Source organism: Nonomuraea sp. bgisy101, from assembly GCF_057708945.1.
The window spans coordinates 280,702-334,747 of sequence record NZ_JBYITD010000010.1; the positions used below are offsets into that span (position 1 = coordinate 280,702).

A 54,046-nucleotide genomic window follows, 5' to 3' on the forward strand; every position below is an offset into this window, starting at 1 on the left:
CTCCTCGGGATGGAGCAGCACCTGCGTCATGACATGGCGCCGGAAGTGCTTGAACTCGAGGCGAGCCCGCCGCCCCTGCGCGCGCCAGAGGTTGCCGACGTGCTCGAACAGACCCTGGGGGTGGTACTCCAGGACGAGCAGCACCCGGGTGACGTCAGGGGTGAGCGCGTGGAAGGTCACGGCGCCGTTGACGTACCCCTTCTTCCCCTCAGAGCGCCAGATGATCCTCTTGTCCGGCACCTGCTCGAGGATCTTGGACTTCCAGTCACGATGTGACAGGAAGATCTGCGCCTTCCACGTGACCGTCTCCTCCGACTCCTGCTGGACGTTCTCGATCTTCTTCATGAAGCTCGGGAACTCCTCGAAGAGCGTCCACTGGTTGTAGACGACCTGGAGAGGAGCGCCGATGTCGAGCGCCTCGACGATGTTGGTCACCTTCAGCGTTCCGCTCGACTTGGACTTGCCGAGCGCGCCCTTGATCGCTCCTGTGATCGCCCCTTTCGCCATGGACAGCCCGAAGCCGGACTGGCCGTCGCCCGATCCCTTCGACCCGGTGATGGCGCCGAGCAGGCTGGTCCCGCCGCCTTCCGCGAAGTCGGTCAACCGGCCGGCCACCCCCTCGACCTTGCCGTTCAGCGACTGCAACGCCCGCTCGGCGAGCGCCGTCAGCACGTTCTGCAGCTCCTGGGCGAGCTTGTCGGTCGGCAGCGCCTGCACGACCTTCTCGGCGACCGTCCCTGCGGCCTTCTCAGTGACCTTTCCTGTGACCTTTCCCGCGGCCTTGGGTGCGGCCATCGTGCTCATCCCCTCGCCCTGGTGACCGAGCGCACGGGACGCTTGGCCCTCGGCTTCGCCGGTGGCTTCCTCGGTGGTGGCTTCTCTTCTTCTTCCTCCTCCTCGTAGGGCTCCTCCTCGTACTCGTCGCCCTCGTACTCCTCGACCTCGTCGGCCTCTGCCTCGTCCGCCTTCCTGGCGCCGCCCGGCTTGCGCAACGCCTCGGCGCGGTCGTGCAGCCGCGAGGTCAGCGTGTCGATCTGCTTGCTCGTCGCCGCCACGGCCGCGGCCTTTCCGACGTCCACGAGTTCGCCGCGCAGCCTGTTGGTCAGCTGCTGCAGTTCAGGGGACGAGCCGAGCAGCTTGGTGCCCTGCGCCAGGAGGCCGCCACCCTCTCCCCGCCTCATACGACTCGCCAGCCCTGCAGCGGCCACCGCGGCCGCCAGGCGCAACTTGTGCCGCCGTCCGAGGTAGTACCCGGCGGCGACGGCAAGCGCTATCCGCGTTCGGTCCTTCATGATGGGCACTCCTTGCCGTTCCTGTTTCGAGGGCGCCTGCCTTCGAATCGGTCCGACATCTCCCCCAGAAAACGGATAATCATCCTGAAAAGCGAAAAAGATGGACAAACTTGACGTTGGGGAGGTCGCTACGGGCACGGCTGTGACCCGGGCCGTCGCGGCGTGGTGCCCGGCCAGAGCGAGAGTGTTGACCGCGATGTGCGCGAACCGTGCCGCTCCCCCCCTCACCAGGGCGGCTTCACGCCCGGAGCCGGTCTCGGTGTGGGCCGGCCGCGCGGAGCGACTCCTCGGCGCGGTCGAGCAGCGCACGACGTTCGGGCTCGGAAGGAGCCACCTCGGCCGCCTGTCGGAACAGCGCGGCGGCCTGGTCGTGGTCGCCGCGGCGAGCGGTGAGGTCGGCTTCCACCGCTATGGCGAGCGGGTAGTCGTCCAGCGCGCCGCCGGCGCGGGCCTGGGAGAGCAGGGCCAGCCCGGCCGCCGGCCCGTACGCGTAGCCGTGCGCCACGGCACGGTTCAGCTCGATCACCGGTGAGGGCTGGACCTGGGCGAGCCGGTCGTACCACGTGGCGATCGCCGGCCAGTCGGTGGTGTCGGCGGAGTCCGCGGTGGCGTGGCAGGCGGCGATCCTGGCCTGCAGCGCGTAAGGCCCGTCCTCTGGCGTCCCGTCAAGGACGCGGAGTCCCTCGGCGATGGCGGCGTGGTCCCAGCGGCGCCGGTCCTGCCTGTCCAGGGTGAGCAGGTTGCCGCGCCGGTCGCGGCGGGCGTCGCGCCGGGAGTGCTGGAACAGGAACAGCGCCAGCAACGCGGACACCTCGCCCTGACCGGGCATGAGCTGCCGAAGGAGCCGGGCCAGGCGGATGGCCTCGTCGGCGAACGCCGGCCGGCCGTCGGCGTTGTAGCCGTGGGTGAACAGCAGGTACAGCACCGCCAGAACACCGGGGAGCCGCTCGGTGAGCGCCGCGCCTGTCGGCACCCTGTACGGGATGCCGGCATCCGCGATCTTCGTTTTCGCCCTGGTCAGGCGCCGGGTCATGGTCGACTCGCTGACCAGGAAGGCCCGGGCGATGTCGGCGGTCGGGACCCCGCCGATGGTTCGCAGCGTCAGCGCCACGCGCGCCTCCAGAGCGAGCGCGGGGTGGCAGCAGGTGAAGATGAGCCGCAGCCGGTCGTCCACGACGTCCCCCTCCGCCGGGGCGGGGTCCGGATCGGTGCTCGCGAGCACCGCCAGTTCGGCCAGCTTGCGGCGCTCGACCGACGCGCGGCGCAGCACGTCGATCGCCCGGTTGCGGGCCACCGTCGTCAGCCAGCCGCCGGGGTTGCCCGGCACGCCCTCGTGCGGCCACCGTTGCAGGGCGAGCGTCAGCGCCTCCTGGGCGCAGTCCTCGGCCAGCGTCCAGTCGCCGGTGACGCGGATGAGCGTGGCCACGATCCGCGGGTACGCATCCGCGCTCGCGGCCGCGACGGCGTCGGCCGTCGCGGCCGCAGGCGCATCGGTCATGCCGTCAGCCGTCCAGGTCGACCAGCGGGCGCAGCTCCAGCCGTCCCGCTCGGGCCATCGGGTGGGCGCGGGCGACCTCGATGGCCTCGTCCAGGTCGGCGCACTCCAGCAGGTCGTACCCCACGATCACTTCCTTGGTCTCGGTGAACGGGCCGTCGGAGACCAGCAGCTTGCCGTTGCGGACCCGGACCGTCGTGGCCGCGGACGTCGGCGCCAGCACGCTGCCCTCCAACCGGCGGCCGCGCGCGTCGTTCTCCGACACCCACACGTCGATGTCGGGCTCGTCCGACTTGTCGGTGTCGGGCGCGGTGTCCGTGCAGACGAACATCATGTACTTCATCTTGGCTCCTCGGTGTCGTGCACTCACCACGAAGACGAACGGGCGGTCCGCATCCGGACACCGGCTCCTCGAAATGTGCCGACGACTTCAAACGCGGGGAGCCGCCCGCCGCGAGGGGGCCGTGCCGCCACCAGCATGGCCGCCGCCTCTCACCTCAGCGGACCTGACCCCCTCGAACCGATGGACCTAGAGAGGGAGCCGGATGTCGAACCGGCAGCCGTCCCCTTCGTTGGCCACGGTGACGCGCCCGTCATGGGCGCTGACGAGCCCCTGGGTGATGGCCAGGCCGAGGCCCGCGCCGCCCTCCCTGGTCGGGGTGCGCGCCTTCTCCCCCATGAACGCCACCTCGAACACCCGTCCCAGGTCCTCCTCGGGGATCCCTCCGCAGGCGTCCGTGACGGAAAGCGAGGCCTCGCCGTCCTGTACGGCGGCGCGGATCACCACCTCGCCCCCGACAGGCGTGTGCCTGATCGCGTTCACCACCAGGTTGCTCAGCGCCCTCCCGAGCGCCCCAGGGTCGGCGGTCACCGGGACGATCTCGCAGGTGGCCCGCACCTTCACGCCTTTGGCGACCGCGAGTGCCTCGACCCCCGCCACGGTGTCGGCCACCAGGTCGCCGAGCCCGATCCTGGTGCGGGTCAGCCGGAGCGCCCCGGCGTGGATGCGTGACAGCTCGAACAGGTCGTCGACCATCGCGGACAGCCTCTCGACCTCCACCCTGATCTGGGTCGGGTACCGGCGCGGGTCGCCGACGCCGTCCTCGAGAGCCTCCGCCATGGCGCGCATGCCCGCCAGCGGTGTGCGGAGGTCGTGGCTGACCCACGCCACCAGTTCCCTGCGCGCACCCTCCAGCGCCCGCTCCCTGGCGTACGACTCCTCGAGTGCACGGGCGATGTCCCGCAGTTCGGCGGGCAGGCCGTGGGGCGTGACGAAGGACGGCTCCCGCACCGCCGCCGCCAGCCGCCGGCTGGCTCCGACCACCTGCCGCGCGAGCACGAACGCCACGCCGAGGCCGACCAGTCCGCCGACGGCCACCACGCTCAGCACGAGGTCCCTGGCGGGCACGTCGATGAGCATCTTGAGGGTGATCGCCGTGACGCCCGCGACGGTGGCCAGGACGGCGACCACCGCGACGACCGCCAGCATGACGCCGATGGAACGGGTACGCAGGCGCCACATCACCGCGAGACCGGCACCCGCCACGACCGTGCCGAGCCCGGCCGTGACTGCGACGATCTCCAGAAAATTCATGACATGGGCTCGTATCTGTAGCCGACGCCCCACACGGTGACGATCCTTCGCGGAGCGGTCGGATCGGGCTCGACCTTCTCCCGCAGCCTCCTCACGTGGACGGTCACCGTCGAGGAGTCGCCGAACGACCACCCCCACACCTGGTCGAGCAGCGCGGCCCTGCTGAAGGCCTGGCGGGGGTTGCGCATCAGGTACGTCAGCAGGTCGAACTCCCGAGCGGTCAGCATGACCTGCTCGCCGTCCCGCCGTACCTCGTGCGCCCCCACGTCCACGACCAGGTCGCCGTCGCGCAGCACGCCCGTGCCGCCGCTGACGGCGGCGGCGCCGCGAGCCCTGCGCAGCACCGACTGCACGCGCAGCGCCAGCTCACGCGGGCTGAAGGGCTTGGTCACGTAGTCGTCGGCGCCGGTCTCCAGACCGACCACGCGGTCGATCTCCTCGCCGAGCGCGGTCAGCATGATCACCGGGACCGGCCAGCGCTCCCTGAGCTTCCTGCACACGTGCAGGCCGTCGACCTTGGGCAGCATCAGGTCGAGCACCATCAGGTCGGGCGGGTCGGCGAGCGCGCGCCGCAGCGCCTCCGCGCCGTCGCCCACGCACTCGACGCGGTGGCCGTCCCGCTCGAGATAGCGCGCCACGACCTCGGCCACGGTCGGGTCGTCGTCGACCACGAGGATGCGAGTGCTCACACCGTCACGGTACGGCTAATTTCCTCGCGGACGCATGGTCCACGTCGTACGGTGGTCATATGGGTCGAATGGTCATGCTCGTTGCCGGTGTGCTGCTGGCGCTGTGGGTACTTTTTGCCTTCATCCTGCCCATGGTCATGGGCCTGCTGAAGCTCGCACTGATCATCGGTGTGATCGCCGTCGTCGTCTTCGTCGCCGTCGCCCTGGTGGGCAGGACGGCTCGATAGGTGTTCCATCTCGCGCTGGTGGATCCCGCCGGTCTCGTCCTGATCACCGGTCTGATCCTGCTCCTGCTGGCGGCCTGGGCCGGCGGCGTGTTCCTCGCCCAGCGGGGCGGCACGCCGAGTTTTCCCATGGCCTACGCCAGGAGGACGGCCTTCCTTCGCCAGCGCGACCCCGACGCGGCGGGCAGACCGCGGCCGAGAGCTCCGTCATCGCACTCCTCATAAGCGAAAGAGACCTTTCTATGAGGAGTTGTGATGATCGATTCTTTTGTCATGTTCATCACCGGGTTCGGCGGTAACACCGCGCTGGTGATCGTGCTGTTCACGCTGGCCGTACGGCTGCTGCTGCTTCCGCTCAGCATGCGCCAGGCCAAGGCCGCGAAGGTGCGGCAGAGGCTCGCCCCCCAGCTGAAGAAGCTGCAGGAACGGCATGCCCGTAACCCCGAGCGGCTGAGCAAGGAGGTCAACGCCCTCTACGCCAAGGAGGGCACGTCGGCGTTCGCGGGCATCGGGCCCGCCTTGGCGCAGACGCCCTTCCTGTGGCTGATGTACCAGGTGGCCACCCATCCGCTGATCGGCACCGACGTGCTCGGCCAGCACATCGCCGCGGTCATCGCCCAGTACGGGCTGATCAGCGCTCCCGCACTGGCCTTCGTGGGTGTCATCGTGGCGATCGCGCTGATCGCGTGGTACACCTCGCGCAGGATGGAGGCGGGGCAGTTCAGGATCCTGAAGCTGCTGCCGTTCGGCACGGTGGCCGCGGCGGCCTTCCTGCCGCTGGCCGCGGGCGTCTACCTGCTCGTCTCGACCGCCTGGACGGCGGTCGAGCGCCGTCTGCTCTATCCGGCCTCCTTGAACGCCGCCACCTGACCGTTGACCGTGTGCGGGGCGGGGAGCACGGCCCATACCGTGGTCGTCTCCCCGTCGTGCCGCACGCCCCAGCTCTCCGCGACGTACTCCACTATCCCGAGCCCCCGCCCGCCGAGTGATGACAGTGTCGGACGGCCCGCGCGCGGCTCTGTCGCAGCACCTCCGTCACTCACCGCCACCTCGACATGGTCGTCGCTCCACAGCCACGCCACCCTGACCATGCCCGAGGTCAGCGGACGCGCATGCCTGAGCGCGTTGCTCAGCAGCTCGCTCACCACCAGAACCGCGTCATCGATCGCGGTGGCGTAGACCCCCCACTCCTGCAGGTCAGTGCAGAGACGCTGGCGTGCGACGGCGACGCTGGACAGTGCGTACGGCAACATCACGACGCTCGACACACCCACCTCCCCGCTCCCAGATCCCCCCAGAGGAACGCCCCCGGTACGACCGAAATGCCCCGTTACCCGGTCCCAGAAACCGTGTCTCGATCACAGCTTGTACACATTGGACGATAGATCAGCTCATCCGTGACCGGCTCGTTACTGCCTCGGTGTGTCGGGCGAGATAGTAAGAACCAGCCGCATTCGGGTCCCTCCTGCGGGGCGCGGATGGGCCGTGACCTCGCCGCCTTGCGCCCTCGCGAGGCTCCGCACGATGTAGAGACCGAGCCCCACACCGCCGAATCTGCGGCGGTCGCCGCTCTCGGCCTGGACGAATCTCTCGAAGATCCGGTCGCGGTCGGCGGGGGCGATTCCGACGCCCTCGTCGTCGACGACCACGACCACGCGCTCGTCCTCGGCCCACGCCGCGACGCTGATCAGCCCCCCGTCCGGGGAGTACTTGAAGGCGTTCTCCAGGAGCTGGCCGAGCACGATGTCGGTCGCCAGCGCGTCGCCCCTGACGTCGGGCAGGTCCTCGGGGATGACCACCTCGACCCTGTGCGTGTCGGACAGCACCGGCAGGCCGAGCGTGGCGGCGTGGATGCGCTCGGCGAGGCTGAAGGTCTCGATGCGGACCTTGAGCTCCTCGGCTCCGGCACGGGCACCGAGCAGCAGGTGGTCCATGAGCTGGCCGAGCGATCTGGCCCGCTCGGCGATGGTGTGGACGGCGGAGCGCCGCTCGGGGTCGGTCAGCTTGTCCCACCGGGAGTCGAGCGTGCTGGCGAACCCCCGCACGATCGTGATCGGCGTGCGCAGTTCGTGGCTGGTCGTGGCCAGGAACAGGTCCTTGGCCTCCTCCAGCTCCTTGGCGGCGGTGATGTCGCGGAAGTCGATCACCATCTCGCCGGTCTCCTCGATCTTCGCGCTGACGACGTCGAGCCAGCGCCCGCTCTCGAGCTGGAAGGTGAGCTTCTCACCCGGCGCGGGCAGCGGGAACGGCGGCGGCCTGCCGATCATCTCGTCGGCGGCGACTCCGGTGAGCTCCCCAGCGGCGGGGTTCCACTGGATCACCCGCCCGTCCTCGTCCAGCACCGCGATGCCGTCGGCGCTGGCGTCGAAGACCGCCCGCTCGTGCGCCCGCTGGCGCAGCACCTCCTGGTAGGCCATGGCGTTGCCGACCGCGATGCCCGCGTGACCCGCCAGCAGCTCCAGCAGTTCCAGCTCGACGTGCCCCGGTTTTCGGTCGGCGAACAGGGCGTAGAGCGCTCCATAGGGGCGCCCGCCCACGGCGGCCAGGCCGAGCGCGATCGTGTGCAGTCCTGGTAATGCGGCCCATATGAGATCGTCGAGGCCCGTCGACTCCAGCATCACCGTCTTGCCCGTGCGCATCAGCTTGCCCACGAGGCTGCTGCGCAGGTCGGCGGTGGCGTCCCTGAGCGTCTCCGGCATCTGGTGGGCGCTGACCAGCCGCAGCCGCTCCTTCTCGATGAGCACGAAGCCGCCCGCGTCGGCTCCGGTCAGCTCGGTGAGGCTGGCGGCGATGCGATCGAGTACGGCGGGCAGCTCCAGCTCGGCGTTGATGTCACCGACCACGTCGGTGAGCCTGCGCACCAGCCTGGCCCTGCGCGCCACCCTGTCGCGCGCGGCGACGTCGTCCTCCGTCGGGTGGTGGACGTGCACGTAGCCGACGACGGCGTTGCCCTGGAGCAGGGCGCTGGTGTCGACCCGCACGTCGAGGAGCGTGCCGTCCCTGCGGAAGCGCTTGGTGCGCAGCGAGACCTGGCCGCCCGTGCGAACCCTCTCGAGCACCGCGTTGTGCTCGGCGGTCAGCTCAGCGGGGACGAGCGGCGCGCGCCGCCCGACCATCTCCTCATGGCTCCACCCGAACAACCGCTCCGCCGCAGGATTCCAGACCAGCACGGCCTGGTCCCTGTCGAGCACGACGACCGCGTTGGGGGCGCTGGAGAGTACGGCTGCGGTGATCTCCTCGTCACCCACCTTTCCATAGTGCCGGTGGCGCGGTCGCTCCGTGGCCTGATCCGTCCGATACGCTGCGGGTTATGTCGGCTGGCGAGCTCGATGCCCTGGTGAGGATCACCTCACCCACCTACCGCGCCGAGCGACCGCCGGATGTCGCCATCGGAACCTACGACGGCGCGGTGGGGACGCTCGTGCTCGCGGTGACGGGCAAGGGCGTCGTCGCCTGCAGCTTCGACGACGAGCACGCGGTCTTCGAGCGGGTCTCTCGGGCGGTCGGCGGCCTCGTGGGCCCCGACCCGCGCCGCCTCGACCCGGTGCGGCGCGAGCTCGACGCCTACTTCTCCAGGCGCCTGCGCGCCTTCACCGCCCCCGTCGACCTACAGCTGGCCACACCGTTCGCGCGTACCCTCCTGCAGATGACGATGGCCGTGCCGTACGGCACCGGCACCACCACGCGCGAGCTGGCGGCCCGCATCGGACGGCCGCAGGCGCTCCACGCGGTGGGCAGCGCGCTCAACGGCAACCCGGTGTGCGTGATCGTGCCCTGCCACCGGGTCGCCGATCGCGACGGCTACCCCGGAGGCGCCACCGCGCTCGAACGCCTGCTGCGCGTCGAGGGCTAGCGCCGCCGTACCCGGCCGATGGCCAGGGTGACCAGGCCCGCGACCAGGAAGGCTCCCACGGCCGCGCTCATCCACGGCTGGCGGGTGAAGCCGAGCGCCGCGCGGGCGCCGTCCCAGATCGCCGCCCACCACGGGATCGTGGACGGCGCTGCCAGCAGCCACCACGCGCAGAACCCGAGCGCCCACGGGATGATCATGAGCCAGCGGGAAGGGGCGTTCTCGCTGGTGTCCCAGGTCCTGGCGGTGCCGAGCACGAAGTAGTCGACCACGAGCACGCCGAGCATCGGCACGAACACGGCGCCGATGATGCTGAGGAAGGCGCTGTAGGAGTTGACGTCGACGAGGAGCGCCACGCCGATGGTCAGCACGCCGATCGCCACCGAGAACAGGCGCCGGTCGACGCGGGGCATGAGGTTCTGCAGCGACATGGCCACGGAGTAGACGTTCGCGAACGACTGGTCGGTCTCGCGCAGCACCAGGACGCCGAAGAACAGCGCGCCCAGGGGTGCGGCGACGAACGGGCCGAAGACCGCGGTCGGGTCGTTGAGCACGGCGTCGTGCCCGGCGATCGCGACCGCGTAGACGCCGATGGCCAGGCACGCGACCTGCGCGATCGTGTAGCCGCTCACCACACCGGTGAAGGCGGCCGAGCTGCTGCGCGAGTGCCTGGCGAAGTCGGCGGCCAGCGGCACCCAGGAGACCGACAGCGCGATGACGAAGTCGACGGCGGGAGCGAAGGCGTCCCAGCTGCCGCCGGTCTGCACGGGGGCGCTCTGCAGGAGCGTCACCGCGAACCAGACGGTCGAGATGATCACCCCGACCGTGACGACCCGCCTGATCAGCCTGATCGCGCCGAGCGGGTAGATCGTCAGTCCCGTGGTGATCGCACCCGCGACGACCACCCAGACCGCGTACGGCACGGCGTCACCGAAGATCGCCTGGGCGCCCATGGAGATGACCCACAGCTCGAACGCGCCCCATCCGAGCATCTGGATGATGTTGAGCACGGTCGGGACGTAGGACAGCCTGGCCCCGAACAGGCCTCTGAGCAGCACCATCGCCGGTTTCCCCGTCTGGACGCCGGGGATGGCGGCCAGACCGACCATGGCGGTTCCGACGAGGCTGCCGACGACGGTGGCGGTGACCGCGGCGGTCATGGTCAGCGGGTTGTCGTCGAGCAGCGGATTGATGAGGAAGAGGGCGAAGGAGAAGCCGAGGAGGCTGACCCCGAGGTTGGCCCAGAAGGCGCCCTGGTCGAGGACGCCCAGCGTTCTCGGCGGGGCCTCGTCGAGGGTCAGCGGTACTTCGGCATGCTTCGGATCGACGACGTGCGTCATCACACGCTCCCTACGCCGGCATTACCCGGACAGGTTCATGCGGTCGGCAACAGCGGTAGTTGCCCTCTCAGCCTGGTTGCCCCAAGCTCCCGCGTTCAGTTGATATTCAGAGCTGGGGATGCCCAGCTCGCGGCCCCCATGATGCCCCATAGGCGCGCGTTCGGCCACCCTGGGGTGCCTAGATCCACCTTGCTGGGATAGTCCGTCAACGTCCGCAGAAGTACAGCTACATCCGTGGCGGTAGCTGTACTTTCTGGCTGTACAACAGTGCACCTGAGCAGGTCTTTTGCAGTAAGGCCCGGCGGAGGATGTCGAGGCCATCAGGCCGGAAGAACGGCGCTTCGCTCGTCTCGCTAGCCGCGCTCCGCGCGGATCATGGGCTGAAACACTGGGGGCGTCTCGCCGTGCCCCCCCAGTGTTTCAGCCCATGCGCGAAGCGCTGTTCGACGCGCGAAGCGCCTCTCTCAGGTGTTCCGCCTGAAAGGGGACAGCGGGGACAGCACGTCCCGACAGTGTCCCCGCTCTTGTTCGTATGTTTTCCCTGGTCAACACCCGGTCGGGGACAGCGGGGACAGCGGGGACAGCTTCCTGCCTCGCGTCTCGCAAAGGCCCTGCCAGAACGCATGGCATGGGCGGGCGTGGTGCGAGAAGCTTGGGCACATGGCTGAGCTGACCATGACGGCCCAACGATGGGATGAACTCACCGCGCTCCTGGAGGACGAACAACGGCTCCGAACCGAATATCCCAAGGTGGCTGACTACCTGGATATGGCGGCCAGGCTGACTGGAACCGGCGACGCTCAAACCGACTCAGCCTTTGACCTGCGGTTCGTGCATTACATGACGGCGCCCGAACGCGTCCCAGATGCCCCCGTCCAATGCGATCAACTTTGTCGGTCCGACGATCTACAGTTGCCGTCATCCCCCGACTACAGGGAGTTCACGTGGTGGAACTGCGTTGGCTCATCGGTCGCATCGGCGAGACCTACGACCGCTCGCTCCGTATGACCGGAGAAGCACAACAACTCCTCAGGCAAGCCGGCAAGACAATCCTTCAGTGGGTGCCACCGGGCTACACCGCAGAGGGCAGCGGCGGCAAAGGGGCCGCTGCAAACGTCCCTTGGATCTCCGTCTTCGACCCCGACGAGACTGATACTGCCCGACACGGCATGTACGTGGTGTACCTGTTCGCCCAAGACATGCAGAGCGTCGCGCTCAGCCTGAATCAGGGCGTAACCGAGCTCATCGACCGCTACAGGACTAAAGAAGGGAGGCGACGTCTTAAGGAGCAAGCCGACGCGATCCGCGCGGCGTTGCCCACTGCTCTCACCACTGGCCTAGAGCCCGCGATCAACCTTCAGACGAAGGAGCCCCTCCCCCGGCACTACGAGTTCGGCAACATCGTGGCCAAGACCTACAAGCTCTCGGACTTGCCCGACGAAGCCACCATGGTTGACGACCTTGGTCACTTCATCCAGCTCTATCAGGAAGCGTTGGTCACACGAGAGGCCATCCGGCAGACCACGCCAGAAACGATCGTGACCACCGTTCGCCCGCCAGACGATCTACCGCCGGCCGAACCCGCGCTCTTCAAACCCAAGAGCTCCGCTGACTACGTCGCCACCATCACCGGTCGGACCATCGTCAAGAGTCGCACGCACGAGCGCATTCTGAAGGAGTACGGCAACCTCCTCCAAGCCCGAGGACTGTCACCCAACACTCGGGTCCACCCTCGGGACATGACTGTTATTCACAACGGCGAAGAATGGCTGATCGAAGTCAAGATGGTCCGCCGCGGCGATGCAGTCGGCGCCACCCGGGAAGCGATCGGTCAGCTCATGTCTTACCGGCACTTCCTCTACGAGGGCCGTCGGGATCAGGTGAAGGTGATGGCTGTTTTCAACGAGTCCATCGGCGAAGCCTGCGAAGACTTGCTCGAATCTCTCGGGATCGCCGCTGTGTGGCGCGAGGGGACTACGTGGAAAGGATCACCCTCGGCAAGGGCCGTAGGTCTGGGTTAGACGCCACGGTAAGCCTGCTCGGCGCCGGTCGGAGCGAGAGACGATCCGGCTGGCCAAGCGGTTTCACAGGGCCTCAATGGTTACTGTTCTGGTTACACCGACATGAAGAACGCCCTCCGGATCACCGACCCGGAGGGCGTTCTTCCTGGTAGCGGGGGCTACACGCAGCCCGTGTGTCCCAGCGCGCACGGGTGGGCAGGCAGGATGTTTGCAGCCGCGTGCTCGCGCAGGTTCTGGAGGCGCGCATCGTTGACAGAGTTATCCGAACCATTGGAATTCTCTTTTGAAGCGTGTAGCCGCAATTCCCCATCATTCAAGGATCCTGTGATCCGTATGATTGCTTCGAGAATGCGCATCTTCGATGCTTCGGGTTCCGCATTCCATATCTCGCCATAGGTTGTCGGACACTCCGGACAAACATCGATAGTGTGAAGGATACGGATCGCTTTGCGGAAGGATTGAAACTCCTGAAGATCGCGAAGCTCTTGCTCGCTGATGACGTAAGTCGACTCCTCTGGAGGATCTGCCACCTTCGATGATGATGGAGGCTGGGTCTTCTTTTCGGCTGCGCTCGTTGCCATGCCAAGACTTTAGAGCTCCCGGAACCCTAGCACTCTCGTTTCCAAGCCGCCCGACCTTATTCGCAACCAATGTCGCATAGGGTCTCCTTGACCACCTTTCGCACGGTTCGGCGACTTCCGACGCCGATACTGCCGCGTGCTCCTTGACGGTCGCCCCCCCAATGTTGCAGCTCAATCGTGCGAAGCACGTAGAAGACGCGCGAAGCGCCTTTCACGCTGCCACTCCGACGGTCCGGGGATAGCGGGGACAACGTGTCCCCGGCACTGTCCCGGGTGATTCAGGGACACCGGGACACGAGGGACACTCTCGCGCGCTCCTTGAGGGTCAGTAGCCCCGCCGGGGACAGCGGGGACAGCACGTCCCCGACAGTGTCCCCGCTCGTGTTCGCATGTTTCCCCTGGTCAAACCTCATTCGGGGACAGCGGGGACAGCGGGGACACATTGCCCCCGCACGGCGCTATGACTTTGGACCGTCGGCGGCGCGAAGAATCCTCAGGATCTCGGCCAGCTTCGCCCCGTGGTCACGTTCAATCTCGGCGACCCGCGCCTGTATGTTAGCGATCTCCAGAGCAACGGCACCGAGTGCTGTATCTGGCTCCTTCGCTAATGCATGCGCAGGTGGTTCCGTCCGACGCTCGGGTCCCTCGGAAACAAAGACTCCGCGTCGCCGAACAGATTGGACAAGCCCTTGACTCTTGAGTAGATCGAGGGCTCTGCGCACTACGATCTCCGAGACACCGTTCTCTTCAGCGATCTCTTTGTAGCTCGGCAGCTGTACACCAGGTGACAGTTTCCCGCTGCGAATACGGTGCGCATAGTCGTCTGCGATGCGGACAAAAGCCGGTTCCGACATTCGATGATCAGCCCCCCTGATGAAGCCCGTAGCCCGAAGCTACGTAGATACCGGCCATCCCGAAAGAGGTCCCATGGCTTGCCAGGGACAGCGAGGACAGCCTGTCCACCATCGCTCCTCACGTTTCCCTTGGTCAACACCCGGCCGGGGACAGCGGGGGCAAGAAAGCCCTGGAAAGCGCGTCCGGCTCTCCAGGGCTCCAAGCTCAGGGTCGGGCTCGGCCGACGTAGTGGAAGGTCGGCTTCGGATGCATCAGGAAGTCGTGATGCGAAATATTCCATGCGTAGGCACCAGCCATGAGGAACTCGACTACATCGCCCGTCGCCAGGCTCACGGGCACATGCTTCGCCATGGTGTCCTTCGGCGTGCAGAGCTGGCCAACAATCGTGGTCGGCTCCCCTGGCCGGTCAATAACCATGGGCTGGCTGTGCCCCTTGGTCGCCGGAGTCCGAATGTGGTGTGTCCCGCCCGCCACCACGGCGAACAGGTCACCATGGACGCGCTTCACGTCCATGACCCGAGTGACGTACCGCCCGCAGTAGACCGAGATGGACCGGCCCGGCTCGATGCGTAGCGTCTCGCCAGGGCGTCGGAGAGCGGCCAGGCCCGCGCCGTAGGTCTCCCAGTCAAACCGGGATTCCGGGTCGGCGTAGGAGACGGCCATGCCACCACCGATATTGATCTCCGTGACGCCAAGGCCACGGGCGTAGTCGAGAATGGCGCTGGCCAGCTCCAGCATGGTACGAGCGTCCAAGCCGCTGGCCAGGTGAGCGTGGATGCCGCGAAGGCGTACGGCGTCCTGACCGGCCAGCATTTCCATGCACTCGGCAACGCCGTCGGGGTCCATCCCGAAGGGCGTCGCGCCACCCCCCATTGCCAGCGACGCGCCCTTGATGGGGATGTCGAGATTGACGCGAAGCAGCACGTCAGCAGACCGGCCCGCCGCGAACAGCCGCCGGATTTCGCTGGGACTCTCGATGTGGAGCCGGTAGACGTCCGCGAACAGTTCGGCATCGGTCTTGCCGGGGCCGCCGAGTGCGATGCGCGTGTCGGGGAAGTGCTCGCGCACGTGCGCCAACTCTCCCCCGGACGCGATCTCGAAGCCGTCTACATAAGGCGCGATGACCCGCATGAGGTTGGGGTCGGGGTTGGCCTTGACGGCGTAATACACCTCGATGTCGCCCATGGCGGCTCGGACGGCTGCCATGTGGGCGTCAAGGTCGGCAAGGTCGTACACGTACGCGGGCAGTTGGCCGGCGTCGGCAAGCTCCACCGCCTTGGCACGGATCGGCAGGGTTGTAGCTGTCATCGCGTCGTCCCCCTTCAGGTGATAGCTGGCTGACCGGGCATCAGGTGAGCGGGAAGGTGTGCTCAATCACGAGGTAGTGCGCGGGCGTGACCGTGGTGGTCACCTCGACAGCCTGCCCGCTCTCGGTCCTGCCGACGTGGAAGATGTCGAGGACCGTGCGCTCGGGGCTGATCTCCAGGGCGTCGGCTTCTTCATCCGTGGGCGGGCGCACGACGATGCGCTCGCTCGCTTCGGTCTGGGCGTAGCCGAGTTCGGCCAGGGCCGACTTGACGCCGCCCTGGATGTTCGGCCCATCGGCTTCAAGGTCGGTGCCGTCCGCGATCGAGAGCGGGAACCATGAGGCGTTGAGCCGTACCGCGATGCCGGACGCCAAGAGTCGGCGACGCCGTACGAGGGCGTTCTCCTCTCCGCGCGGCAGTCCAAGGGCATCAGCCACGTCGTCCGGGGGTGTGGCGCGCTCCACGGTGATCTCATGCTGTGGTTCGAGGCCGAGTTCGCGCACCTCCGCGTCGAACGCGCCGCGCGCCTGGCCGCTCTCGCGCGCCGCGCGCGAGTAACGGGCTGCGGAGTGGAGCATCGGCGGGATGTAGGTCACGATCGTTCCTCTCCCTTGCTTGGGGCGAATCATGCCCTCTGCTGCGAGTACCTGCATGGCTCGGTTGACGAGGCTTCGAGACGCGCCGTACTTCTCCGCAAGGACCGGCTCAGGTGGGAGCACCGAAGCCGTCGGGTAGACGCCTTCGACGATCTCCTGCCGGATCTGCACGGCGATCTGTCGGAAGCCCAGCTTGTTTGGGGTGCCCATTTCTCCCTCTTTTGTCACTCGACCGAAACGCCAAACGTTTGATGTTTGTTGACAGCGGCCCCTGGCGGGCTCATTATCAAATCAGTCGACAAACGTTTGACGTTTCGCAGGCAGCATACCTGCACCGTCAGACCAAGTCGAGCAACCGAGGTGAGGCATGCCTCACCTCACTGCAACAACCGAAGGCACTCGGAAGGCGGTCCGACGGGACCGCGCGCCGACGCTGACGGACCGCTCTGGCTGACGGGCCAGACGCACCCGCCGCTCAGACAACTAAATGGCCACCGCCTCCCGACCGAGAAAAAGGCGGCCCGACCAGGCACATACGCCCTGGCCATCACCCGTTCCCATCACCCGTCAAGGGAGAGCTTCACCATGAGCACCGCCATCACCAACACCCAGCAGGACAGCACCGACACGAGCATGGCCCGCTACATGTGGGTGATCACCGTGCAGTGGCCCACGGGCGGCGGCTTCGGCAACGCCACCTTCTCCAGCACGGTGGACGTCCCGCCCGGCGCGTCCCGCATGGACGTCTACATGCAGATCTTCGAGCTGGCCAAGCGCGAGACCCGCGTGGACAAGCTCATGGTCCTGTTCTTCGCGCTGGAGCCCGACCGGCTGGCCGCATAGCCAACCAACCGCCCCGATGGTCGCCGGCGGGGTTCGACTCCCCGCCGGGGCACGCCCCGACCCCACACCGAACTGAAGGAACCCACCATGACCATGCACGTGACGTTCACGCACCCCGACGTGTTCAACAAGGGCGTCCAGGAGGGCTGGGCCGACCCGCGCACCGACCCGACGCAGATCGACTGGGCAAGCCGCCTGGCCACCGCCGCGATCCCGTTCCCGGTGATCGACGGCCGCCCGGTCAACCCGTGCGAGTCCACCGGCATCCGCTACGGACGCAACGAGCTGGGCCACTGGGGCGAACAGCTCGCTGCCGACGCCATCGTCACCGCAAACACGACCTCCGGCCGCTGGCTGTTGCTTGTGGAGCGCTCGGACGGGCACGGCTGGGCAGTGCCGGGCGGCTACGTGGAGCCCGGTGAGGGTCCGGAGGCCGCCGGTGTCCGCGAGCTGGCCGAAGAGACTGGACTGGTGCTGGACGGGGTGGCCCGCCAGGTGCTCCCGGCCCGGTACGTGCCCGACCCGCGCGCCAGTGACGAAGCGTGGATGGTCACCGTCCCCGTCACCTTCAAGTTGAGCGCCCTGTTCGCCGTCGACCTGCCCGCCGTGGTCGGTGCTGATGACGCCAAGCGCGCCCGTTGGGTGCGCGCCAACAGCTATGCCGACCTGGTCAACCAGCTCAAGACCTCCTACGACGGTCAGGTGTTCCGCGCCCACCGGCTCATGCTGAGCGACCTGCTCGGCTGAGGTTCTATCGCCTCGATGGTCGCAGGCAGGGTTCGACTCCCTGCCGGGGCACTGCCACCAGCGCCATACCCGAAGGGATCGGATCATGAAAAGGCGTAAGGCCATCGAGTTCTACAGCCCGGACGGCAGCGAGAGGCACGTGGGCGATTGCCCGAACTGGATCGCGGCCACGCGGCGACTGCGCCGTGACTTGCGTGAGCGCACGGTCATCGTCTACGGCCCCGGCCCGTGGCGCTGCTGGGACTGCTAAGTCCCCGCGCCCGACTGGCCCCGCGTTCGCTACCGCCTCGATGGTCGCAGGCAGGGTTCGACTCCCCGCCGGGGCACTCCGGCTGCTCTGCCGGGTTCATCAAGCCAAGGGAGCTTCCCATGCAGCCCGCCAAGAGCGTCGGCCGGTTCCTGCCGACGCTGTTCCTGATCGGCTTTGTCATCTACCTCTTCACTGACCCGCAGAGCGCTGCCGTGGCGGTCAAGTGGGCCTTTGAAGCGACAGTGACCGGCGCTCAGCAGTTCGCCGAGTTCATCAAGGCCATCAGCAAGTGACCTTGCCCAGCCGGGGGCGGCCCTGCCCGCCAAGACACGAGCCGCCCCCGGCCCTCCCCTCTCAGAGAGGTGTTCTCATCATGTCCTCCGGGTCCCTGACCTCCCCCATCGCCGTCCTGATCGGCGGCAAGGAAAGGGCCACTCTGCTGGCCACTCTCCTGGCTGCCGAACCCGCCTGCCAGCTGGCAGACACCGACCTGTTCACCGGCCCCGACATCGACGACGAGCCCGCGACCGTACGGCAGGTGCGCGAGATGGCCGCCAAGGCCATCTGCCGGAGCTGCCCCGCCCGGTGGCCGTGCCTGGCCTACGCGCTGGCCACCCGCCCGAGCGATGGCATCTGGGCAGGGCTGACCGCCGACGAAATCCGCACCCTCGACCTGCGCGACGTGCTGGCGGAGGTGGCCTGATGACCCGCTTCCGCTGCTTCGACTGCGGTCAGCGCTCCGCGAACGTCATCGGCTGCCGCCGCTGCGGCAGCACCAAGGGCCGCCGTACCGAGCTGTGCCCGAGGCACGGCGCACCCTGCCGCCCCGGCTGCCGCGCCTGCCGCATCCGCTTCCGCGCCCAGTCCCACGCCTGAAAGGAGGGGTTCTCGTGATCTCCGTACTCGGCTACCTGCTGGTGTTCATCGCCGGGCTCATCACCTGCGACCTGATCCGCATCGCTCAGGAGCGCCGCGCCATCCGGCACATCACCCGCGTCATCGTTGGTCAGGCCGGACCTGCCGAAGCCGCCCTCAGCGAATGGTCCGCCGACCCGCACAACATGTGCGACCGGCCCGGCTGCCCGCGCTGCTGGGGAGGGTGGGGCCGCTCATGACCGCCATCACCGCGACCGACCCGGCCACGGCCTACCCGCTGCTGACCACGATCGCCCACGGCAGAGCGCTCCATGAGATCTCCCTGGACGTCACGCTGGCCACGCCCACCTACCACGGCCAGACCACGCTAACCATTCACCCCGGCGTGATCGACGCCGAGGCGATCGAACTGTACGGGCACTCTCAGTGCGCCGTGCTGGCCGGAGCCATCGCCGAGCGTACGGGCTGGCCGCTGCTGCTCATCGAGCGCTACCACGACTCGGACGGATGGCAGCCGACGCACGCCGCCGCGCTCACCGACGACGGGCTGGCCCTGGACATCTACGGCCCACGCGCCATCGCCGACGTGCTGCTCCACATAAGCGGCTACGGTTCCTGGCCGCTGCGCCACCGCTTCCTCAACACCTGGCAAGAGCTGAGCGGCGGCTACACGGCAGCGTGGACCGAGGCGACCGACGCGCTCGGGATCGAGATCGGCCGCGTGTTCGCGAGCGTGCTTGTGGAGGCCGTCTCATGAGTCGCATCCGCGCCCGCTTCTGGGACCCCACCGGCGCCCGCTACGGCATCCCCACCTACCCGTGGCAGATGGCCCCGCCGCATCTGCTCACCGTGCGCCAGCTCGCCGCCCGCGGGCTTCGCCCCGCCGGGCAGGGCGTCCAAGCACAGATCCTCTGGGCATCCACCCGTCACGGCGCACCGGGCGTGCGGGCCGCCTACCTCTACGACGTGCGGGTCGCCCTGCCCAAGCGCACCCCGACCCCTGCTCAGCTCGCCGCGCTGGCCAAGGCCACCGCCGCCCGCCGCACCTGCCCCGACTGCCGTACCGATGTCGGCTACGTCCTGCCCCGCCATCTCGGAACCTGCCTCGACTGCGCCCCAGGGGTGGCCGCATGAGCCGCCACAAGCTCGACACCAGCGGGCGCCCCGGCGTCACCGTGCACGGCGAGAAGCTGCCGACCTTCTACCAGCCCGAAGCCGGACGCGACGGCTTCATCGAGACCGACCGCAAGCACGGCATGAACCGCAACCAGCGCACCGACCGCGACCGCCGCCCCAAAGGAGGCAAGCCGTGAGCGCCATCAACCCTGACCCGATCCCCGAACCGACCCCCGAAGAGGTAGCCCGCGGGCTGGCCGAACTGGAGCGGCACATAGCCAGCCAGGCGCCCGCCGCTCCTACGCCGGCCGAATCACCCGGTGCGACCCGGCGCGTGCTGCGGTTGCGCGCCGAGGTGGCCGAAGCGCACCAGTTGGCCGACCTCCAGGCCGACGACACCCCGCTCATGCTCGACACCCCCAAGGTGCGCAAGCGCCGCAAGCAGGCGCAGGAGGCCGCCCGGCTGCACGCGCTGGCTCAAGACCCGGAGATGCGCGCCTGGCAGGCCGCCCGTATGCGGCGCCTGCTGGTCACCGCGGCTCTGGTGTCGCTGACGCTCGCGCTGGCCTGGTCCACCGCCGGTGTGCAGGCGTTCGCGGCCGATGGCGCCGACCTGTGGTCGCCTGGTTGGGTTTTCGCCTGGTTGGTCGAGCCGTTCATGTCCCTGGCCCTGCTGGTCGTGGTCGGCGCCCGCGCCTACATGGGCACCCGCGGCCAGCCGCTCAACAACCCGATCCTGACCAAAATCGAGTGGCTGTTCCTGGGGCTGACGCTCGGCATGAACGCCTGGCCGTACCTGCCCTGGGGGCTGCCGGACGGGACCGACTTCACCGTCTCACGGCTGGTGCTGCACGTCTTGGGGCCGGTCGTGGCGGTAGCCATCGTCACCGCCCTGCCCATCATCCTGGAGTCGTTCGCCCGCCTCGATCACGGCGCCGACGGTACCCCTACCGGCCCTACGTACAGGGCGAACGCCCCCGCCCCCGACGCGCTGATTGCCCGCGCCCGGCACCTGATGGCCACCGGCCAGCTTCCCGCCGCCGCAGGCGCGGACAAGATCCGGCGCGCGCTCGGCTGCGGCATGGACACCGCCCGCGCCGTCCGTGACGCCCTCCGCTACGACCCCACCACCGGAAAGGACTGACCCGCCATGCTCACCGTGCTCGCCCCCGTGATCGTGATCTCCCTGGCCTGCCTGGCCGTCCCGGTCTCCATCTGGGTCCGGATGCTCATCACCCGCCGCCGGACCGTGGCCGAGATCCGCTCCACCATGTCGGCCCACCGCCGCACCTGCTGCGCCCACCCCACCACCGACACCCACCGCGAGGTGACCTCATGACCGAACCGCGCACCCTCATACGGCACTTCACATCCGCTGTGCTGACCGCCCTGATCGGGCTGACCCCCATGGCCTGCCATGTGGCCGACAAGGGCACGGGCAACGACTCGACGCCGCCCCCCGTCCTCTGCCAGGACGACCGCTGCCGCTGGGCCGACACCGACCCGACCCCGCCCGCTGAGGAACCCCCGCCGGTCGAGTGCACGGGCAACGGACCGGACGCTCGCTGCCGGTGGTCCACCACCGACCGCGAGGGGACCTCATGACCGACCTTCAGAGCGTTCCCGACCTGCTGGTGGAAAGCGACGACTTCGACGCCGCCAACCCCGCCGACCTGGCCGCGCTCGCCAAGCTGACCGGCCAGCAGACCGGCACCGGCGACGGCACCCCCGCCGACCTGCTGGTGACCCTGCGCGCCGTCTACGCCGAGATCCTGCGCCGCAAGAACAGCCATCGCCCGCTGTGGGTCGAACTCACCGACCTCGACCAGGTCGAGGCCCTGGGCTGCGACCCCGGCCCGGCAGGGCAGGAAGCCCGCAGCCTGGCCCGCTGGATCTACCTGGAGGGCCACATGGTCGGCGTCGGTCTGGTCGCCGACTACGGCCCCAACGAACTGCCCGACGACGACACCGACAACACGCAGGGCGCGACCACTCCCGCCAAGAAGCCGGTCGCGCCCTGCTGCCCCGCCCCCTCCAGCGGAAACGAGGTGACCTCATCATGACCGACCTGCCGCACGAGCCCAACACCAACCCCAACCCGGACCGCCCCGGCGACCTGTCCGACTTCGAGTGGTCCGGCCGCCCCACCGGCGCCGAGCACGCCGAGGGCGGGCAGGTCGTTCCGCTCGACTCCCGCCGCCGTCCCCGCCCGCTGGACGCCCCCGACCAGGGGGACGGCCCGGCGACCGACCCGGCCGGTGAGCCGGACAACCGACCTGGCAAGCGGACCGCCTATGACACCTCGTATGAGGTCGAGCTGGACGCACCGCCCGCCAACGAACCGCCCACGCTGGTGGACCTGCCCGGCAGCATGGTTCCGGAGCTGGTCAGCGAGTCACGTCGCCCGATCATCCCGCCTCAGTTCCACGGGGCGAACCTGCCCACCACCGTCAAGGCCGCGCTCGGCAGGTGGGCGCACGTGGCCGCCTTCCACACGGTGCGCGCCCCCTGGTACGCGCTCCAGGTCGTCTGGTTCGCCATCGTGGGCGTCTTCGCCCTGGTCAACCGGCAGTTGCGCTGGTGGTGGGTCAACGAACAGTACGCTCTCCTCCAGACCGCCGCGAGCGACAACGACCCGGAGATGTGGCTCAAGCTGCACAAGGAGGGCAAGGCCACCCGCCGCTGGCGTGGCGTCGTCCTGTTCTTCCAGCTCATCGCGGCCATCGTGGCCGCCATCGCGGTGGCCAACCTGCAACCGCCCTACCAGGCCGCCGTCGCTCTCGCGCTGGTGCCGGTGCTGGCCCGGTGCGGCAAGCCTAAGGGCCGCCCGATCATCCCCACCGCCGCCGTCTCTCGCCGCTACCGGCTGCTGAATGCCGACGTGGTGCTGCGCGCCTACTACGCCGCCGGACTCGGCCACCCCGACAAGCCCCACCAGCAGATCCAGTTCGGCTCCCGCATGGCGCGTGATGCCGCCGGAACCGGCTCCGAGGTCGTGGTGGACCTGCCGTACGGCAAGACGTTCGACCACGCGATCAAGGCACGCCCCGAGATCGCCTCCGGCCTGGACGTCACCGAACAGCAGGTCTACATCACCCGCGACCCGTCCTCCACCCGGCGGCACAAGCTGTTCGTGGCCGACCGCGACCCGCTGGCCATCCCCGCCGGGCGCACGCCGCTGCTGGACGGCAAGCCGCGCAACATCTGGAAGCCCGCCCCGTTCGGGCTGGACGAACGCGGACGTCAGGTCACCCTGTTGCTGCTGTGGATCTCAGTCCTGGTCGGGGCTCAGCCGCGCAAGGGCAAGACGTTCGCCGCCCGGCTGTTGGCCCTGTACGCGGCCATGGACCCGTACGTGAAGCTGACCGTGGTGGACGGCAAGAACAGCCCGGACTGGCGCAAGTTCAAGCTGATAGCCCACCGCATCATCTTCGGCACCGTCATCAACCGCGACGGCGACCCGGTAGAGGAGCTGCTGGACGCGCTGCGCGAGATCAAGACGCACATCATGCAAGTGAATGAGTTCCTGTCCACCCTGCCCGTCTCGGAGTGCCCCGACGGCAAGCTGACCGAGGAACTGTCGCGCAAGTACCCCAACCTGCGGGTGTGGCTGCTGGTCATGGAGGAGTTCCAGGTCTACTACGAGCTGGACGACCAGGACATCAACAAGGAGATCGCCTCCCTGCTGTCGTTCATCATGGCCGTCGGCCCCTCCGCCGGGGTCATCATCCTGTCCAGCTCGCAGAAGCCGTCCGGGGTCGGCGCCGGTGACGTGCAGCGGCTGTTCGGCCGCTACCGCGACAACCACGCCGTGCGCTTCGCCCTCAAGTGCGGCAACCGCAACGTCTCCGAAGCCATCTTGGGCGGCGACGCCTACAGCGAGGGGTTCGACGCCTCCTCCCTGCCCAACGGCAAGGAGTACCGGGGCGTCGGCTACCTGTACGGGGCGTCCGATGACACCCCGACGGTGCGCACCTACCTGGCCGATGCCGCCGACGCCGAGAAGATCCTGACCACCGCCCGCGCCCTGCGTGAGCGTGCCGGGACCTTGACCGGCTATGCCGCCGGGGAGGAGATCAAGCGCGAGGTGCGCGACGTGCTGGCCGACGCCCTGTCGGTCTTCCACCCCGGCGAGTCCGGCCTGTCCTGGGCCGAGATCGCCGCCCGGCTCTCCGAGCGCATCCCGGAGCACTACGCCGACCTGTCCGCCGACGCGGTGTCGGCTCAGCTTCGGGACCTGGCCGTGCCAAGCGTGAACATCAAGCGCGACGGCAAGGTGCTCAAGGGCGCGAAGCAGGCCGACATCGCCCAGGCGATCCGCCGCCGCGACGGCGCGGCGTGAGCCGTACGGCAGGGCCGCCGGACCCCGGTTCGACGGCCCTGCCGTACCCGCCCGCACCCCGCCGCAAGAGCCTCGCCGGGCCGTGAAAGGTAGCGGCTGGCTCGCTACCGGGTAGCGGCTGCGCTACCGCCGCCGCTACCCCTCACACCCCTTCTGATCAGCCTGAATACCCGCAGGTAGCGGGTAGCGGGCCGCCCTCATCGTGCTCGAAATCCCGTATCGGAGCCCTGCCGTGACCTTCCACGCCGCTACCGCTACCCCACCCCCCGCTACCGGTCTGGGTGATCTTCTGCCCTCGCTCGCGACCCTGCTGGCCGCCGCCGTCGGCGTGCTGCTGCTGTGGGCGCTCGGCTACGCCGCCGCCTGTGCCGCCTCCCCGTTCGCCCGCTGCCGCCGCTGTGAGGGCGTCGGCAAGACCATCAAGCCGAACGGCCGCGTCAAGCGCTGGTGCCGCCACTGCAAGGGCACCGGCCTACGGCTGCGCACAGGCCGCCGCGCCTACAACTACCTGCGCCGTCTACGCCGCCAGGGCACCCGCCCCACCCGCGTCCGCACCACCCCGCCCCGCCCGTTCGGCAAGTGACTCGACCTCTGGAGAGGACACTGATCATGTCCAGCACCACCCGCAACCGGCTCGTTCCCCTCACCGTCGTCCACCTGTCCCGTCGTGTCACCCGCGAGGAACTGCGGCGGATGAACCAGGCCGACGCCATCCGCTCAGCCCTGACCGCGACCGGCGGCAATGACGCCCGCGCCCTTCAGTGGCTGCGCAGGAGGGGCGTCACCGTGGCCCACTTCAACCACGCCAAGAAGGTCCAGCCGCGCACGAACATCGGCCTGCTGGCCGAAGACGGCGTGGTCGATCTGATGGCCGTCGATCTGGTGGTCACCGGCCAGCGCCAGGTCCAGCTCACCCCGACCGAACGTCTCCTGGCCGCCACCCGCATCCTCGCCGCCGGTGGGGGCGTCGGCGATGTCGCCCGACGCATGGGCGTGGAACACACCGTCGCCCGCCGCCTGGTCAACCGCATCACCACCGAACTCCCGGCCCCGCTCAAGGAGGAAGCCGCGTGACCATCCCGCCCGCCAGCGTCCCCACGCGAAGGAACCAGCCGTGAGTGTCACCATCCGAACCTGCCTGATCATCACCTGCACCCGCTGCGGTCAGGTCAACGACGACTTCGACTCCATCCACGCCGACACCATCAACGAAGCACGCGCCTGGTTCACCGACTGGCAGTGGAGCGACCCCAACACCCCCGACCTGTGCCCCGGCTGCGTCGCCGACCTCGACTGCGAGCGCGACGGCCACCAGTGGACGCCCTGGCGCCCCGCCGTCCCGCCCGGCCGCGAGCACGTCCGCTTCCGCCACTGCGAGCACTGCCTTGAAGGAGCTGTCGAGCGCGACCCCGCCCGCCGCCCGGCTCTGCCCATCACCTGCCACGAACCGCCGGAAGGACTCGCGTCATGACCACGCCCACCTTCACTCAACACGCCGCCGCCCTGCTGGCCTGGCTCGACACCGCCAACCCGCGCACCGAGCACGAGATCTCCATGCGGATCATGAAAATTGGGGAGGAGTTCGGCGAGGCCGTCGCTGCCTACATCGGCATGACCGGCCAAAACCCGCGCAAGGGCGTCACGCACACCTTGGACGACCTGACCGCCGAGCTGTGCGACGTCATCGTCACCGCCATGGTCGCCCTGGCCAGCGTCACCGGAGACGCCGAACAAGCCGGGCAACACATCGACCGACACCTGACCAAGCGCTACACCCGGCTACTGGAGCGCATCCGCTCTACCGGCCGCTGCCTCCTCTGTCTGGGAGCCAAGGAAATCGTCACCCGACGCCACCACCCCGGCGGCGGCTGGCACGACATCATCCAGCCCTGCCCCGTCTGCCAACCGGCCGCCGTCAACGCCGCCGTAGCGGAGGAGGTGCCCTGGTGACCGGCCAGACGTCGCGTTCCACCGTGGTGACACACGACGGCTCGACAGACCACCACCTGTCAAGAGACGCCTGATGTCTGAGCGCACCCCCATACGACCTGTCCGAAGGGATCGCATCATGACCAGCTCGCCCCTGCGCTACGCCCTGGCCGCCGCCGCCCGCGGCTGGCATGTCTTCCCGCTCGTCCCCGGCGACAAGGTGCCGCTCAAGGACTGGGCGTGGAAAGAGCGCAACACCACCGACCCCGACGCCATCCGCGACGTGTGGGCGCGTCAGCCATACAACGTCGGCATCGCCACCGGCCCCTCCCGCTTGGTGGTGATCGACCTAGACACCCCGAAGGAGGGCAAGACCCACCCGGCGGAGTGGGACCTGCCCGGCATCAACGACGGCGCCGACGTGTTCGCCACCCTCTGCGAGCGCGCCGGACAACCGCTACCGCTGGAGACCTTCACCGTCCGCACCCGGCGCGGCGGCACCCACCTGTACTACACCGCGCCGGACGGGATCACGCTCGGCAACACCCAGGGCGCCCGCGGCGGGCTCGGCTGGCTGATCGACACCCGCGCGACGGGCGGGTACGTCGTCGGCCCCGGCAGCTTCGTCGACCTCGACGACGGCACCGGCACCTACGAGGTGATGCACGCCGCACCGGCCGCCCCGCTGCCCGGCTGGCTGGCCGACCTCCTACGGCCCGCCCCGCTCCCACCACAGAAACCGGTCACCATCACGATGACCGCCGACCGGCGCGGCAACTACCTGCGCACCGCCGTCGAACGCGAGGTGGAACGGGTGACCGGCTCCCCGCCGAACGGCCACAACAACGCCCTGTACTGCGCATCCGTGGCGCTCGGGCAGCTCGTGGCCGGCGGCGAACTGCCCGAGACCGACGTGACCGGATGGCTGACCGACGCCGCCGCGAGCGTCGGCCAGCCCTACGGCGAAGCACAACGCACCATCGCGTCAGGACTGAGGGCGGGTGCCCGGAGACCGCGAAGCGTCGCCGCATGAGTAGCCCAACCCTCATCCGGCCGCCCGCGCCCACAGAGGACGGGCTCGGCCAGGTGCGTCACGTGGTCATGATGAGCGGCGGCATCGGCTCGTGGGCCACCGCCCGCCGCGTCATCGCCCAGCACGGCACAGCATCCACAGTGCTGTTGTTCGCCGACACCAAGGTAGAAGACCCCGATCTGTACCGCTTCCTCGACGAGGCCGCCGCCCAGCTCGGCGCACAGTTGGTGCGAGTGGCCGATGGCCGCACACCGTGGGAGGTCTTCCGGGACAAGCGGATGATCGGAAACTCCCGTATCGCCCCATGCAGCAAGTACCTCAAGCAGGTCCCATGTCGCCAATGGCTGGAGACCCACACCGACCCGGGCACGGCCACGGTGTATGTCGGCATCGACTGGACCGAAACCCATCGCCTACCAGCGATAGAAGCCGCATATCTGCCATGGACTGCCCGCGCCCCTCTGTGCGAGCCGCCGTATGCGAGCAAGGACGAGCTGATCGCCGAAGCTAACGCCGTCGGGCTGGCCACCCCACGCCTGTATGAGCTGGGCTTCCCGCACAACAACTGCGGGGGCGCATGCGTACGCGGGGGCCAGGCGCAATGGACGCGCCTGCATCAGGTTGATCCTGAACGCTTCGCCACCGAAGCCGCCCAAGAACAACAGCTACGCGCCCAACTCGGCAAAGACGTGGCGATCCTGCGCGACCGCACCGGCGGCATCACCAAGCCGCTACCGCTGATCGAACTTCGCCAGCGCATCGCCCGCGGCCAGGTCGATACCGACGACTGGGGCGGCTGCGGCTGCTTCACCGAGATCGAGAAGGAGGTCCCTGTGGAGAAACCCGACCGCGGCCAACTCGCCAGCGTCCATCCCCTGCAGCCACCTACTTCCTTCGCAACCCCGGCAACACCTACAACTGCCGCTCTACGCACGTCATGGACCGCAGACGAACTCATGGCCATGACCTTCCCCGAGACCAAGTGGGCCGTTCCCGGCGTCATCGCCGAGGGGCTCAACCTGCTGGCCGGACCGCCCAAGGTCGGCAAGAGCTGGCTGTCGCTCGGTACGGCCATCGCCGTCGCCGGTGGAGGCAAGGCGCTGGAGGCGATCGAGGTGGAGCCGGGACCCGTGCTCTACCTCGCGCTGGAAGACACGCCGCGCCGTCTCCAGAACCGCATGGGCAAGATCCTGCAAGGCAAGCCCGCCCCGAAGGACCTCACCCTGGCCACCTCGTGCCCGACCCTGCCGCAGGGCGGGGAACAGGCCATCGCCCGCTGGCTGGAACGCAACGTCGGCGCGCGCATGGTCGTGATCGACGTGTTCGCCAAGGTACGCGGCACCACCCCGCCCGGCCTGTCAGCCTATGACGCCGACTACGCCGCCATGGGCCACGCCAAGCGCCTGGCCGACACCTTCGGCGTCGCGGTCGTGCTGGTCCACCACGTCCGCAAGATGGGCTCAGACGACTTCCTCGAACAGGTCTCCGGCACCAACGGCCTGGCCGGTGCCGCCGACGCCACGCTGGTGCTCAAGCGGGCGCGTGGCACCGCTGACGGCGTGCTCCACGTCACCGGACGCGACGTGGAAGAAGACGAGTACGCCATGGCCTTCCAGCCCGCCGCCGGACTCTGGCGCCTGATGGACGGCCCACCCGAGGATCACCAGCTCGGGGAGACCCGCGCGGCCATCGCCCGCTACTTGCGCACCAACCCGAACAGCCCGCCCAAAGAGATCGCCGAAGCCATCGGCAGGACCCGTGACACGGTCAAGCGAACATGCGCCCGCATGGCCCAAGACAGCCAGCTCTGCGTGGACGCCGCCGGACGCTACCGCCTGCCGGGGACAGAGTCCCCCGGAGCTGTCCCCGCTGTCCCCGCTGTCCCCGAACCACCCTCCACCAGCGACAACGCCACGATTCTCCGGGGACAGTCCGCCCTGCTGGGTGTCCCCGCTGTCCCCGACAAGGAGCGCCCGCAGCCATGAGCACGCCCCTCGATGACACCCAGCTCTACGACATCACCGCCGCCATGAAGCAGCTCAAGCTCAGCCGAAGCGTGATCTATGAACTGATCCGCACGGGCCGCCTGCCTTCCGTCAAGGAAGGCCGCGCCCGGCGATTCACCGCCAACGGACTCAGAGAGTACATCGCCCTGTTGGAGAAGGAAGCGCAGGAGGTCGCTTAATGACCAACGGTGACAAGCCCAAACGGAACAAGAGAACTCGCGCCAACGGGGAAGGATCGATCTTCCCCTACCGCAAGGGATGGGCCGCGTACGTCTGGGTGACCACGCCAGGCGGTGAGCCGAAGAAGAAATGGGCGTACGGCTCGTCTCGTGAAGAGGTCCACGAGAAGTACATCCGCCTCCAGAGCGAGGCACGCAAGGGGCCTGTGGCCACCAAGGTCCCGACGCTCGCGGTACGGGCCGCCTACTGGCTCCGGGAGGTGGTCATAGAGCCGAACTACGCCCCGTTGGCCGTGGTGACCTACGAGACCCACCTGAGGCTCTACATCCTCCCCTACCTGGGGGCGAAGCGCCTCGACAAGCTCACGGTCCGCGACGTCCGCGAGTGGGTGAACAAGCTGCGTAAGGCGTGCCAGTGCTGCGCTCAGGGCAAGGACACGCGGCGCCCGGTCGAGCACTGGAATGAGAAGCGCCGGCGGCACTGCTGCGCGGTCGGGCAGTGCTGCCACCAGACCTTGGAAGAGAGCACCGTCCAGAAGGCCGTGAAGATTCTCCGAAGCCTGTTCTCCGACGCCATCTCAGAGGACCTGGTGGGCAAGAACCCGGCAGCCGCTGTCCGTCTGCCCACCCTTCGCAAGCGCCGCACCAAGGCATGGTCCGTGGACGAAGCCCGCCGCTTTCTGGAGAACGCGCGGGATGAGGCCGACCCGCTCTATGCGGTCTACGTCCTGATCCTCGTGCTCGGACTGCGCAAGGGTGAGGTGCTCGGGCTGGACTGGAAGTATGTGGATCTGGACGCCGGTGAGCTGTACGTAGGTGAGCAGCTCCAGCGCATCCGCGATCAGCTACGCCGACGCCCAGTCAAGACTGAGGACTCGGAAGCCCCGCTTCCCCTCCCCGGCATCTGCCTGGCAGCGCTCTGGCTGCGCAAGCGCCAGCAGGAACGCGACAGGCAGGAAGCCGGGGACGCCTGGCAAGGCACCGGCCTGGTCTTCACCTCGCCCGTCGGCAAGCCCTTGGACCCGACGAAGTTCAACGGCCGGTTCGATGCCCGCATCGTGCGGGCGGGGGTGCGTCGCATCACCGTTCACGGCACCCGAGGTACGTGCGCGACCCTGCTGGCAGCCCTGGATGTTCACCCGCGCGTGGCCATGCGGGTGCTTCGCCACAGCAACATCAAGATGACGATGGAGGTCTACACCGACGCCACTGACGAGGCCACCGGAGCGGCTCTGCGGAAGCTCGGGAGCGCCTTGGACGGCTGATTCAGGCGGCTACTGCTGTACTTCGTAGCTGTACGGGGAGCGCCGGGGCCATTCACACCACCGTGAGTGGCCCTTGACCTGCACAGGAGCAACCAACCGCCGGAGAGTGGCACCATCCGGACAGGTTCATGCGGTCGGCAACGGCAGTTGCCCTCTCAGCCCGGTTGCCCCGAGCTCCCGCGGTTTGGACTTGTGAGTGCGGCCGGGGTCTGCCCAGCTCGCGCCCCAATGATGCACCATTTGTCCGCGTTCAACCACCCCTGCGTCTCGACGCGCCCTGTCTTGGACCGGCATCCGTGGACGTCCATCAAAGAACAGCCATGCACGGCTGTGGCTGTACTTTCCAACCGTACGAATGCCCCACTGAACAGGAGGGGGATACCTCTCCTGCCGCGTCATCAAGAGCTGCGCACGCAACGCATGCATGTGCCTCTAAGCAGCGATCGTTGGGCGCACTGTAGGACGCCTGAAGACTTGGCCGTGAAGCGGCGACCGATCAAGAAGCCGAGGCTGCGCAGCAAGGTCGACGCCTCACATCGCGGAACCTGGAACCCCGGACAACTCGCTGGTGGTGATCGAACGAAGCGTCGGCACCAGGGAGACCAATGCGGCCTCGCCGGCACTGTCGCTGACGAGCCGCACCAACGCGATTCCGCGCCTGGTCACGACGATCGCACGTGCGCCGTCAGTGCGGGCCCACACGTCCCGGGAGACACGACGGCACGCGCCCGGGCGCCCGTCCGACTCCGGATCGGGTTGGGCGCAAGCTGCCTTGGGCGTCGCCGCCTTCGCCTTCCTGACGAATACCTCGACGTTTGAGCCATCTCCCTCGTGCTGATAGGTGAGCCTCAGCGTTGAGGGGAGTCCCCATTCGTCGACCCAGGCCGGCCGGTAGCCGTCGACCGCAACCAGCGGCAGACTAGAGCGATCGATCCTGACGGCTCTGGCCGCCTCGTCGACTGCCTTGGAGGACGGCCACCGCGCAGTACAGGACGAGCACGGCGCCGGTCGTGGAGAGGCTAAGCACCTTCCTCCCCGGCATGACCAGCGCGGTCGCCGCGACATAGCCGCTAGCCCCGATGCCCATGAAGATCAGCGTTCCCTGGACGATACCGAAGTCCATGATCTCAGGCATGGTCAGCCGCTCAAGGCAGGCGCCGAAGAGCAGCATGATGATGAACGGTGCCACGCCCGCGACCACGCCCCAAAGCGGCAAGACGGCCAGCCTGCACAGCAGCAATCCCAAGGGGAAGGGCACGAAGAGCATCAACATGGCGCCGGTGCCGTCGTCTTCCGGCCCGTGGGACCACAAGATGCTCTCCAGCAGCCCGATCACGGCCCCCGCGAGCGCGGCCCGGAGTAATGCGTTCATCCCCAGATCTTGCACCGGTTTGAGGCTGACCGCCCCGATCATGGGTGATTCCCTTCACACTGCTCCCGGGGTCCGCCTGAGAACCAACGCTCAGGACACGTAAGAGAGCCCCCCACCGGGAAAGGCCAACGCGGACGACCCGGATTCGCATGTGGCCGCCCTTCCGGGAGTCTCGTCCTCCACGGGAGGTCGTGGTGCGGCGGGTCCGCGAGAATGGAGGTATGACCGTTCCCGAGATCAACGTGACCGACATGCCCGCCGGTGCCTTCCTGCTCGACGTCCGCGAGAACGACGAGTGGGCGGCGGGCCACGCCCCGGACGCCACCCACATCCCGCTCGGCGAGCTCCAGGCCCGCGTCGACGAGCTGCCCTCCGGCCCCGTCTACGTCGTGTGCAGGGTCGGCGGCCGTTCCGCGCACGCCGCCGCGTGGCTCAACCACATCGGCCGCGAGGCGGTCAACATCGGCGGCGGCATGCAGTCGTGGGAGATGGCGGGCAGGCCCCTGGTGAGCGAGACCGGCCGGCCCCCGTTCGTCGCCTGACGGGCGCCTACTTGAGCAGCTTCGACATGCGCCGGTCCGCGAGGATCTTGCCCTCGGTCTGACACGTCGGGCAGTACTGCAGGGACGAGTCCGCGAAGGACACCTCGCGGATCGTGTCGCCGCACACGTCGCACGCCTGCCCCGCCCTGTTGTGGACGCGCAGCCCCGACTTCTTCTCCGCCTTGAGGTCCTTGGCGGCCAGCCCGTGGGCCCGCTCCATCGCGTCTCTCAACGTGGTGACGATCGCCTCGTGCAGGTCGGCGATCTGCGCGTCCGTCAGCGTCGCGGCGATCTTGAAGGGTGACATCCGCGCCGCGTGCAGCACCTCGTCGGAGTAGGCGTTGCCGATGCCCGCGATGATCTTCTGGTCTCTCAGCAGGCCCTTGATCTGGGTACGGTTACCGCCCACGATCCGCTTCAACGCCTGCACGGTGAACTCGGGCACGAGCGGGTCGGGCCCCAGCGAGGCGATGCCGGGCACCTCCATCGGGTCCTTGACCACGTAGACGGCCAGGCGTTTCTGCGTGCCGGCCTCGGTCAGCTCGAAGCCTGGCGCCGCGCCGTCGTCGCCGGGCGCCAGCCGTACCCGGGCGGCGAGCGGACCCTTGCCAGGACGGACGGGCTTGGCGCCCGACAGATCCTCGCGCCAGCGTAGCCAGCCGGCCCTGGACAGGTGCGTGACCAGGTGGAGACCGTCACAGTCGAGGTCGAGGAACTTGCCGTGCCTCGCCACGCCGGTCACCGTCAGCCCGCCGAGCGCGGTGACGGGCGGATCGAAGGTCTTGAGCGCCTGGAAGGCGACCACGTCGACGGCCAGGACCGTGCGGCCGACCGCCCGCTCGCGCAGGAACTCGGCGAGCGACTCCACTTCGGGAAGTTCCGGCATGCGTCCAGATTAAGGCGCGCCCTCCCCTGGCGGGCAACCAAACGGTTGATCAACGAAGGGCGGCGCTCAGGGGACGTCCCAGAAGGCCAGTTCGTGGCGCATGCCCTCGGCGAACAGGGCCGTCGCCCTGGAGAGGTCCGGGGCCGCCTCGTCGATCATCTCGGCGATCCGCCCGGTCAGGGCCGCGAAACCGGGGTCGGCGTAGGTGTCGACCCAGGCACGGTAGCGGGGCTCCTCCGGCTTGTTCTCCGCGAGGATCCGGCCGAGCGTGGAATACCCCCACATGCACGGGTAGAGCGCGGCGAGACCCGCGGCGTAGTCGGCGGCCGACTCCAGCAGGAACGCCGTGTACGCGGCGCAGGCCGGCCCCTTCACCGCGCCGTCCAGGTCGGCGCCGAACCCGGCCGACAGCGACCTGTGCAGCGAAAGCTCGTCGTGGAAGGTCGTGTGGGCCAGGTCCACCAGGTCTCCGAGGTGCGCGGCGGGCGCCTGCCAGGCCAGCCTGGCGAACACGCGCACGTAGTCGTGCAGGAACAGCCAGTCCTGTTCGAGCCATGACCTGAAGACCTTCTCCTCGAGGTCTCCCCTGCCGATGCCCACGACGGTGGGATGCGCGAGCTGCGCCTCGAGCAGGGGCCGGCCAATGGCGTGCAGTTCCGCAGAAATCGACATATGGCGCAAGCTACCGGTTTTCCACGGTGAGAGCGGCGGCGCCGAACGACACGCTGAACCGCTTGCACCAGATCGACACGCTGGTGAGCCTGTCCAGGTCGGCGCCGGCGGGGATCGCGTAGTTGGCGTTGCCCTTGTTGCCCTTGAGATGGCCGAGCTCCAGGTACCGGCCGTCGTCGAAGTTGCGCCACGAGTCGGTGACGGGCTGGTCGCTCAGCCACACGCGCAGGTCGGGGCCGTCGGAGGCGGCCAGGCGCTCGATGCGCAGCACCCGCCTCCCGTCGGGGAGCCTGAGCACCTTGGCGACACCCGAGGTCCTGTGCTCATGGGTGACGAAGGCTCCGGACCGGAGCACGGTCGCCTCGGGAGCCGCGCCGGCCTGGCCGGGGCTCAGGCTCGCCTGCCCCTCTGGCCGCGGTCCCTGGGACGGTCGCGCTCCCTGGGACGGCCGGCTCGACGCCGCCGGTGGCGAGCCCGCCGACGGTACGGCGCCCCCGACGGGGAAGGGCTCGTTCACCTCGACGGTGGTGAAGAGCCGCCACGGCTGGAACAGATACATCGCGACCCCGAAGACCACCGCCACGGCGGTCCAGGTCAGCGGATGGCGCAGGAGTTTCATGTGTCCACATGACCACGCGACGGCGCTCGCAACGCTTACGGACCCCTTACGACGTAGGGTCGAGCCATGACCGTCACCATCGCCGAAGAGATCCTTCTGCTCGCCTACCGCGAGGAAGACGGCAGGCAACTGATCGGCTCCACCGAGCTGGGGGCCGCGCTGGGCGGTGCCGTACTGGCCGAACTGGCCGTCGAGGGCAGGATCGAGCTGTCGCAGAAGAGGGTCGTCGTGAAGGAGGCCGCCGGAGGCGGCGACACCGATCTCGACGCCGCGCTGGCCCGCATCGCGGAGGACGGCAAGGAGCGCAAGCCCGCCTGGTGGGTCGCCAAGATCGGCACCAGCAAGCTGAAGAACCGCCTGCTGACCAAGCTGGCCGACACCGGCGTCCTGACGCAGGAGCGCGGCAAGGTGCTCGGCGTCTTCCCCACGACGCGCTGGCCCGAGGCCGACGGCAGCGTGGAGGCCGAGGTCCGCGGGCGGGTGGCGAGCGCGCTGGCCGGCGCCGACCCCGACGCGCGTACGGCGGTGCTGATCGCGGTCATGCACGCCTGCAAGCTGGACCGCAAGGCCTTCCCGGGGGCGAGCAAGGAACGGATCAAGGAGATCACCGAGGGCGAGTGGGCCGGCGAGGCGGTCGCCAAGACCATCGCCGACATCAACGCGGTCATCATGATCGCCGCGACCACAGCCGCCATCAGCGCCGCCTCGGGCTGACCCCGATGGCGCACCCGCCCCGCGAGGTCGCCGGGGCGGGCTCGCTCAGCCCTTGTCGAGGGCGTCCTTCGGGACCGGCTTGTCCTCCTTCAGGGCGTCGAACAGCTGGGTGGCCCGTGCGCTGTCCCACTTGACCGCCTGCCCGCCCGCGACGCTCTCGTTGCCGCCGAACGGCACCACGGTCGTCACAGGGTCGCCCCCCATCGCCAGCCCGAGCGACAGCAGGTCGAACGCGCCGGTCGACCCGTCGACCTGCACCGCGTCCGTGGCGCCGATCGCCAGCGGGATCGAGGTGAACGGGTTGATCAGCACGCCGGGGCTGGCCGCCTTCTTCACGACCGCACTGAGGAACTGCCGCTGCCGCTTGGTCCGCTCGAAGTCGGGCAGCGCTCCGCCCTTCCTGGTGCGGACGTAGCCGAGCGCCGTGCCGCCGTCCATCTCCTGGCAGCCCTTCTTCAGCTTGAGTCCCGCCTTGGGGTCGTTGATCGCGTTCTTGACGCAGATCTCCACGCCGCCCACCGCGTCGACGATGCCGACGAACCCGGCGAAGCCGACCTCCATGTAGTTGTCGATCCTGATGCCGGTGACGTTCTCGACCGTGCGGGTCAGCAGTTGCGGCCCGCCGATGGCGAAGGCCGCGTTGAGCTTGTTGCGCCCCTGGCCCGGGATGCTGACCGCGGAGTCGCGGGGCAGGCTGACCAGGGTGGGCCGGTCGCCGCCGTCGGGGATGTGCAGCAGCATCATCGAGTCGGTGCGCCGGCCGACGGCTCGACCGGTGGCGAGCTTCCTGCGGTCGGCCGCCGACAGGCCCTCGCGGCTGTCGGAGCCGACGAGCAGCCAGTTGGTGCCCGGAGTGTCGGCGGGGCGGCCCGTGTAATCGTCGAGCACGCGTTCGACGGTCTTGATCCGCCCGTTGATCCAGAAGAACCCGACCACGGCCAGCACGAGCAGGACGGCGACCAGGGCAGCGATGATCTTCAGGATCGTCGCGCCCCTGATCCTGCCGCGCAGCCGGGGTCCTCGTGGCTCACGCGGCTCACGGGGCTCCTTCGGCGGCTTGCCGAGGGGCCGGACAGGGCCGCCGCCCGAGCGGGGCTTGCCGTACACGCGGGAGGAGGAGGGGCGCGGCTGCTCGGGCGTGGGCGGCTGCTCGTTGACCCTGGTGGGCTCCGAGCCGGGCATCTGGTGTGCGGGAGCGCCGCCCGAGCGCAGCGGGCCGTCCTGCCGTCTGGGAAGCGGGCGGGCATCACCTGGCGAGCGCATGGCCCTGGTGCGATCGTCCTCGGTCACGTCGTTTTCTCCCCCTCGCTATGGATTCGACGGTACTTCGTAGCTCTCACCAGTGCAGACTGCTCACCAAGGTTTTCCCATGGAAAAGTACGCAGACAAGAGCCTGAGTCCCTCCGGAAACATCTGACGCCACCTCGGTCGTTACGGTTTCATGGACGACCTCGACCGAAAGGATGATCGTGTCCGCTCCGGACCCGTGGAGTACTAGCCCGTGCATCCGCACGGGACCCTCTGAGAGCTCGAAATGAGCGCTTATCTCGGCCTTCTTGCCCTGTTTCTCCTCACCGCCGCGACCGGTTACTTCGTCGCCCAGGAATTCGCCTTCGTCGCCGCCGACAGGGCGCAGCTGCGCGAGCAGGCCAACGCCGGTGACGCGGCCGCCGAACGGGCGCTGCGGGTCACCTCACGTCTGTCGTTCATGCTCTCCGGCGCGCAGCTCGGCATCACCGTCACGGCCCTGCTCGTCGGTTTCCTCGCCGAACCCGCGATCGCGACCCTCGTCCGGCCGCTGCTCGGCGACCTGCCCGTGGCCGTCTCCGTGGCCATCGGCGTCTTCGTTGCGACCGTCGTCCAGATGGTGCTGGGCGAGCTCACCCCGAAGAACCTGGGCATCGCCAGGCCCGAACCCGTGGCCAAGTTCCTCAGCCGTTCGACGTTGATCTACCTGACGATCGCGGGCCCGGTCATCAAGCTGTTCGACTCCGCCGCCACCGGCCTGTTGCGCCGCGTCGGTGTCGAGCCGGTGGAAGAGGTGGAGCACGGCGCGACCCCCGAGGAGCTGTCCAGGATCATCGCCGAGTCGACCCAGGCGGGCGAGCTGCCGCCGCGGCTGTCCGACCTGCTGGAGCGGGCGCTGGAGTTCGGCGACCGCATCGCGGAGGAGGCGATGGTCCCCAGGCCCCGCGTGATCGTGCTGCGCGACGACCACACGATCGCCGACCTCATCCGGACGATGAGGGCGTACGGCCACTCGCGCTACCCGGTGCTCGGCCCCGAAGGCGACGTGGTGGGTGTGACGGGCGTGCGCGAGCTGCTGGCCTCCGGCCTGGAGGACGGCCTCATCAGCGCCATCACCCGGCCCGCGCTGCTCGTCCCCGACTCGCTGCCCCTGCCGCTCGTGCTGGAGCAGATGCGCGCCGCCAAGGACGACCTCGTCTGCGTCATCGACGAGTACGGCGGGCTCGCCGGTGTCATGACCATCGAGGACCTAGCCGAGGAGCTGGTCGGCGAACTCGTCGACGAGAACGACCCCGAGCCCGTCGGCGCGATCGAGCGCCCCGGCGGCGTCTGGGACGTGCCCGGCACGCTCAGACTGGACGAGGTCGAGCGGGCCACGGGCATCGCCCTTCCCGAGAGCGACGACTACGACACCGTCGCGGGCCTCGTGCTCGCGCGGCTGGGCAGAATGGCCGAGCCCGGCGACAGGGTGACCGTGGAGCTGGTCAACGACCCCGACCCGTTCGAGGACGACACGCCCGAGTCGAAGGCCGTCCTCACCGTGCTGTCCCTGCAGCGCCGCGTTCCCGAGTGGGTACGGCTCGCCCCTGCCCCGCACCCGGCGGAGGTGGGCAAGTGAACCCGCTCACCATGATCGTCGTCAGCGTCGCGCTGCTGGTCTTCAACGCGCTGTTCGTGGCCGCCGAGTTCGCCTTCGTGTCGCTGCGCCGGCACCGCCTGGAGGAGATCGCCTCCGGCAGCGGCAGGCTGACCAGGTTCGTCGCCAAGTCGGCGGTCGCCGGCGCCAAGCAGCTGTCGCTCATGCTGGCGGGCGCGCAGCTCGGCATCACGCTCTGCACGCTCGGCCTCGGCATGGTGACCGAGCCGGCGATCGAGCACTACCTGGAGCCGGTCTTCGGCTGGATGGGCATGCCCGCGGGCCTGCGGGTGCCGATCTCGCTGACCATCGCGCTGGCCCTGATCACGTTCCTGCACATGGTCGTCGGCGAGATGGCGCCCAAGTCGTGGGCGCTGACCCACCCCGAGGCGGCCGCGATGCTGCTGGCAGCGCCCTTCCGCGCCTTCACGTGGCTGATGCGCCCGCTGCTGTGGGCGCTGAACGGGCTCACCAACGTGATCCTGCGCCTGTTCGGGGTGCACGCCCGCGACGAGCTGGCCACCACCAGGACGCCCCGCCAGCTGGCCCTGCTGGTCGGCGAGTCGGGCCGGATGGGCCTGCTCGACCGTGACGAGCACGACCTGCTGACCAGGGCGCTGCGGCTGGAGGCCGAGGGCATCGAGCGGCTCATGGTGCCGATCGACAGGGTCGTCATGGTGCCGGCCGGCGCGCGTTCCGACCAGATCAAGCGGGTCGCGGGCCAGAGCGGGCACCTGCGGCTGCCGGTCGGCACGCCGTCCGACGTCAAGGGCGCGCTGCACGCGCGCGACGCCGTGCTCCGTTCCGACGCGACGGCCGGGGAGCTGGCCAGGCCGCTGCCGCGCCTGCCGTGCGTCACGCAGGTGCCGGAGGCCGTGGCCGCCCTTCAGGACGCCAGGGCGCACCTGGGACTGGTCACCGCCGCCGACGGGTCGGTCATCGGCATGGTGAGCCTCAGCGACCTGCTCGGCGAGCTGCTGGACACCAGAGCGGCATGACGTGAGCCCTCCGGCCTCCCGAAGCGGGAGGCCGGAGGGTGTCCGTTGCCCGCACCTCTGGATGGCTACACACTGACATGACCGATCAGCGAAGAGTGTCGGATACATGGCACATGCGAGAGAAGTGAGGCTTGCCACCCTCGCGACGCGCGGATCACACCAATCGCTCAGCTCTCAGCGAAACAGCGAAAACCGCGAAATGGTCTTGTAAGCGACATGAAAGCGGGCTGCAAGGGGCGTCAGGTACTGTTTCCCACGCAGGCGCAGGCCGCGACCAAAAAAGAAGCCCCGGCTCTTGCGAACCGGGGCTCTGCTTCGTCAATGTGGGTCCACCGAATTACCTCGGTGACCGGAGTGGGCGAGGAGGGATTTGAACCCTCACGTCCTTTCGGACACACGGACCTGAACCGTGCGCGTCTGCCGTTCCGCCACCCGCCCTTGTGGGTGCGGAGAAACAGTAGCACGGATCAGACGCTGGTACCGAACCCGGATACGATCGCATCAAGACGCGGAAAGAAGAGCTGGGTGCAAGAGAGCGACTCAGGAGCCACCGGCACCCCAGCGACCGCGACGATATGCACGGAGGAAGGGAGGTACCCGGTGGGAGTCCTTCAGCGCTTCGAGCGAAGGCTCGAAGGCTTGGTTGAGGGGGCCTTTGCGCGGGCGTTCAAATCTGACCTTCAGCCGGTCGAGGTCGCCAGCGCCGTACAGCGGGAGATGGACGAGCGGGCCGCCATCGTGGCTCAGGGCCGGACGCTCGTGCCCAACGACTTCGTGGTGGAGCTGTCGACGACCGACGCCGAGAGGCTCGAGGTCTACGCCGACAGCATCAGCCACGAGCTGGCCAACCTCGCCAGGGAGTACGCCAAGGAACAGGGCTACTCCTTCGTGGGACCGGTCCGGGTTCGTTTCGAAACGGCCAACGACCTCGCGGTCGGGCTGTTCCGCATCCGCTCGGGGGTCATCAGGGGGGCGACGGTCGAGCAGGACGAGATCCGCCAGCCCAAGAGCGACCTGCCGGCCTCGAGGCCGGGGGCGTTCGGGGGCAGGCCGAGACTGCTCGTCTCGACGCAGGACGACCCGCAGGGCGACCGCTCCTACGAGCTGACCACTCCGGTGACCTTGCTAGGAAGGGGCACCGACTGCGATCTTCGTCTTGTCGATCCAGGCGTCTCCAGGCACCACGCGGAGCTGCGCGTCGAGGGTCCGCAGGTCGTTCTCGTCGACCTCGGGTCCACGAACGGCACTTTCGTCAACGGCCAGCCGGTACGCAGGATCGAGCTCCAGAACGGCACTCGTGTCACCCTGGGGCGCACGACTCTGGTGTTCCGGCGCGATTAGGGGTAGACAAACGGTCCATGTCCGAGCTCACGCTGCTGCTGATCCGGCTCGCCTTCCTGGCGGTGCTGTGGTTCTTTGTCATTGCCGCAGTAGGGGTGATCCGGACAGACCTGTTCGGTTCACGCACCGCTCCCGCGGCTCCACGGGCCAAGGCGGCGAGTCCCAAACCGGTCGCCAAACCCAAGAGCAAGAAGGGGGAGCCGCGCCAGCTGGTCGTCACGGGCGGCCCCCTGCAGGGCACCACCATCAATCTCTCGGAGACGCCCATCACCATCGGCAGGGCCAACGACGCCACGCTGGTCGTGACCGACGACTACGCTTCCAGCCGGCATGCCCGACTCTTCCCTCAGGACGGTCAGTGGATCGTGGAAGATCTTGGCTCAACCAACGGCACGTATCTCGACCGCTCGAAAGTCACCCGCCCGACTCCGGTACCGCTCGGTGTTCCGATCCGTGTCGGCAAGACAGTCATTGAATTGCGCAAATGACCATCGCACTCCGCTACGCCGCCCGCTCGGACGTCGGCCTCCTTCGCGAAGGGAACGAGGACTCGGCGTACGCTAGCGGCCGCCTGCTCGCCGTCGCCGACGGCATGGGCGGGCACGCACACGGCGAGGTGGCGAGCTCCGTCGCCATCGCCGCAATGGCCTCTCTGGAAGAGAGCCAACAGGGGGGTGACCTGCTCAACGCCATCGAGGCAGCGGTGCGCGAAGCCAACCGCAAGCTCCACGAGATGGTCGGGCGGGATCCCAGCCTCAAGGGCATGGGCACCACTCTCACCGCGATGCTCTGGAACGGCACCCAGGTCGCGCTGGTGCACGTCGGCGACTCGCGCGCCTACCTGCTCAGACGCGGGGAGCTCTACCAGATCACCCACGACCACACGCTCGTCCAGCAGCTGGTGGACGACGGGCGGATCACCCCTGAGGAAGCGGCGACGCATCCGCAGCGGTCCATCCTCCTGCGAGCGCTCGACGGGAGCGGTGAGGTCGATCCCGACCTCACGCTGCGCGAGGCCCAGCTCGGCGACCGATATCTGCTCTGCTCCGACGGGCTGTCGGGGGTGGTGAGCGCCGAGACGTTGCACGCGACGCTCACCAACATCGACGACCCTGAAGAGGTCGTTCGCCAGCTCATCGACCTGGCGAACAGGGGCGGTGGCCCCGACAACATCACGTGCGTCCTCGCGGACGTGGTCGATCTCGCCGAGAGCCCTCAGGTGCCCACCGAGGCGGCGGTGGTCGGCGCGGCGGGCATGAGCCGCCGATCGAGCTCCCCAGGAGAACCGGCGGGGCGAGTGAGCGCGGTGACCGCACCCCAGCCGGTGATCACCGACGACGATGACGACTACCCGGGCGCCGAGGCGTCAGGGCGTCGCGTCAAACGTCGTCGCGTGTGGCCCGTGCTGGTCTCCGTGCTTGGTGTGGCCGCTGTTGCCGCCGGTGCCGGCGGCTACTTCGGCTGGCAGTGGGTTCAGGACCAGTACTTCGTCGGAGCCAGGGGCGACGAGGTGGTCGTTTTTCGCGGAGTGCAGCAGGAGGTGGGCCCGATCCAGTTCTTCGAGGTGATCAAGCCCACCGGCCGCAAGCTCTCCGAGCTGTCCTCCACCGAGCAGGCGCTGGTGAAGGACGGCATCAAGGTCGCCAGCGAGCTCGAAGGCGTCACCAAGATCAACAGCTTGAAGTTCAACGCCACCGAGCAGCAGAAGGCCAGCGAGCCCAAAGCCTCGGCCACCCCGTCCTCCTCCCCGACCAAGACGAGGTCCCAGTAGGTGAGCGAAGTGGTCGCGACCCCCGTCCCCATGCCCGCCAAACGGCGCGCGGCACAGCTGTTCATGCTGGCCGGCGCCGTGGCGATCGTCATGGGGGCCTACGCCAACGTCGGCCTGGCCGTCGACGGCGCCATCCCCGCAGGCATGCTGACGTACGGACTGAGCCTCGGCGGCATCATGCTGGCCGCCTACCTCGTCCTGGCCAAGTTCGCCCCATGGGCGGACCCGCTGATCCTCCCGCTCGTCACGCTGGTCAACGGCCTCGGCCTGGTGATGATCTACCGGCTGGAAGCCGCGGGACAGGACGGCGCCTCGGCCACCAACCAGATCGTCATGACCGGCGTCGGTGTCGTGCTCTTCACCGTGACGCTGATCGTGCTGCGCGACCATCGAGCGCTGCAGCGCCTCACCTACACCGCGGGCTTCGTCGGCCTGGTCCTGCTGATCTCGCCGCTCACTCCCGGCCTCGGACGCACCATCAACGGCGCCCGCATCTGGATCGGCATCGGCGGCTTCAGCATCCAGCCCGCCGAGTTCGCCAAACTGGCCCTGGTGGTCTTCTTCGCCGGCTACCTGGTGGCCAAGCGCGACGTGCTGGCGCTGGCAGGGCGGCGGCTGCTGTTCATCGACCTGCCGCGCGCCCGCGACCTCGGGCCCATCCTCATCACCTGGGCCGTCGCGATCGGCGTCCTGGTGTTGCAGCGCGACCTGGGCTCCTCGCTGCTGCTGTTCGGCGGCTTCGTCGTGATGCTCTACATCGCCACGCAGCGCACCTCGTGGGTGCTGATCGGCATCCTGCTGTTCGTGGGCGGCGCGTTCATCGCGGGCCAGCTCTTCAGCCACGTGGGCGACAGGTTCGACGTGTGGCTGAACCCGGGCAGCACGGAGTTCTACGACCGGCCGTTCGGCGGCAGCTTCCAGCTCATGCAGGGACTGTTCGGCATGAGCGCGGGCGGCATCCTCGGCACCGGGCTCGGCCAGGGCCACCCCGAGCTGATCCCGCTGGCCTTCTCCGACTTCATCTTCGCCGCCACGGGCGAGGAGCTCGGCCTCACGGGTCTGATGGCGCTGCTGCTCATCTACGCGCTCATCGTGGAGCGCGGCCTGCGCACCTCGATCGCGGCCCGCGACCCGTTCTCCAAGCTGCTGGCGGGCGGCCTGTCGTTCATCCTCGCCTGGCAGGTCTTCATCATCGTCGGCGGCGTCACCAATCTCATCCCGCTGACCGGCCTCGTCACGCCGTTCATGTCGCAGGGCGGTTCGGCGCTGCTCGCTAACTGGATCCTTATCGCCCTTTTGGTACGCATGTCTGATGCCGCCCGACGCCCCCCGCCCCAGGCGATCCAGGACGAAGGACTGACGCAGGTGTTCCAGCGATGAACGGGCCTCTCAAGCGCGCGGCCGTGGCATGCCTGGTCATGTTCGGGCTGCTCATGCTAAACGTGAACTACGTGCAGGCGCTCAAGGCCGAGAGCCTGAGCTCCGACGCCAGGAACAAGCGCAACTTCTTCGACCGCTACGAGGTGCAGCGCGGCCGCATCACGGCCGGCGGCACGATCCTCGCCCAGTCGGTCGAGCAGAAGAAGGGCGATTTCCGCTTCATCCGCGAGTACCCGGATGGCAAGGTGTTCGCGCACGTCACCGGCTACTTCTCGCCGGAGAGCACGTCCGCGATCGAGCGCAGCGAGAACGGCTACCTCGACTCGTCCCATCCCGACCTGCTGCTGCGCAGGAGCATCGACCTGTTCACCGGCGAGCCCACGCGCGGCGCCAACGTCGAGGTCACGATCAACCCCAAGGCGCAGAAGGCGGCCCACGAGGCGCTGTCGGCGAGCGGCAAGAGGGGCGCGGTCGTCGCGCTGAACCCGAAGACGGGCGCGATCCTGACCATGGTCTCCCTGCCCACGTACGACCCGAACGTGCTGTCGGGCACCGACCCCGGCAAGGTCTTCTCCGCCTACAACAAGCTCGACAAGGACAAGGCCAACGGCCCGCTCGTCAACAGGGCCATCAACCGGACCTACCCGCCGGGCTCCACCTACAAGGTGGTGACGGCGGCGGCGTTCCTCGAGGACGACTCCAGCCGCGACGGGCAGACCATCGTGCCAGCTCCCCAGGTGCTCGATCTGCCCAACACCACGGCCGACCTGCCCAACTCGGGCGGCGCGGCCTGCGGCGGCGGCCAGGTGCCGCTGGTGTACGCGCTGGAGCGCTCGTGTAACACGCCGTTCGGCAAGATCGGCATGGACCTCGGCTACGACCGGATGGCCGAGCAGGCCAAGAAGTTCGGCGTCGGCGAGCCGCTCTCGATCCCGATGGGCGTGTCCGACAGCAACATCGGACCCAAGGAGGACGACGCGGCTCTCGCGCAGGCCTCCATCGGCCAGCGCAGCAACCAGATGACGCCGCTGGAGATGGCCATGATCGCCGCAGGCATCGCCAACGACGGCAAGGTCATGAAGCCCTACCTGGTGCAGAAGATCACCGACGCCAAGAACGACACCGTCGACGAGGCCGAGCCCGAGGAGCTCACGGAGGCCGTCAGCGCTGACACCGCCGCCAAGCTCAGGCAGATGATGGTCAGCGTGGTCAACAACGGCACCGCCAACCTGGCGCAGATCCCCGGTGTCGAGGTCGGCGGCAAGACGGGCACCGCGCAGACCGTCCAGGGCAAGGCGCCGCACGCCTGGTTCATCTCCTTCGCGCCCGCCACGGACCCGCAGGTCGCGGTCGCGGTCATCGTGGAGTCGGGCAGCGCGGGCACCGAGGCCTCTGGCGGGCACACCGCGGCCCCGATCGCCAAGGCCGTGATGGAGGCGGTGCTCGCGAAGTGACCTCCCCCAGCCGCAGGCTCGGCGAGCGCTACCTCCTGGTGTCGCGCATCGCCGTCGGCGGCATGGGCGAGGTCTGGCGAGGCAAGGACGAACTACTCGGCCGCGAGGTCGCCGTCAAGATCATGAGGGGCGGAGTGGCGGCCGACCCGTCCTTCCTGGCCCGCTTCCGCAACGAGGCGAGGATCACCGCGGGCCTGGCCGATCCCGGCATCGCCCAGGTCTTCGACTACGGCGAGCAGAGCGATGTCGCCTACCTCGTGATGGAGCTGGTGCCCGGCGAGCCGCTGTCGGCCATCCTGGCGCGCAACGGCGCGCTCGGGCCCGAAGTGGCGCTCGACGTGATCCACCAGACCGCCAAGGCGCTGCAGGCGGCGCACACGGCGGGCGTCATCCACCGCGACATCAAGCCGGGCAACCTGCTCGTGACCCGCGAGGGCACGATCAAGGTGACCGACTTCGGCATCGCCCGCGCGGTGGAGGCCGCGTCCGTCACCCAGACGGGCACCGTGCTGGGCACGGCCCAGTACGTCAGCCCCGAGCAGGCGCAGGGCCTGCCGCTGACGCCCTCGACCGACCTCTACTCGCTCGGCGTGGTGGCGTACGAGTGCCTGGCGGGCAGCACGCCCTTCCACGCCGACAACCAGGTGGCGATCGCGCTCCAGCACCTCAGCGCGACTCCCCCGCCGCTGGACCCCTCGATCCCCGCGCCGGTGCGCGGCCTGGTGATGGCGCTGCTGTCGAAGGAGCCGTCGATGCGTCCCGCGAGCGCGCGGGAACTGGCGGACAGGGCCGCCGTGCTGCGCCAGTCGCTGCTGAGCGCCGACGACTACGGCACCGAGCTGCGCACGCTGACCGACCCCGCCGGGTTCCGCGTCAACCCGCGGCTCGGTGACGGGGACCGCACGGATCCGGGGTACGGCACGCCCGACACGACCCCCGACCCGGCCAGGCCGTACGGCGGCACGCCCACGCCCGTGCCTCTCGCCGCGGCCGCGTACGGTGACGAGGGGGCGATGACACGGGTCTCCGCGCCCGCGCGGCGGCGCAGGCGGCGCACCACGGTGCTGGTCGCGACGGCGGGCTGCGCCGCGGCCGTCGGACTCGGGACATTTGCTATTGCCAATTACGGCCCTAGCCAAACCCCCAACGTGACGGAACCCACACAAACCATCGAAACCCCGCCGTCCGTGAAGCCGAGCAGGACCAAGACACCGCCACGCCGCCCCGCCACGGTTCCGCCGAGGACCGCTCGGCCGGTACCCTCACGGTCAGCTACGGTAAGCACGTCGGCTTCTCCCACACAGCGGCCGACGCCGACGAAGACGCCAAAGCCGACCCCGACACCGACACCGACGCCCACCCCAACGCCCACCCCCACCCCGACGCCAACAGTGACACCGACCGGCTCCCCCGACCCAGGCGAAACCATCCCGCCGAACGAGGAGACGTGATGCGTCGAGGGGTCGATGATGGACACTGGCGGCCCGCGAGCCGGCCGGTACCCAAGATGAACGGTAAGGGACAGTGCAGGAAATGACTCAGCCTCGGCTACTCGGAGGTCGCTACGAGCTCGACGGTGTCGTCGGGCGCGGCGGCATGGCCGAGGTGTATCGCGCACGAGACATCCGACTGGACCGCATCGTGGCGATCAAGACGCTTCGGGCCGACCTCGCGCGTGACCACACCTTCCAGGCCCGCTTTCGCCGGGAGGCCCAGTCCGCGGCGTCGCTGAACCATCCGGCCGTCGTCGCGGTCTACGACACCGGCGAGGACAACAGCGACGGCGCGCCCGTGCCGTACATCGTGATGGAGTACGTCGACGGCCGCACGCTGCGCGACCTGCTGCGGGCCGACAGGCGGCTGCTGCCCGAGCGCGCGGTCGAGCTGGTCGACGGCATCCTCAGGGCGCTGGACTACAGCCACCGCGGCGGCATCGTGCACCGCGACATCAAGCCGGCCAACGTGATGATCACCCGCAACGGTGACGTCAAGGTCATGGACTTCGGCATCGCCCGCGCGATGGCCGACTCGGCCGCCACGATGACGCAGACGGCGCAGGTGATAGGGACCGCCCAGTACCTCTCGCCCGAGCAGGCGAGGGGCGAGCGGGTCGACGCCCGCAGCGACATCTACTCCACCGGGTGCGTGCTGTACGAGCTGCTGACGGGACAGCCGCCGTTCACCGGTGACTCCCCTGTCGCGATCGCCTACCAGCACGTGCGCGAGGAGCCCATCCCGCCGTCGCAGATCGACCCCGAGATTCCCAAGTGGGCCGACGCGATCGTGCTCAAGGCGATGGCCAAGGACCCCGCCCAGCGCTACCAGAGCGCGGGCGAGATGCGGGCCGACATCCAGCGCGCGATGACCGGCATGCCGGTCGAGGCGCAGACGATGACCATGGTCGGCAACTACGGCGCCGGCACCCGCACGATGGCCGCCACCCAGGGCGCGGGACCCGCGACGCAGCGCACCGGGGCGATCCCGCCCTACGAGTACGGCGACGGCGGCGAGCCCACCCGCGGCGGCAGGCGGCGGGCGAGCGGCGGCGGCAACACGGCGCTGAAGACCGTGGCGTGGATCCTGGTCCCGCTGCTGATCATCGGCGCGTTCGTCTTCGTCGGCTACAAGTTCCTGGCCTCGGGAGGCGGCACGTCCGCGGCGGCGCAGATCACTGTTCCGCCGCTGGCCACGCAGACCCAGGAGGACGCCGAGGCCAAGCTCACCTCGCTCAAGCTGAAGTTCACGGTGACCGAGGAGCCCGACCCCGAGGTCGAGAAGGGCGTGGTCATCAGCTCCGAGCCGGCGGCCGGCACCAAGGTGGACGAGGGCGCCACGATCGCGCTCAAGGTGTCCACAGGCCCGGAGAAGGTCAAGGTGCCCGATGGCCTGATCGGCGCCTCGCCGGAGGAGGCGAGGGCCGCGCTGGACGCCGTGGGGCTGGAGGGCGTGGTCACGCCGACGGTCTCCTCCAGGGAGCAGGACAAGGTCTTCGACACCAAACCCAAGGCGGGGGCGGAGGTCGAGAAGGGCACCTCGGTCAAGCTGTACGTGCCCAAGGCCCAGGTGCCTGTGCCCGGCGTGGTCGGCAAGACGCAGGAGGACGCCGAGCGGGAGCTGAAGGCCGAGGGCTTCAGGGTGAAGGTGGTGTCGCAGGCGAGCGACCAGCCTGCCGGCACGGTCATCACGCAGAGCCCTGAGGCGGGCAGCCCGCAGAACCAGAAGACGACGGTCACGATCGTGGTCTCGACGGGGCCCGAGCAGCAGCCGACCGAGCAGCCGTCGTTCCCGCCGTCTGAGGAGCCGACGGACATCCCGACCGACCCGGCGACCGAGGATCCGGGCGACACAGGCGAGCCGCCAGACCTCGGCCCGTGATCTCAGGACGGCCCCCTCCCCGCACTCCCGGGCGAGGGGGCCGTCCCTTTTCCCGCCACGGGCGGCCATGGAAAACGTCCCCGCCGCTCGCGGGCGGACATGGAAAACGTCCCCGCCGCTCGGGGGCGGACCGAACGCCGTGGACGTTCACCACCGGTAGACATGGAAAACGTCCCCGCCGCTCGGGGGCGACGGCGGGGACGTTCATTCCTTAAGTCGTTCGGCGGCGGCGTGGTGTTACACGATCGACGACAGCCAGTTGGCCAGCAGCCGGTGGCCGTGCTCCGACAGCACCGATTCGGGGTGGAACTGCACCCCTTCGATGGGCGCGGTGCGGTGCCTGAGCCCCATGATGGTCCCGTCGTCGGTCCACGCGCTCACCTCCAGCTCGTCGGGCACCGTCTCCGGCCGTACGGCGAGCGAGTGGTAGCGCGTCATCGTCACGGGCGAGGGCAGCGACGCGAACACTCCCCGGCCGTCGTGCGTGATGGCGCTGGTGCGCCCGTGCATGAGTTCGGGGGCCCTGGACACGACCGCGCCGTACGCCACTCCGATCGCCTGGTGGCCGAGGCACACGCCGAGCAGCGGCTTGCCCGTGGCGGCGGCGTGCAGGACGAGGGGTACGCTCACCCCGGCCGCCTCGGGTGTTCCCGGGCCTGGGCTCACCAGGACGCCGGCGTAGTCGTCGGCGTCCTCCACCCGCACCACGTCGCGCGGCCGCACCTCGCAGGCGGCGCCCAGAGAGCGCAGGTACTGCACGATGGTGTGGACGAAGCTGTCGTGGTTGTCCACTACCAGGATCATTTGCGGACGGTCACCTCATCCAGCGTCACTGCGGGCTCGAGTAGAGGAAAGACGACATACCAGAGTACGACTCCCGCCAAGGCGACCAGAACGAGGGCTGTCACGAGTCGCCGCCCGACGCCGCCGGGCAGGTGCCGCCAGATCCAGCCGTACATGTCAGGCCTTTCTCGGCTCGGTCGACTTGAGCACGCCGTAGACGATGAGCCGCTGGGCCGCGGAGTACTCGGGATGGCAGGTCGTCAGGGTGATCATCGCTCTGATGGCGTTGATGTCGGGTTTTCCCGGCACGGGGGCGAGGATCTCCACCTCGTCGGGCTCCACGACGTCCTGTGAGGTGACGCGGTAGGTGTAGCGGGCCTCGCGGGCGTCCACGATGATCTCGTCGTCGCGTCGCAGCTCGTCGATGCGGTTGAAGGGCGCCGCGTAGGTCGTGCGGTGGCCCGACAGGACGAAGTTGCCGACCTGGCCGGGCATCGCGGAGCCCGGGTAGTGGCCAGGCCCCTTCTTCAGGTGTTCGGCGTCGACGCCCTCGATCACGGCGTACCGGTAGTCGTCGCCCAGCCTGGGGATGCTCAGCATGGCCACGGCGTTCCCCAGCGTGATCTTGTCGAGGCGGGCGGGGTCGTCGCCCCGCTCCTCGGCGAGCTGCCGCTGGAGCAGCAGCTGCTGGCGCTGGGTGTAGGCGCCGGTGCCCCACAGCAGGTACGCGCAGAAGAGCAGCATGGCCAGGCCCGCCGTGATGCTCAGCTCTCCGACCGTCCGCAGCAGTGCCCTCACGTGGCCAGGGTATGCAGACGCGCGGTGGATGCCGGGGATCGCCATGTTCCGCGCGTGGCGACTATCCTGGTCGGACCAGAGAGCCTGGGGACTATCCGGATGGCCCCCGGCCGCCAGCAGGAGTTATCCCGTGCCCAAGCCGAAGACGCGCAAGAAGGCGGTCTACACGCCGCCGCAGAAGTCGCAAGAGGTCAAGATCAGCCCGCGGTGGCTGGCGCCGACCATGGTCGTGTCGTGGATCATCGGGATCCTGTGGATCGCGATCTACTACGTGGCCCCCCAAGCGCCCCTGATCGGGACGCTCTCCAACTGGAACCTGCTGATCGGGTTCGTTTTCATCATCTTCGGTGTGGTGCTTTCCACCCGCTGGCGTTAGTACTTTCCACAGGTTTTCCACAGGCTGGGGAAAGTCAGGACAGCAGCGAGGTCGCTCGCACGATCGTGAGAGCGGCGAGGATCGCGAACCCCCCCAGGAGCGCCAGTGCCTGATACAGGGCGCGGTTGTTCCTGGGGGCGTAGACCAGCGCGCCCGCCAGCACGGCGCCGGTGAGCAGGCCGCCGACGTGAGCGGTCCAGCTGATGCCGAGGCCCGTGACCGCGGGCACCACGAACGTGATCACCAGGTTGAGGATGATGACGGTCGCGATGCCGCGCACGTCGAGCTTGAGCTTGCGGCCCACGATGAAGATCGCCGCGAACAGGCCGAAGACGGCGCCCGACGCGCCGACGGTGGCCACTCTGAAGTCGTCGAACCACAGGCTCATGACCGAGCCGCCGAGCGCGCTGAGCAGGTAGAGCGCGGCGAACCTGATGTGCCCGAACGCGCGTTCCAGGTAGGGCGCGATCGCGTAGATCGCCCAGGCGTTGAACAGCACGTGGAAGATCAGCCCTGTGGAGTGCGCGAAGGCGCTGGTGATCATCCGGTAGTACTCGCCCTGGGCGACCACGTAAACCGTGTTCATCTCGAGGGCGGCGCCGAGCCTGTCGCCGGTGAGGAGCTGGCCGACGAACACCAGGGCGATGAGGCCGAGGATCGTGTAGGTGACGTACGGCGTGGTGACGACGGCGCCGCCGAAGACCGACTGAGCCTGCCGTACCGTCCTGTTGCCCTCGGCCACGCACTCGGGGCACTGGAAGCCCACGGCCGCGTCGCGCATGCAGTCGGGGCAGATGGGCCTTTCGCAGCGCTGACAGCGCACCCACGTCTCCCGCCCAGGATGGCGGTAGCACGTGGGCACGGTCTCCTGGGGGCTGGGCGGCTGGCTGGTCATGAGGGGCCTTTCTCGTCCACTGACCGCCAGCCTACTCATCGGGAACGTGCGCGCTGGACCGTCAGAGACGACAACCTCACGTTCCTTTCGAGCCGAGCTTCCCAGCCCGCCTGTCAGCCCTCGACGCGCTCGATCGTGACCGACTCCAGGACGACGTCGTCGGCGGGACGGTCCCGGCGGTCGGTCTGCGTCTTGGCGATCGCGTCGACGACGTCCTGCCCCTCGATGACCTCGCCGAAGATGGAGTGCTTGCGGTTGAGGTGCGGCGTCGGCACCACGGTGATGAAGAACTGCGAGCCGTTGGTGCCCTTGCCGGCGCGGACACCGGCGTTGGCCATGGCCAGCAGGTACGGCTTGTTGAAGACGAGCTCCGGGTGGATCTCGTCGTCGAACTCGTAGCCAGGGCCGCCGATGCCCTGGCCGAGCGGGTCGCCGCCCTGGATCATGAATCCGTCGATGACGCGGTGGAAGATCGTGCCGTCGTAGTAACGACCCGTGCTCTTCTCGCCGGTGCCGGGGTGCGTCCACTCCTTGGAGCCCTCGGCGAGCTCCACGAAGTTGCGAACCGTCTTCGGCGCCTTGTTCGGGAAGAGTTCGATCTTGATGAGACCGCGATTGGTCTGCAGGTTTGCGATCAGCTTCTCAGCCACGAGACAGCTGCCCCCCTCTATGCACAGGGTCTGGTATGTGATGGTTTGGATGGCACGGCCGCTGGGGCCGCTCAAGCATCCTCCCACGGCTCGTCATGATTGAGCCGCCTTGTACCGGGAAGGTCACGCTGCGGGGCCCCAACGACAGGGGAGGTTGTCGTGTCCCTGACACTCAGAAAGCGCCACGTCATAATCGAGATGCCCGTGACGTGGATGGGCCGAATGAAGGCCCAGGCTGTGCGAGCCGGAGGTCGGCTCGCCCCGATGGCGGACCAGGCCAAGGTGGTCGCCGCGCATCGGATCGAGGATGCACGTTACTGGGCGGCACCCAGACTAGAGGACGCCGCCCATCGGGTCGAGGATCAACTCGCCCCGCGGGTCAGTTCGATGCTGAGCCAGGCGGCCAGCAGGATCGACCCGACGCCGGCAAGGTCTCGCCGGTGGCCGATCCTGGCCCTGCTGACCGGGATGGCGCTGGGCGCGGCGGGCTACATGTTCTACCGCCGCAACGCCCAGCAGTGGACCGACCACATGAAGGACTCCGCCACTGACGCCTCTCGCTGGGTCGGTGAACGCGCGGACCGGGCCGCCGACAAGGTGTCGTCCAGCGCGGACCAGGCGGCAGGCAAGGTCTCGTCCAACGCGGACAAGGCGGCGGACAAGGTCGACGAGGCCACGCGGAAGATGTCCTGACGGGTGTGACGCGGCCGTGCCACGCGCGCGGCCGCGTTGACCTCTAACCAAGCGCTTGCTACAACGAAGCGCATGAGCCTGTCACCGCTGGACGACTTCCCCATTCATCAGGCCCCTCAGGTCATGCGCCACGTCGCGACCTCCGATCGCAACTTCTACGATCGCTACTACTTCAACTGCCACCCGGGCACGGACGAGCTCATGCTCATCGTCGGCCTCGGGCAGTACCCCAACCTCGGCGTCACCGACGCCTTCGCCTGTGCCCGCCGTACGAACCTGCACCGGGTGGTCCGAGCCTCCCGCGAGCTCGGATCCGACCGCATGGACACCACGGTCGGCCCGTTCAGGATCGAGGTCATCGAAGGACTCAAGCGGCTCAGGGTGATCCTCGAGCCGAACGAGCATGGCCTTGCCTTCGACCTCACGTGGACGGGCACGATCCCGGCCACGCTCGAACCGCGCCACTTCGTGCGCTGGCAGGAGCGGGTCGTCTTCGATTCGGTACGGCTGGCACAGACAGGCCGCTGGTCGGGCACCATCGTGGTCGGCGACGACGAGATCCCCGTCGACGGATGGCAGGGCACCAGAGACCGTTCATGGGGCATCAGGCCCGTGGGCGAGCCCGAGCCGCCCGGCATCCAGGTCAAGAACCCCGGCACGTTCTACTGGCTCTACGCGCCCATGCAGTTCGACGACCACGCGATCCTCTGCATCATCCAGGAGGACCACAAGGGTCGCAGGGTGCTGGAGGAAGCCGTCAGGGTGTGGTCGGACGGCCGGGAGGAGGAGTACCTCGGCCGCCCCGGCTACCACCCCGTCTACGCCCCCGGCACCCGCGACGTCGTGGAGGCGACGATCACCTTCGACAAGATCGAGGTGCGGTGCACGCCGATCCTGCCCGTCCACCTCATGGTCGGCACCGGCTACGGCCTGGAGCCCGACTGGAAGCACGGCATGTACCAGGGCGGCGAGCCCGTGGTCCAGGGGGTGACCTACACGCTGCCCGAGGACGCCGGCCGCATGTGGGGCATGGTGGACGCGGTCGGGCGTTTCGAGTACGACGGGCAGGTCGGCCACGGACTCTTCGAGTACTGGGCGCTCGGCCCGCACCCGTCCTTCACCTGAGCCCTGCCGTACCGGACCCCCATGACCGGTGCGGCGGGGCCCCGCTCACCTGGTCACTTGGCGGTGCAGGTGATGGTGATGGCCTTGGTGGCGTCGCCGTCGGGGGCGGTGGCGGTGGCGGTGGCGGTGGCGGCGATCGAGACGTCGTCCTTGATCTCTCCAACCTTGATCTGGCCGGCCTTGATCTCGCCCGCCTCCACCCCGGGGGCGGGGGTCGCGGGGACGGCCTCGGTGGTCTCTGTGGCCTCGCTCCAGCGCTCGACGGCCACGGCGCCTTCGGGCAGGGGC

The 54,046-nt window shown here is 68.8% G+C and carries 65 protein-coding genes, 1 tRNA gene and 1 riboswitch (2 of these 67 running past the window's edge); of the genes, 42 read left to right on the forward strand and 24 right to left on the reverse strand.

The features are described 5' to 3' along the window. The 6 genes from AC3EO4_RS21200 to AC3EO4_RS21225 all read right to left on the reverse strand — a co-directional run. Positions 1-795: the 5' portion of an SRPBCC family protein gene (locus AC3EO4_RS21200; protein WP_379572712.1), read on the reverse strand. The gene continues 402 nt to the left of window position 1, outside the view; only the first 795 of its 1,197 coding nucleotides appear in the window; its start codon is at positions 793-795; its stop codon lies off the left edge, out of view. 5 nt (positions 796-800) lie between these two features. Continuing rightward, positions 801-1,292: a hypothetical protein gene (locus AC3EO4_RS21205; protein WP_431897267.1), complete on the reverse strand. Its 492-nt coding sequence runs from the start codon at positions 1,290-1,292 to the stop codon at positions 801-803. A 238-nt stretch (positions 1,293-1,530) separates the two neighbouring features. Beyond that, positions 1,531-2,790, reverse strand: coding sequence for an RNA polymerase sigma factor (locus AC3EO4_RS21210; protein ID WP_431897269.1), 1,260 nt, complete (start codon positions 2,788-2,790; stop codon positions 1,531-1,533). A gap of 4 nt (positions 2,791-2,794) precedes the next feature. Next, positions 2,795-3,130, reverse strand: coding sequence for a YciI family protein (locus tag AC3EO4_RS21215; RefSeq protein ID WP_379572715.1), 336 nt, complete (start codon positions 3,128-3,130; stop codon positions 2,795-2,797). 186 nt (positions 3,131-3,316) lie between these two features. Beyond that, on the reverse strand, positions 3,317-4,381 hold the full coding sequence (locus tag AC3EO4_RS21220) for a sensor histidine kinase (RefSeq protein WP_431897271.1): 1,065 nt from the start codon (positions 4,379-4,381) through the stop codon (positions 3,317-3,319). Next, positions 4,378-5,070, reverse strand: coding sequence for a response regulator transcription factor (locus AC3EO4_RS21225; RefSeq protein ID WP_431897272.1), 693 nt, complete (start codon positions 5,068-5,070; stop codon positions 4,378-4,380). Before AC3EO4_RS21225 ends, AC3EO4_RS21220 begins: the two co-directional genes overlap by 4 nt. A 59-nt stretch (positions 5,071-5,129) precedes the next feature. On the opposite strand from AC3EO4_RS21225, the gene AC3EO4_RS21230 reads away from it, so the two are divergent. The 3 genes from AC3EO4_RS21230 to AC3EO4_RS21240 are packed head-to-tail and all read left to right on the forward strand — an operon-like array spanning position 5,130 to position 6,164. Further along, the gene (locus tag AC3EO4_RS21230; protein WP_431897274.1) at positions 5,130-5,297 is read left to right on the forward strand and encodes a hypothetical protein; all 168 of its coding nucleotides are present in this window, start codon (positions 5,130-5,132) and stop codon (positions 5,295-5,297) included. Then, positions 5,298-5,519: a DUF6412 domain-containing protein gene (locus tag AC3EO4_RS21235; RefSeq protein ID WP_379572719.1), complete on the forward strand. Its 222-nt coding sequence runs from the start codon at positions 5,298-5,300 to the stop codon at positions 5,517-5,519. 30 nt (positions 5,520-5,549) lie between these two features. Continuing rightward, positions 5,550-6,164 (forward strand): YidC/Oxa1 family membrane protein insertase, encoded by a 615-nt coding sequence (locus AC3EO4_RS21240; RefSeq protein WP_379572720.1) that lies wholly within the window; start codon positions 5,550-5,552, stop codon positions 6,162-6,164. Here the strand turns inward: AC3EO4_RS21240 and AC3EO4_RS21245 are convergent. Together AC3EO4_RS21245 and AC3EO4_RS21250 are read right to left on the reverse strand one after the other, a co-directional pair. After that, a complete protein-coding gene (locus tag AC3EO4_RS21245; protein ID WP_379572721.1) occupies positions 6,134-6,562 on the reverse strand; it encodes an ATP-binding protein in 429 nt (142 codons plus the stop codon). The genes AC3EO4_RS21240 and AC3EO4_RS21245 overlap by 31 nt on opposite strands. 141 nt (positions 6,563-6,703) lie before the next feature. Further along, complete coding sequence (locus AC3EO4_RS21250) at positions 6,704-8,542, reverse strand: PAS domain S-box protein (RefSeq protein WP_379572722.1); 1,839 nt, start codon at positions 8,540-8,542, stop codon at positions 6,704-6,706. 62 nt (positions 8,543-8,604) lie between these two features. Between AC3EO4_RS21250 and AC3EO4_RS21255 the strand changes: the two genes are divergently transcribed. Further along, positions 8,605-9,147: a methylated-DNA--[protein]-cysteine S-methyltransferase gene (locus tag AC3EO4_RS21255; protein ID WP_379572723.1), complete on the forward strand. Its 543-nt coding sequence runs from the start codon at positions 8,605-8,607 to the stop codon at positions 9,145-9,147. On the opposite strand, the gene AC3EO4_RS21260 is transcribed toward AC3EO4_RS21255, so the two are convergent. Further along, a complete protein-coding gene (locus AC3EO4_RS21260) occupies positions 9,144-10,484 on the reverse strand; it encodes a purine-cytosine permease family protein (RefSeq protein ID WP_379572724.1) in 1,341 nt (446 codons plus the stop codon). The two genes, AC3EO4_RS21255 and AC3EO4_RS21260, sit on opposite strands and share 4 nt — an antisense overlap. Beyond that, a riboswitch (TPP riboswitch) is annotated at positions 10,475-10,587 on the reverse strand. It overlaps the preceding gene by 10 nt. Positions 10,588-11,428: 841 nt before the next feature. Between AC3EO4_RS21260 and AC3EO4_RS21265 the strand changes: the two genes are divergently transcribed. After that, positions 11,429-12,505, forward strand: coding sequence for an MrcB family domain-containing protein (locus AC3EO4_RS21265; RefSeq protein ID WP_431897279.1), 1,077 nt, complete (start codon positions 11,429-11,431; stop codon positions 12,503-12,505). A 158-nt stretch (positions 12,506-12,663) separates the two neighbouring features. On the opposite strand, the gene AC3EO4_RS21270 is transcribed toward AC3EO4_RS21265, so the two are convergent. From AC3EO4_RS21270 to AC3EO4_RS21285, 4 genes are all read right to left on the reverse strand, one after another. Then, on the reverse strand, positions 12,664-13,086 hold the full coding sequence (locus tag AC3EO4_RS21270; RefSeq protein ID WP_431897281.1) for a hypothetical protein: 423 nt from the start codon (positions 13,084-13,086) through the stop codon (positions 12,664-12,666). A gap of 458 nt (positions 13,087-13,544) precedes the next feature. Then, positions 13,545-13,940, reverse strand: coding sequence for a GntR family transcriptional regulator (locus AC3EO4_RS21275; protein WP_431897282.1), 396 nt, complete (start codon positions 13,938-13,940; stop codon positions 13,545-13,547). A 205-nt stretch (positions 13,941-14,145) separates the two neighbouring features. Then, complete coding sequence (locus AC3EO4_RS21280) at positions 14,146-15,249, reverse strand: alanine racemase (protein ID WP_431897284.1); 1,104 nt, start codon at positions 15,247-15,249, stop codon at positions 14,146-14,148. A gap of 40 nt (positions 15,250-15,289) precedes the next feature. Continuing rightward, positions 15,290-16,054 (reverse strand): GntR family transcriptional regulator, encoded by a 765-nt coding sequence (locus tag AC3EO4_RS21285; RefSeq protein WP_431897286.1) that lies wholly within the window; start codon positions 16,052-16,054, stop codon positions 15,290-15,292. A gap of 375 nt (positions 16,055-16,429) precedes the next feature. On the opposite strand from AC3EO4_RS21285, the gene AC3EO4_RS21290 reads away from it, so the two are divergent. The 23 genes from AC3EO4_RS21290 to AC3EO4_RS21400 all read left to right on the forward strand — a co-directional run bounded on the left by AC3EO4_RS21290 (position 16,430) and on the right by AC3EO4_RS21400 (position 30,430). Continuing rightward, complete coding sequence (locus AC3EO4_RS21290) at positions 16,430-16,687, forward strand: hypothetical protein (protein ID WP_431897288.1); 258 nt, start codon at positions 16,430-16,432, stop codon at positions 16,685-16,687. 87 nt (positions 16,688-16,774) lie between these two features. Next, positions 16,775-17,434, forward strand: a complete 660-nt coding sequence (locus AC3EO4_RS21295; protein ID WP_431897290.1) for an NUDIX domain-containing protein — start codon at positions 16,775-16,777, stop codon at positions 17,432-17,434. 85 nt (positions 17,435-17,519) lie between these two features. Continuing rightward, positions 17,520-17,684, forward strand: a complete 165-nt coding sequence (locus AC3EO4_RS21300; protein ID WP_431897291.1) for a hypothetical protein — start codon at positions 17,520-17,522, stop codon at positions 17,682-17,684. A gap of 119 nt (positions 17,685-17,803) precedes the next feature. Continuing rightward, positions 17,804-17,977: a hypothetical protein gene (locus tag AC3EO4_RS21305; RefSeq protein ID WP_183654249.1), complete on the forward strand. Its 174-nt coding sequence runs from the start codon at positions 17,804-17,806 to the stop codon at positions 17,975-17,977. Between the two features lie 80 nt (positions 17,978-18,057). Next, entirely contained in the window at positions 18,058-18,387 is a 330-nt protein-coding gene (locus AC3EO4_RS21310; protein ID WP_431897293.1) for a WhiB family transcriptional regulator, read from the forward strand. After that, complete coding sequence (locus AC3EO4_RS21315) at positions 18,387-18,560, forward strand: hypothetical protein (protein ID WP_431897295.1); 174 nt, start codon at positions 18,387-18,389, stop codon at positions 18,558-18,560. The genes AC3EO4_RS21310 and AC3EO4_RS21315 overlap by 1 nt, the downstream gene beginning before the upstream one ends. A gap of 14 nt (positions 18,561-18,574) precedes the next feature. Continuing rightward, entirely contained in the window at positions 18,575-18,799 is a 225-nt protein-coding gene (locus AC3EO4_RS21320; protein WP_431897297.1) for a hypothetical protein, read from the forward strand. Next, a complete protein-coding gene (locus AC3EO4_RS21325; RefSeq protein ID WP_431897299.1) occupies positions 18,796-19,317 on the forward strand; it encodes a hypothetical protein in 522 nt (173 codons plus the stop codon). The genes AC3EO4_RS21320 and AC3EO4_RS21325 overlap by 4 nt, the downstream gene beginning before the upstream one ends. Continuing rightward, entirely contained in the window at positions 19,314-19,694 is a 381-nt protein-coding gene (locus tag AC3EO4_RS21330) for an RRQRL motif-containing zinc-binding protein (RefSeq protein WP_431897300.1), read from the forward strand. Before AC3EO4_RS21325 ends, AC3EO4_RS21330 begins: the two co-directional genes overlap by 4 nt. Next, the gene (locus tag AC3EO4_RS21335) at positions 19,691-19,873 is read left to right on the forward strand and encodes a hypothetical protein (RefSeq protein ID WP_431897302.1); all 183 of its coding nucleotides are present in this window, start codon (positions 19,691-19,693) and stop codon (positions 19,871-19,873) included. Before AC3EO4_RS21330 ends, AC3EO4_RS21335 begins: the two co-directional genes overlap by 4 nt. Then, on the forward strand, positions 19,870-20,820 hold the full coding sequence (locus AC3EO4_RS21340) for a hypothetical protein (protein WP_431897303.1): 951 nt from the start codon (positions 19,870-19,872) through the stop codon (positions 20,818-20,820). The genes AC3EO4_RS21335 and AC3EO4_RS21340 overlap by 4 nt, the downstream gene beginning before the upstream one ends. A gap of 6 nt (positions 20,821-20,826) precedes the next feature. Next, entirely contained in the window at positions 20,827-21,015 is a 189-nt protein-coding gene (locus AC3EO4_RS21345) for a hypothetical protein (protein ID WP_431897304.1), read from the forward strand. Further along, positions 21,012-21,281, forward strand: coding sequence for a hypothetical protein (locus tag AC3EO4_RS21350; protein ID WP_431897306.1), 270 nt, complete (start codon positions 21,012-21,014; stop codon positions 21,279-21,281). Before AC3EO4_RS21345 ends, AC3EO4_RS21350 begins: the two co-directional genes overlap by 4 nt. Next, the gene (locus AC3EO4_RS21355; RefSeq protein ID WP_431897307.1) at positions 21,278-21,739 is read left to right on the forward strand and encodes a hypothetical protein; all 462 of its coding nucleotides are present in this window, start codon (positions 21,278-21,280) and stop codon (positions 21,737-21,739) included. The genes AC3EO4_RS21350 and AC3EO4_RS21355 overlap by 4 nt, the downstream gene beginning before the upstream one ends. After that, the gene (locus AC3EO4_RS21360) at positions 21,736-24,018 is read left to right on the forward strand and encodes a hypothetical protein (RefSeq protein WP_431897309.1); all 2,283 of its coding nucleotides are present in this window, start codon (positions 21,736-21,738) and stop codon (positions 24,016-24,018) included. Before AC3EO4_RS21355 ends, AC3EO4_RS21360 begins: the two co-directional genes overlap by 4 nt. A 232-nt stretch (positions 24,019-24,250) precedes the next feature. Beyond that, positions 24,251-24,601: a hypothetical protein gene (locus AC3EO4_RS21365; protein ID WP_431897310.1), complete on the forward strand. Its 351-nt coding sequence runs from the start codon at positions 24,251-24,253 to the stop codon at positions 24,599-24,601. A gap of 26 nt (positions 24,602-24,627) precedes the next feature. Further along, the gene (locus tag AC3EO4_RS21370; protein ID WP_431897312.1) at positions 24,628-25,092 is read left to right on the forward strand and encodes a hypothetical protein; all 465 of its coding nucleotides are present in this window, start codon (positions 24,628-24,630) and stop codon (positions 25,090-25,092) included. Positions 25,093-25,132: 40 nt separating this feature from the next. After that, the gene (locus tag AC3EO4_RS21375; RefSeq protein WP_431897314.1) at positions 25,133-25,489 is read left to right on the forward strand and encodes a hypothetical protein; all 357 of its coding nucleotides are present in this window, start codon (positions 25,133-25,135) and stop codon (positions 25,487-25,489) included. After that, on the forward strand, positions 25,486-25,968 hold the full coding sequence (locus AC3EO4_RS21380; RefSeq protein WP_431897316.1) for a MazG-like family protein: 483 nt from the start codon (positions 25,486-25,488) through the stop codon (positions 25,966-25,968). The genes AC3EO4_RS21375 and AC3EO4_RS21380 overlap by 4 nt, the downstream gene beginning before the upstream one ends. Before the next feature lie 118 nt (positions 25,969-26,086). Continuing rightward, positions 26,087-26,980: a bifunctional DNA primase/polymerase gene (locus tag AC3EO4_RS21385; protein WP_431897317.1), complete on the forward strand. Its 894-nt coding sequence runs from the start codon at positions 26,087-26,089 to the stop codon at positions 26,978-26,980. A gap of 68 nt (positions 26,981-27,048) precedes the next feature. After that, positions 27,049-28,965 carry an AAA family ATPase gene (locus tag AC3EO4_RS21390; RefSeq protein ID WP_431897354.1) on the forward strand — a complete coding sequence of 639 codons (1,917 nt, stop codon included), beginning with the start codon at positions 27,049-27,051 and terminating at the stop codon, positions 28,963-28,965. Then, positions 28,962-29,165: a helix-turn-helix domain-containing protein gene (locus AC3EO4_RS21395; RefSeq protein ID WP_431897319.1), complete on the forward strand. Its 204-nt coding sequence runs from the start codon at positions 28,962-28,964 to the stop codon at positions 29,163-29,165. Before AC3EO4_RS21390 ends, AC3EO4_RS21395 begins: the two co-directional genes overlap by 4 nt. Before the next feature lie 98 nt (positions 29,166-29,263). Beyond that, complete coding sequence (locus AC3EO4_RS21400) at positions 29,264-30,430, forward strand: site-specific integrase (RefSeq protein ID WP_431897320.1); 1,167 nt, start codon at positions 29,264-29,266, stop codon at positions 30,428-30,430. Between the two features lie 919 nt (positions 30,431-31,349). Here the strand turns inward: AC3EO4_RS21400 and AC3EO4_RS21405 are convergent. Beyond that, on the reverse strand, positions 31,350-31,844 hold the full coding sequence (locus tag AC3EO4_RS21405; protein WP_431897322.1) for a hypothetical protein: 495 nt from the start codon (positions 31,842-31,844) through the stop codon (positions 31,350-31,352). A gap of 179 nt (positions 31,845-32,023) precedes the next feature. Here AC3EO4_RS21405 and AC3EO4_RS21410 point away from each other — a divergent pair, with 179 nt between their 5' ends. After that, positions 32,024-32,344 (forward strand): rhodanese-like domain-containing protein, encoded by a 321-nt coding sequence (locus tag AC3EO4_RS21410; RefSeq protein WP_379572726.1) that lies wholly within the window; start codon positions 32,024-32,026, stop codon positions 32,342-32,344. Between the two features lie 7 nt (positions 32,345-32,351). Here the strand turns inward: AC3EO4_RS21410 and AC3EO4_RS21415 are convergent, their stop codons facing one another. From AC3EO4_RS21415 to AC3EO4_RS21425, 3 genes are all read right to left on the reverse strand, one after another. After that, positions 32,352-33,230, reverse strand: coding sequence for an Fpg/Nei family DNA glycosylase (locus AC3EO4_RS21415; RefSeq protein ID WP_379572727.1), 879 nt, complete (start codon positions 33,228-33,230; stop codon positions 32,352-32,354). 66 nt (positions 33,231-33,296) lie between these two features. Next, positions 33,297-33,902 carry a TenA family protein gene (locus AC3EO4_RS21420; protein WP_431897324.1) on the reverse strand — a complete coding sequence of 202 codons (606 nt, stop codon included), beginning with the start codon at positions 33,900-33,902 and terminating at the stop codon, positions 33,297-33,299. 10 nt (positions 33,903-33,912) lie between these two features. Continuing rightward, positions 33,913-34,521 (reverse strand): DM13 domain-containing protein, encoded by a 609-nt coding sequence (locus tag AC3EO4_RS21425; RefSeq protein WP_431897326.1) that lies wholly within the window; start codon positions 34,519-34,521, stop codon positions 33,913-33,915. 66 nt (positions 34,522-34,587) lie between these two features. Between AC3EO4_RS21425 and AC3EO4_RS21430 the strand changes: the two genes are divergently transcribed. Further along, the gene (locus tag AC3EO4_RS21430; protein WP_431897328.1) at positions 34,588-35,235 is read left to right on the forward strand and encodes a GOLPH3/VPS74 family protein; all 648 of its coding nucleotides are present in this window, start codon (positions 34,588-34,590) and stop codon (positions 35,233-35,235) included. A gap of 45 nt (positions 35,236-35,280) precedes the next feature. Here the strand turns inward: AC3EO4_RS21430 and AC3EO4_RS21435 are convergent, their stop codons facing one another. Then, positions 35,281-36,525: an LCP family protein gene (locus tag AC3EO4_RS21435; protein ID WP_431897330.1), complete on the reverse strand. Its 1,245-nt coding sequence runs from the start codon at positions 36,523-36,525 to the stop codon at positions 35,281-35,283. A gap of 244 nt (positions 36,526-36,769) precedes the next feature. Here AC3EO4_RS21435 and AC3EO4_RS21440 point away from each other — a divergent pair, with 244 nt between their 5' ends. Continuing rightward, positions 36,770-38,101, forward strand: a complete 1,332-nt coding sequence (locus AC3EO4_RS21440) for a hemolysin family protein (protein ID WP_379572732.1) — start codon at positions 36,770-36,772, stop codon at positions 38,099-38,101. Then, the gene (locus tag AC3EO4_RS21445) at positions 38,098-39,117 is read left to right on the forward strand and encodes a hemolysin family protein (protein WP_379572733.1); all 1,020 of its coding nucleotides are present in this window, start codon (positions 38,098-38,100) and stop codon (positions 39,115-39,117) included. The genes AC3EO4_RS21440 and AC3EO4_RS21445 overlap by 4 nt, the downstream gene beginning before the upstream one ends. Before the next feature lie 355 nt (positions 39,118-39,472). Here the strand turns inward: AC3EO4_RS21445 and AC3EO4_RS21450 are convergent. Continuing rightward, a tRNA-Leu gene (locus AC3EO4_RS21450) sits at positions 39,473-39,555 on the reverse strand. A gap of 162 nt (positions 39,556-39,717) precedes the next feature. On the opposite strand from AC3EO4_RS21450, the gene AC3EO4_RS21455 reads away from it, so the two are divergent. From AC3EO4_RS21455 to pknB, 7 genes are all read left to right on the forward strand, one after another. Then, positions 39,718-40,458: an FHA domain-containing protein gene (locus AC3EO4_RS21455; RefSeq protein ID WP_358143740.1), complete on the forward strand. Its 741-nt coding sequence runs from the start codon at positions 39,718-39,720 to the stop codon at positions 40,456-40,458. 17 nt (positions 40,459-40,475) lie between these two features. Then, on the forward strand, positions 40,476-40,946 hold the full coding sequence (locus AC3EO4_RS21460) for an FHA domain-containing protein FhaB/FipA (protein ID WP_431897333.1): 471 nt from the start codon (positions 40,476-40,478) through the stop codon (positions 40,944-40,946). Beyond that, complete coding sequence (locus tag AC3EO4_RS21465) at positions 40,943-42,229, forward strand: Stp1/IreP family PP2C-type Ser/Thr phosphatase (RefSeq protein ID WP_379572735.1); 1,287 nt, start codon at positions 40,943-40,945, stop codon at positions 42,227-42,229. The genes AC3EO4_RS21460 and AC3EO4_RS21465 overlap by 4 nt, the downstream gene beginning before the upstream one ends. 30 nt (positions 42,230-42,259) lie before the next feature. Then, positions 42,260-43,609 carry an FtsW/RodA/SpoVE family cell cycle protein gene (locus AC3EO4_RS21470; protein ID WP_379573034.1) on the forward strand — a complete coding sequence of 450 codons (1,350 nt, stop codon included), beginning with the start codon at positions 42,260-42,262 and terminating at the stop codon, positions 43,607-43,609. Further along, positions 43,606-45,063 (forward strand): peptidoglycan D,D-transpeptidase FtsI family protein, encoded by a 1,458-nt coding sequence (locus tag AC3EO4_RS21475; protein WP_379572736.1) that lies wholly within the window; start codon positions 43,606-43,608, stop codon positions 45,061-45,063. Before AC3EO4_RS21470 ends, AC3EO4_RS21475 begins: the two co-directional genes overlap by 4 nt. Continuing rightward, a complete protein-coding gene (locus AC3EO4_RS21480; protein ID WP_431897335.1) occupies positions 45,060-46,514 on the forward strand; it encodes a serine/threonine-protein kinase in 1,455 nt (484 codons plus the stop codon). Before AC3EO4_RS21475 ends, AC3EO4_RS21480 begins: the two co-directional genes overlap by 4 nt. Positions 46,515-46,596: 82 nt before the next feature. Then, positions 46,597-48,438 (forward strand): Stk1 family PASTA domain-containing Ser/Thr kinase, encoded by a 1,842-nt coding sequence (pknB, locus tag AC3EO4_RS21485; RefSeq protein WP_379572738.1) that lies wholly within the window; start codon positions 46,597-46,599, stop codon positions 48,436-48,438. Positions 48,439-48,675: 237 nt separating this feature from the next. Here the strand turns inward: pknB and AC3EO4_RS21490 are convergent, their stop codons facing one another. Next, entirely contained in the window at positions 48,676-49,242 is a 567-nt protein-coding gene (locus AC3EO4_RS21490) for an anthranilate synthase component II (RefSeq protein WP_431897337.1), read from the reverse strand. Between the two features lie 156 nt (positions 49,243-49,398). After that, the gene (locus AC3EO4_RS21495; protein ID WP_379572740.1) at positions 49,399-50,019 is read right to left on the reverse strand and encodes a class E sortase; all 621 of its coding nucleotides are present in this window, start codon (positions 50,017-50,019) and stop codon (positions 49,399-49,401) included. A gap of 130 nt (positions 50,020-50,149) precedes the next feature. On the opposite strand from AC3EO4_RS21495, the gene AC3EO4_RS21500 reads away from it, so the two are divergent. Next, the gene (locus AC3EO4_RS21500; RefSeq protein WP_379572741.1) at positions 50,150-50,395 is read left to right on the forward strand and encodes a cell division protein CrgA; all 246 of its coding nucleotides are present in this window, start codon (positions 50,150-50,152) and stop codon (positions 50,393-50,395) included. A 34-nt stretch (positions 50,396-50,429) separates the two neighbouring features. On the opposite strand, the gene AC3EO4_RS21505 is transcribed toward AC3EO4_RS21500, so the two are convergent. After that, positions 50,430-51,290, reverse strand: coding sequence for a rhomboid family intramembrane serine protease (locus AC3EO4_RS21505; RefSeq protein ID WP_379572742.1), 861 nt, complete (start codon positions 51,288-51,290; stop codon positions 50,430-50,432). 113 nt (positions 51,291-51,403) lie between these two features. Continuing rightward, a complete protein-coding gene (locus tag AC3EO4_RS21510; protein ID WP_379572743.1) occupies positions 51,404-51,940 on the reverse strand; it encodes a peptidylprolyl isomerase in 537 nt (178 codons plus the stop codon). 264 nt (positions 51,941-52,204) lie between these two features. Here AC3EO4_RS21510 and AC3EO4_RS21515 point away from each other — a divergent pair, with 264 nt between their 5' ends. Both AC3EO4_RS21515 and AC3EO4_RS21520 read left to right on the forward strand, forming a co-directional pair. Further along, positions 52,205-52,633 carry a YtxH domain-containing protein gene (locus tag AC3EO4_RS21515; RefSeq protein WP_379572744.1) on the forward strand — a complete coding sequence of 143 codons (429 nt, stop codon included), beginning with the start codon at positions 52,205-52,207 and terminating at the stop codon, positions 52,631-52,633. A 72-nt stretch (positions 52,634-52,705) separates the two neighbouring features. After that, positions 52,706-53,758 (forward strand): Rv3169 family protein, encoded by a 1,053-nt coding sequence (locus tag AC3EO4_RS21520; protein WP_379572745.1) that lies wholly within the window; start codon positions 52,706-52,708, stop codon positions 53,756-53,758. Between the two features lie 53 nt (positions 53,759-53,811). On the opposite strand, the gene AC3EO4_RS21525 is transcribed toward AC3EO4_RS21520, so the two are convergent. Further along, positions 53,812-54,046, reverse strand: partial view of a hypothetical protein gene (locus AC3EO4_RS21525; protein WP_379572746.1) — the 3' portion only. The gene runs 278 nt beyond the window's last position; the window shows 235 of its 513 coding nt (coding positions 279-513); the start codon falls outside the window, past its right edge — the gene reads right to left on this strand; the stop codon is at positions 53,812-53,814.

Bases quoted from the DNA above. Each gene is read 5' to 3' on its own strand.
- AC3EO4_RS21310 (WP_431897293.1), top strand. From the start codon at position 18,058: ATGTCCTCCGGGTCCCTGACCTCCCCCATCGCCGTCCTGATCGGCGGC.
- AC3EO4_RS21255 (WP_379572723.1), top strand. From the start codon at position 8,605: ATGTCGGCTGGCGAGCTCGATGCCCTGGTGAGGATCACCTCACCCACC.
- AC3EO4_RS21355 (WP_431897307.1), top strand. From the start codon at position 21,278: ATGACCGACCTTCAGAGCGTTCCCGACCTGCTGGTGGAAAGCGACGAC.
- AC3EO4_RS21425 (WP_431897326.1), bottom strand. From the start codon at position 34,521: ATGAAACTCCTGCGCCATCCGCTGACCTGGACCGCCGTGGCGGTGGTC.
- AC3EO4_RS21505 (WP_379572742.1), bottom strand. From the start codon at position 51,290: ATGACCAGCCAGCCGCCCAGCCCCCAGGAGACCGTGCCCACGTGCTAC.
- AC3EO4_RS21515 (WP_379572744.1), top strand. From the start codon at position 52,205: ATGGCGGACCAGGCCAAGGTGGTCGCCGCGCATCGGATCGAGGATGCA.
- AC3EO4_RS21315 (WP_431897295.1), top strand. From the start codon at position 18,387: ATGACCCGCTTCCGCTGCTTCGACTGCGGTCAGCGCTCCGCGAACGTC.
- AC3EO4_RS21470 (WP_379573034.1), top strand. From the start codon at position 42,260: ATGCCCGCCAAACGGCGCGCGGCACAGCTGTTCATGCTGGCCGGCGCC.
- AC3EO4_RS21465 (WP_379572735.1), top strand. From the start codon at position 40,943: ATGACCATCGCACTCCGCTACGCCGCCCGCTCGGACGTCGGCCTCCTT.
- AC3EO4_RS21345 (WP_431897304.1), top strand. From the start codon at position 20,827: ATGCTCACCGTGCTCGCCCCCGTGATCGTGATCTCCCTGGCCTGCCTG.
- AC3EO4_RS21270 (WP_431897281.1), bottom strand. From the start codon at position 13,086: ATGGCAACGAGCGCAGCCGAAAAGAAGACCCAGCCTCCATCATCATCG.
- AC3EO4_RS21520 (WP_379572745.1), top strand. From the start codon at position 52,706: ATGAGCCTGTCACCGCTGGACGACTTCCCCATTCATCAGGCCCCTCAG.
- AC3EO4_RS21295 (WP_431897290.1), top strand. From the start codon at position 16,775: ATGACCATGCACGTGACGTTCACGCACCCCGACGTGTTCAACAAGGGC.
- AC3EO4_RS21420 (WP_431897324.1), bottom strand. From the start codon at position 33,902: ATGTCGATTTCTGCGGAACTGCACGCCATTGGCCGGCCCCTGCTCGAG.
- AC3EO4_RS21275 (WP_431897282.1), bottom strand. From the start codon at position 13,940: ATGTCGGAACCGGCTTTTGTCCGCATCGCAGACGACTATGCGCACCGT.
- AC3EO4_RS21350 (WP_431897306.1), top strand. From the start codon at position 21,012: ATGACCGAACCGCGCACCCTCATACGGCACTTCACATCCGCTGTGCTG.
- AC3EO4_RS21305 (WP_183654249.1), top strand. From the start codon at position 17,804: ATGCAGCCCGCCAAGAGCGTCGGCCGGTTCCTGCCGACGCTGTTCCTG.
- AC3EO4_RS21410 (WP_379572726.1), top strand. From the start codon at position 32,024: ATGACCGTTCCCGAGATCAACGTGACCGACATGCCCGCCGGTGCCTTC.
- AC3EO4_RS21220 (WP_431897271.1), bottom strand. From the start codon at position 4,381: ATGAATTTTCTGGAGATCGTCGCAGTCACGGCCGGGCTCGGCACGGTC.
- AC3EO4_RS21475 (WP_379572736.1), top strand. From the start codon at position 43,606: ATGAACGGGCCTCTCAAGCGCGCGGCCGTGGCATGCCTGGTCATGTTC.
- AC3EO4_RS21285 (WP_431897286.1), bottom strand. From the start codon at position 16,054: ATGGGCACCCCAAACAAGCTGGGCTTCCGACAGATCGCCGTGCAGATC.
- AC3EO4_RS21215 (WP_379572715.1), bottom strand. From the start codon at position 3,130: ATGAAGTACATGATGTTCGTCTGCACGGACACCGCGCCCGACACCGAC.
- AC3EO4_RS21290 (WP_431897288.1), top strand. From the start codon at position 16,430: ATGAGCACCGCCATCACCAACACCCAGCAGGACAGCACCGACACGAGC.
- AC3EO4_RS21205 (WP_431897267.1), bottom strand. From the start codon at position 1,292: ATGAAGGACCGAACGCGGATAGCGCTTGCCGTCGCCGCCGGGTACTAC.
- AC3EO4_RS21405 (WP_431897322.1), bottom strand. From the start codon at position 31,844: ATGATCGGGGCGGTCAGCCTCAAACCGGTGCAAGATCTGGGGATGAAC.
- AC3EO4_RS21430 (WP_431897328.1), top strand. From the start codon at position 34,588: ATGACCGTCACCATCGCCGAAGAGATCCTTCTGCTCGCCTACCGCGAG.
- AC3EO4_RS21380 (WP_431897316.1), top strand. From the start codon at position 25,486: ATGACCACGCCCACCTTCACTCAACACGCCGCCGCCCTGCTGGCCTGG.
- AC3EO4_RS21395 (WP_431897319.1), top strand. From the start codon at position 28,962: ATGAGCACGCCCCTCGATGACACCCAGCTCTACGACATCACCGCCGCC.
- AC3EO4_RS21440 (WP_379572732.1), top strand. From the start codon at position 36,770: ATGAGCGCTTATCTCGGCCTTCTTGCCCTGTTTCTCCTCACCGCCGCG.
- AC3EO4_RS21390 (WP_431897354.1), top strand. From the start codon at position 27,049: ATGATGAGCGGCGGCATCGGCTCGTGGGCCACCGCCCGCCGCGTCATC.
- AC3EO4_RS21385 (WP_431897317.1), top strand. From the start codon at position 26,087: ATGACCAGCTCGCCCCTGCGCTACGCCCTGGCCGCCGCCGCCCGCGGC.
- AC3EO4_RS21240 (WP_379572720.1), top strand. From the start codon at position 5,550: ATGATCGATTCTTTTGTCATGTTCATCACCGGGTTCGGCGGTAACACC.
- pknB (WP_379572738.1), top strand. From the start codon at position 46,597: ATGACTCAGCCTCGGCTACTCGGAGGTCGCTACGAGCTCGACGGTGTC.
- AC3EO4_RS21325 (WP_431897299.1), top strand. From the start codon at position 18,796: ATGACCGCCATCACCGCGACCGACCCGGCCACGGCCTACCCGCTGCTG.
- AC3EO4_RS21330 (WP_431897300.1), top strand. From the start codon at position 19,314: ATGAGTCGCATCCGCGCCCGCTTCTGGGACCCCACCGGCGCCCGCTAC.
- AC3EO4_RS21230 (WP_431897274.1), top strand. From the start codon at position 5,130: ATGGGTCGAATGGTCATGCTCGTTGCCGGTGTGCTGCTGGCGCTGTGG.
- AC3EO4_RS21210 (WP_431897269.1), bottom strand. From the start codon at position 2,790: ATGACCGATGCGCCTGCGGCCGCGACGGCCGACGCCGTCGCGGCCGCG.
- AC3EO4_RS21415 (WP_379572727.1), bottom strand. From the start codon at position 33,230: ATGCCGGAACTTCCCGAAGTGGAGTCGCTCGCCGAGTTCCTGCGCGAG.
- AC3EO4_RS21335 (WP_431897302.1), top strand. From the start codon at position 19,691: ATGAGCCGCCACAAGCTCGACACCAGCGGGCGCCCCGGCGTCACCGTG.
- AC3EO4_RS21460 (WP_431897333.1), top strand. From the start codon at position 40,476: ATGTCCGAGCTCACGCTGCTGCTGATCCGGCTCGCCTTCCTGGCGGTG.
- AC3EO4_RS21280 (WP_431897284.1), bottom strand. From the start codon at position 15,249: ATGACAGCTACAACCCTGCCGATCCGTGCCAAGGCGGTGGAGCTTGCC.
- AC3EO4_RS21370 (WP_431897312.1), top strand. From the start codon at position 24,628: ATGTCCAGCACCACCCGCAACCGGCTCGTTCCCCTCACCGTCGTCCAC.
- AC3EO4_RS21300 (WP_431897291.1), top strand. From the start codon at position 17,520: ATGAAAAGGCGTAAGGCCATCGAGTTCTACAGCCCGGACGGCAGCGAG.
- AC3EO4_RS21360 (WP_431897309.1), top strand. From the start codon at position 21,736: ATGACCGACCTGCCGCACGAGCCCAACACCAACCCCAACCCGGACCGC.
- AC3EO4_RS21260 (WP_379572724.1), bottom strand. From the start codon at position 10,484: ATGACGCACGTCGTCGATCCGAAGCATGCCGAAGTACCGCTGACCCTC.
- AC3EO4_RS21490 (WP_431897337.1), bottom strand. From the start codon at position 49,242: ATGATCCTGGTAGTGGACAACCACGACAGCTTCGTCCACACCATCGTG.